Below are 54,711 nucleotides of genomic sequence, written 5' to 3' on the forward strand. Positions count from 1 at the left end.
GTCGAACCGGAGCCGAGAACGCATCCGTGTCGACATCGAACAGGTCCTCGTCGCTCATTGCTCACCGCGGAGAGTCGCGTCCTGGTCTGCGTCGACGTCCGCCGCAGGCTGAGCCTGGCGCGGAGGCATGACCGTCACGACAGGCGAGACGGGTGCGGCGTTCGCTGGTCCGCTGCTGGCGTCGTGGGCGGCGATGGAGGCGTTGATCGCGGCGACCTGCTCCTTGGGGCCGTTGTACCAGGGCACGGTGTCGACGAGGGCGGCGCGGGCGCCGGAGGAGAGCATGATCGCGCGTCCGCGGCCCATGCTGGTGAGGTCGGCGACTTCGAGGATTTTCTCTCGCCGTAGCGCCGAGGTGGTGGAGCGGACGCCCTTGTTGTAGCTGGCGGAGGTGGTCTCTTTGTCGTAGGTGCCGATCAGCTCGGAGAGGGTGCGCAGGAACTCGTCTTCTGCGACTCCGCCCGCGTACAGCTTCACGTTCGCCGCGGACCACAGCTTGAGCATGCCCTCCTTCCCGAACACGCCGACGCCCTGGGACCAGGACTGGAACACGGCCATGATCGGGATCCCGCGCGAGCCGTAGTGGGAGTACAGGTCGGGGAGGTCCTTCCACCGGCAGACGTTCGCGGCCTCATCGAGAACGGCAACGAGCGGCGTCGCGAGGCGCCCGCCCCGGGAACGTGCCGCGTGCTCCTCCGCGGCCTCGATCGTCGCGGCGGTCAGGGCGGTGACGAGGGGGCCGGCGGTGCCGGCGCCTTCCTTCGACAGCGAGTACAGCGTCTGGGTCGACGTGACGAACGTCTCGGGGACGAACTGGGGACGGGTGTCGTTCGGGCGGGCGTTCACCCAGTCGGCGGTCGCGGCGCTCTTCAAGCACACGGCCATGCCCTGCGCGGTCGAGTAGATCCCGTCGCGGGCCTTGTCGGCGGTGTTCATGATGCCGCGGACCGCTCGCGCGTTCGTCGGGTAGCCGTTGTCGTGCAGGAGCTCGACGGGTGTCTCGTCCTCGACGGAGGTCAGCCAGAGCAGCACGTCGCTGATCGGCCGGTTGCCGGCCGCGGCCGCGAGCAGCAGGTCGGACAGCAGCTCTTGGCCCTTGCCGTCGAAGTAGGCGTCGGTTTTCGCGTTCAGCGTCCGGGTGCCGGAGGCGAAGTGCGTCGCGAGCTTCGCGGCTTTGGTGTCGTCGGTGACGTAGGAGAGGGGGTTCCACCACCAGGTCGCGTCCTCGAACGCGACGCGCTGGGGGTCGAAGACCCACACGTGGCCCTTGGCGGCGCGGACGTCGCGGGTCGCGTCGAGCACGTCGCGCTTGTTCGACGTCGTGACCACGGCGCCGGGCGCGGCCATGATCGCGGGGATGACGAGGGAGGTCGACTTGCCCACGCGGGGGCCGGCGATCAGCAGCATCATGTCCTCGAACGAGGCGTAGAGCATCTGCTTTCCCAGGTGCAGCCGACCCACCGGGACGCCGGGATTCTCCGGCACGCCCAGGCGGGCGGATTTCTTGAGTGCCTGCTTGCGCATCATCGACGCGAGGTCGCGCGGCGTCGCCATGTAGCGGGCGGCGTGATCGACGCTCGAGCGGTTCTTCCGTCCGAGCGAGCGCATCCACACGAGCCAGAGGCCGACGAGGACGATGATGGCGACGGCGGCCGCGGCGGTCATCGTCGCGGACGTGGACCACACCACTTGGCCGCGGAACAGGCCCGAGATGATGTCGAACGGATCCGAGGGCAGGCCCTCGTTCACTCCGTCGAGCTGCGACCCGACCGCGACGGCCACCCAGACGATGCCGATCGCGGCGATCACGGTGAGGGCTGCGCCGAGCATCAGGGCGTCGTTGCCTGCCTTGCCGGGTTCGCGGCGGCGGTTGTTGGCGGTGGCGCTCATGCGGACTCCTCCGTGTAGATCGGGCCTGTCCACCGCGGCGTGCGGTCGTCGGCGGATGCTTGGTGCGAGGTCCCCCAGGAGAGGACCGCGCGGCCCCGCTCAGCGAACAAGCAGGGCAGGTCAGTCGTGTGGAACCGGTGATCGCCCGGGACTGCCCGTTGGCAGGCCCAGAGGTAGCCCTCGAACGCAAGCGTCGACGGGCATGTCATAGCCGGCTCACCAGCACGCTCGCGCAGCAGAGCGCTGGGGCAGCGACCACAGCGAGGCCGACCATCCCGGCCGCGTAGCGTCCGGTCGCCTCGCGCTCACGGCAGGATCTCGACGTTCACGGGATCGGTGGGCAGCGGCTCCGCCGCACGTCCGGCGCGGGAGGTCGCGTGCCAGAGCTTGTTGGTGTCGTTGACCTCCTTCTCCGCCGCGGTCAGCTCGACGCGCACCGGGATCCCGGGACGTCCGCCGACCTTGATCAGGAAGCGGCCGCGGCCGGGAGGCTCGGACTCGTGCCCGGACACGGGGTCCCAGGCGGGTGGGTCCTGCCAGGAGGTGAGCATCCCCTGTTCAGCGATCGACATCGGCACCGCCGAGGTCAGCAGCGGCATCTCCGCGCCGGGGAGGCCGCCGCAGATGACCATGCCGGAGCGCTCCACGAAGCCCTTTGCCTTCATCTGGTCCTCCTGGGAGGCGAGAGCGAGGAGGTCGGACATCGTGTGGCTGATCATCGCCAGGCCGACGCCGCGCGCGCGGTTCAGGCGGGTGAGGGCATCGACGCGATCGACCATGCCCTTGCCCGCGCGTAGCGCCCGCCACAGCTCGTCCAGGATCACGAAGTAGTGCCGCTGCGGTTCGAGCTCCGCGTCCGCGAGGGCGGCCGCGACGTTGACGGTCCCGAATCCGGCGGACCAGCAGGCGAGGAGGATCGCGGCCTGGAGGTCGCCTTCGGAGTCATCGATTGAGGACACGTCGTAGACGACGGGCCGGTCCCGGCGCATCGGCGTGGTGGTCTGCTTCGAGAACACCTCGCCCAGGCGTCCACCGGTGGTGAGGCCGATGAGGGAGGCTTCGAGGTTCTCGGTGACGTCCTTGTACTTTTCGATGTCGCCGCGGTCCAACGCGACCTGACGAATCTCGTCCGGCGCCTCCTGGATCACGCGCAGCAGGTCCGCGAGGACCGGCACTCCCTGGTGGTGCTCGTCCAGGTACTTCAGAGCCCGGTCGATGATCGTCTCTTCGCGGTCGGTCGGCGGCTGGGAGCGGAGGATCGTCAGGAGTGCGGCGACCATCGTGTGCCGGCGGCCGTGGGCGTCCGCGAGGACCTGGTGAGCCAGGCGCTGCACCTTCGCGGCGTGCTTGCGCAGCCGGCCGACCTCCGCGATCATCGCCGCGGTGTCGTCGGAGACGCCGAGCGCGTCGACCTGGTGCGCGAGCTCGTCGGCCCGCTCGAGTGAGCGGTCGGCCTCGTCACGGAGGCGCTGCGCCGCCTCCGACGCCTCGCCGGGATCGAGGATGTTCAGGTAGCCGCGGCCACGGCCGAGAGGGACCACCTGCCCGTCGAGGGCTTCGATCAGATCCACATAATCCGGCTTCAAGTCACCCAACACGAGCGGGATCGTGCCGTACCCGGCGAGGCCGGCGGCCATGCGGCGGGTCAGCGAGGACTTCCCCAGGCCAGGCTTCCCGAGCACGAACATCGACGGGTTGCTGATGAGGTTCGCGCGCTGGAACCAGCTGATCGGGTCGCAGCAGACGGAGGCGCCGGTGGAGAGGTTTTTCCCCAGCGGCACCCCGATCATTGGCGTACCCGTCCCGACCGAGAACGGGTACAGCCCGCACACCTGCACGGTCGTCCCGCGGAACTCATCGGCGGCCGTGACGTTGACGGCTTCGCCGCCGCCGCGGCCGAGCCACCCGCGGATTGTCGGCCGCAGAGGACGGCGCAACGCGGTCCCCTGGGCCGTCTTCTTCCCACCGTGCGGGATCTCGACCTTCTTCCCCTCCCGGCGCCTGGTGCGCGGGCGGGTGCGCTCACGAGCCAGCGTCGGCCGCTGCGCGACCGCCATCACCGGACCCTCGCTCTGCGCACCCACAGCTCGCCGCGAGGGCGCCGCAGTAGCGTCCGCGGCCTGCGAGGACGAGGAGACAGCACCGGAGGGAAGACCGTCGACGGGCAGGTCCTCACCCGTCGTCTCTCCGTGCGCGGCGGTGACTACACCGTCCGGTAGGACGTCCTCTCCGGGCTCGGGCTCGCTGCCATTGTTGGACTGAAAGAGGCGGGTGATGATGCTCACAGGGACTCCCTCACTTCGGTGGGCAGGCGGAGGTGGCGCGGGAGCACGAGCCCCAGCGGCAGGCCCGCGGCGAACATGGTGTCCTGCGACCCGAACGCCGGACGCACCCGCAGCCGCGCGGCAGCGGTCAGCGAGTCGATCGCCGCGCGGGCGTCGGCCTCGTGCACGGGATCGGTGGTGGTCGCGGTGACGATCAGCCCGAAGTTGAGCAGGCCGGCACCGGACGCCTCTTCCGCCGCGGTCGCCTGGGCGGAGCGGGTGGAAAGGGTCGAACGGGCGGTGGGCTTGGTGGACGCGGAGCTGTTGAACTGCGCCGCGTTCAGGTCCGCCTCCACGATGGCCGCGGCGCGGGCCGGGTCGATGGGGCGGTAGAGCAGGGTGACGCGCTTGCGGGCGACGTCGCGGTGCGGAGCCAGCAGCCGGGCGAGGATCCCGGACTGCACGACTCCGCGAGGTGGGGAGGTCATCGTCCACGACGTCGACACGGCGCCGTCGTGCCGGTACGAGTCCCACCGGGACTCCGCGGCCGCGGGGCCGACGTCGGTCCACGACAGCTCGGGCACGTCACCGGATGCGCGGGCCTCATCGATCAGGACGGCCGCGGCGGGGTCGTAGGCGACCCGGATCACCTCGCACAGCTCCTGAGCACCGAGCGGCCGCGCAGCGCCCGCACCGGTCGCGGCGAGGCCCGTCGTCAGCCCGGGGAGGCGGGCGGCGAGGTCGGCGGCGACCTCCTTCGCGTTACGGCGCTTCCCGCCGATGCGAGACAGGGACGAGAACGTGATCGCGACGTAGGCGCGGATCGTGGCCGACCCGACCGGGTAGCTGCTCACGACCTCCGAGAGCATCGCTCGAGCGAACTCCGGAGCGTCCGGGTCCATCGACCCCTCGACCTCCGACCGCAGGCGCGTACCGGTGTCGGGGGCCGTCTCGACGGTGACGGAGGCGGCCTCGATGCCGGGCTCGTCTCCGAGGTTGGAGAGCCAGATGCCGTACTCCGCGACCTGGTTGTTGACCTGCTCCTGATCCACCAGAGCGGCGCCGTCCGGCTCCGTGGCGATCACGACGGTGTAGTGCTTGGTCGAGGGGACGTGCACGAGAGCGAACCTGCGCCCGTGCGAGTCCTCGTGCTCGGAGAGCTGCGACGCCGCAGCCAGGCCGGGAAGCTGGAACGTGCCCCACTTCGCCCGACCCACGGGGCCGGAACGGTAGACGTTCGCTCCCTTGGCCTTCGTCCGCATCCAGTTCACGCGATTCACCGTCCTTCCGAGGGCGCTCTGCCCGTGCTTGTCCTTCACCGAAACCGTCAGCAAGATCCCGCCGAAGATCGCTGCGACGATCAGCGCGGCCCCAAGTCCCGAGAACATCGACGCGATGATCGAGGAGAGGATGCCGAGAAACAGCACCCCGGTGGCGAGCTGCCCGAGGCCGCCAAGTCCCGCAGTCTGCGGGCGGCGCCAATTGCCGTAGGTCCGCGGCGCCTCAGCGCTGCGGGTGGGAGTCGTGGTGGTCATCAGTTCCCGCTCCCGTTGCCGCCGGTGGCGTCCTCTGTCGCGGCCTGGACCGCTCCCGTTGCTTGCTTCGCTCCCTCAGCAGCCTTGCTCGCCGCCATGACGCCGATCCCGATAGGACCGCCAGCCGCTACCGCGGCAGCTCCGCCGCCTGCTGCAGCGCCACCTGCCGATGTCGCTGCGCCACCGGCCGATCCGCCGACTGCAGCTCCCCCGCCGGCGGCGGAACTCGCGCCGCCAGGAGCGGAAGCCGAAGCGGGCGATCCCGTGCTGCCCGCGGAGGCGTTGCTGCCGGTCGGCGCCGAACCGAATCCGCCGCTACCGCCTGGAGCTCCCCCACCTCCCCCGCTGTCGCTACCGGCGCGGGAGCGGATCGCACCGGTAGCGATGTCGCCAGCGCCGCTCACCGCGGCGGCGCTCAGGAGCAGACCTGCCCCTCCCCCGCTGCCGCCGACCGAGGAAACGGCGGGAACGAGGAAGCGCATCAGCGCGGGCAGAGCCACGAGCGCGATGAGCATGAGCGCGAGGCCGGTGACGATCTGGAAGAGCCCTGTCCCGTCCGACTTGAACAGGTCGGTACCGGTCATCCGGAACGCGATCGCGTAGACGATCGCTGCAGCGGGCTTGTAGAGAATGAACGCGAGGGTCCAGGCCATCGTCTTCTTGAACCACTGCTGCCCGAGCTCGGTGTTCGTCGCAGCCGCGGCGATCGGGAAGATCCCCGCGAGGACGACGAGCATCGCGCCGCGGAAGATCATCAGCGCGACCTGGATGTAGGTCATCAGGACCGCGAGGATCCCGAGGAGGAACAGGCCAATGAGGCCGATGCCCGAGGTGGCGGTCAGCGAGATCATCGCGAAGACGTTCGTGCCGAAGCAGTTGCTCTCGCCGTTGGTGACGTCACAGTCGGTGGAACGGTTGAGGATCCAGACGGAGAACTCATCACCCGCCTGAGTGGCAAGGCGGATCACGACGAGCCCGGCTCCGGCCACAGCGATCAGAGTCAGCACGGACCGGGCGAGGGTGCGCAACTCGGCCGCGCGCTGAGTCCAGATCATGCGGCCTGCGGCGACGAGGATCGAGAGGATCGCGAGACCGCCGGCGTACCACTCGAGCTGCCCCTGTACCCAGCCGACGACGCTCGAGGACTCGTTCAAATGCATTGCCAGCGGCAGGAATCCGGTCACGAGAGCGGAGGCGGAGGAGAGGATGATCACGGCCAGGAGGATGACGCCGATGCGTCCGAGGTGCGCTTCGCCGTCTCCGTAGCGGCGTCGAGCGGACATCATGACGCCGGCGACGATCAGAGACATGACAGCGAGACCGGCGGTGACCCACGTCACGTAGCCGAGGATTGTCTCGAACGCCTCCGGTACAGGCGGTGTTCCGCCGCCGTTAACGCCGCCTCCCCGGTCGACCACGGTCACCGGGGAGGGCACATTCACCCACAGGGTGCCGAGCGACACGATCGCTTTGCCGTAGCCCTCCAGGATGTTGTTCACGAACTGCTGCAGTGCGTCGTTGGTGGCGGCGGAGACTACGTCGCCAACACCTTCACCGATGGTGCAGAAGAGGTCGAGAGGTGGGCAGCCCGCATTGGGTGCTGTGGTCACTAGATGCCACTCCAAGGTATGTAGCCGCCGAGCGAGTCGAGCGGCGAGGCAGAGAATCGAGGCTGTCCGTTGTCAGCGACCTGCACCTTCCAGTCGCCCTCGCTCCACGAAAGAGCGATCGGGTAGCTGACGAGGGAGCCACCGCTGGTCGTCACGGTCCAGGCGAGGTCGATGACTGCTTCGTCGGCGGTGTAGGCGGTGATGTTGTAGCCGGCGAGCTGGAGTCGGGAGGAGGAGATCGGAGCATCTGGGTCGGTTTCCGCGATTGCGGCATCACGGCCAATACCAGGGGCGACCATCTCGCTGACGCGAGAGGCAGTCCGAGCGTCTGAAGACATGGCGACGAAGCTGATCGCGGAGAACAGCGCTCCTTCCGCGGTGTGGGCGAAGCAGGACCGGAAACCCTCATCCACTACGCCCGGTCCCGCGGTGTCGGAACTTGGCACTGCGACGGTTCCAGCGATACTCCACTCCGCCGTGGGCGGCGAGGTCAGCGAACTCGTGTCCTCGTATCCGGGCAGGTCGCAGACGCTTGCAGCGTCTGCCCCAATCTCGGTTGTGGCGGAAGGGTTAGGCGTCGCGGAGGCGGCGGGAGTGTTTTGCCCGTCGCCTCCGCGCAGCGACGTGACGGCGACCAGGATCCCGGCCAGTACGAGGATCCCGACGATGATCGCTCCGAAGATGAATCCTCGACTGGTGAACGGGTTGCGCTGCTCCGTGTCGCTCATGACGTCATGCCTTTCATTGGTGGTGCGGTCGATGTCCTTTAGACGCTAGGCACCCATCAGGAAGCTGACGAGGGTGAAGGATGCGGACACGATGATCACGCCGAGGAGGAGGCGGCCAAGCCAGCCGCCGATCTCTCCGCCTTCGCCGCGGCGGGCGGAGACGGTCATGGTGACGCCGAGGATGATCAGGCCGACGACGGCGACGCCGAGGCCAACCCACTTGGCCCAGCCCATGGTTGTGGTGAAGGCCTCGAACCCGGGGGGCATGCCTCCGGGGCCTGGGTCGGGGACGACGGCGCCGAGGCTGCCGGCGGCGGTGATCAGCTCGGTGGTGAGAGCGAGTGCGGACATGAAGTGCTCCGTTTCGTGTGGTGGTGGTGCGGGGTGTTCGGTGCCGCCGGGTGGGGCTCGAAGTAGACCGGTTATCCGGTGGTGAGGGGGCCGTCGGCGTAGGCGACGTCGAAGTGCAGGTGGTTCGGCGTATCCGTGAACTGGGTGATGTGCTTGTAGCTGGTCGAGCGGCACTGGATCTGCCCGGCGCGCGATCCCGCCGGCACCTGGGGGTCGAGGACGTCGAGGAGCTTGAGAGCGTTCGGATCGCACCCGGTCGTGGCGGTGTCGTCGAAGGAGAAGAAGTCGACCGCCTTCCCGCCACCGTTCATCCAGTGCGAGGAGCCGGTGCCGGCGCCGAGGAGCGAGCCTGTGCACTGGCGGTTGAGATCGGAGACGCCGACCTTCCCGAACGTGTTCAGAGCGATCGTGATTACCTGGAGGATCCGCACGTCGATGCCGCAGTTCTCCTTCGCGGTCCCCGCGGCCATCTCGCGGATCTGCTGGGCGTAGCGGTCTTCGAGTAGGCGCAGCCGACCCTCCTCCATTGCCGCAACGAGCCCAGCCGCGAGGGATTGCGCGTCACCGGAGACGGTGACGCATCCACCGAACGGCGCGGGAGTCGCGGGTGCGGTGCCGGTCGGCGTTGACGAGACGCCGACTGGGGCGGTGCTCGCCGAGGGTGCGGTCGTGCTGCTGCCGAGGCTGTTCAGGTAGGTCATGATCGCCACGGCGTCGGACCGGTACTTCGTGTAGTGGTTCGGATTGGCGTTGCGCTGCACCTTGTTGATCGCGATCGAAGGCTCCATCGATTGCCACGCCTCGACTGCCATGAGACGGTCGTAAAAGAAGCCGGCCGCGGTCGTGGGGTCCATGCGTTGCTCGACTGTGCCCCAGCTCGACTGCTGCTGGAACAGACCGATCGAGTCAGCGACCGACCCGTCCGGGTTGATCGCACCGTCCCCGTAAGAGATGTTCACGAGCGAGGACTCCCCAATCGCCGTCTGCACGCCGAGCGTCTGCCCGTCCGCGCCGAGCCCCTTCGCAGCGCCAGCGTTGACGATCAGCGCAGCGTTGACGAGCTGGTCGCGCCCGTAGCCGCCGACTCGAGCATCAGCCGGGATTGCACCCACGCTGATCGGTCCCCCGCCGGGCAGGCATGCGGCTGCAGCGGCACCGCCGAAGAACAGCACCCACAGCAGCATCGCGATCGCAACGACCGGCACCATGACCGCCGCCAGCACCCCCAGTCCCCCCTTCTGCACCGGGCTACTCCGATGTCCGAGGCGTGATCTGCTCGACACCCCACGGGGCGGTCTGCGCAGAGCGGTGGACGAAAACGGAGTACTCGCCCGCGTCGGTCGGAACGAGAACGCGCACCGTATACACGCCGTCCCCATCGCGCACGCGCGCACCATCGGCGACCGCCGTGCACGGCACGTTCGCCGGGTCGACCGTCTCGTAGGCCACAGCGGCATGCTGAGTCAGAAACGGGTAGAGCTCACCGATCCACCTCTCGTAATCGAGAACCGGGCGGCAGAACGCAGTCACCGCGTCGACAGCGATCGTGATCGTGTCGCTCTCGGCGGTCACCTCCGGCGTCGGCTCGACGTCGAGCGGGCCGGCGTCAGGTGCAGGGCTGCTCTCTGTCGGTGGGTTCACGTGAGGCGGAAGCTGCCCGCTCGCGAAGGTGGTAGCGCCGGACGGAGAGCTGGCAGGCGTCGAGGTCGCCGCCGAGTCGGGGCTGGTGCATCCAGCTGTGGCGAGAGCGAGTGCGACAGCCGGGACTGCCTTGCTCAGCATCCTCATGGTGTCCCCCCTCGGTTCGTCACGCCTGCCGACGGATCCGGTCGGCGCTTCGACAACTATAAGGGTGATACTTACTGCTGTTAGATTGAAGCGTACAGATTGGCGGGACCGAACTGCTCCGGCGGTGCTTGGCCGTGGCTCTGACGGGAGGAAACGGCTCATGCGCCACAATGGAGCCCGTGTCGACTTCGCTCCCTCCGCCGTCTCGGGAGGTGATGCACATGCGCGCGATGACCAGTGAGATCGGCAATCGCGTCCTGCATTTCCTGTCCCAGGAGTCCGCGCGCACGCATGGAGCGACGGTGGCCGAGATCCTCGAGGCAGTGCCGGAGGCTCGGAACAAGGTGACGCTGTTCGGCTATCTGAACCCGCTGGAAGAAGCGGGCGCGATCATCGGATGGCCGGCGCCCGGCGCGCGGCATCGCAAGACTGTGACGTATCGGGTGGACTGGGAAGCGATCGACCGCCTGCACGAGATCAGCCGGGCCTACCAGAAGGGCCAGACCGACCTCTCGCACCCGCCGGTCGCTATCTGAGACAGAACGCGTTCCCAGTCCCCGCCGGAATGGGTTCGAGAAGTGTGACGCAGCGGTGCGCAAGCGCTTCGTCCGCATCCGCGACCGCACGCAGCCCGGTCGCGAACTGCAGTTCGAAGCCATCGGCTGCAAGCCAGCCTTCAAGGGCGAACTGATCCCCGTCCGGCGTAGTCACCGCCACATCTTCGAATCGCTCCGCGGCGTGGAGCATGTTGCCGGCCGCGATCACATCCCGGCCGAACCAGTACGTCTCCAACACCACCGCCCGCAAGATCGCGTCGCAGACGGCCTCCTCGAGCTCGGACACCGGGTAGTGACGCACCAGGCCAGTGCGCACGTCCAAGTCCCCCTCCGCCGCGACGGGCTCGCGCTTGAGGACGCAGCACCGGCACGCGCACTCGACGGGGTGGCTGTTGCCGAGGTGGAAAAAGCGCACGGCAGAGGACCACCGTTCCGCGCAACGCGCCCCGCCGGTCCGGCTGGCGTCGACGGGTGAGCGCCCTCTCCGCGATGTGCCCGGAAGAACTGCCATAGCGTTAACAGTACGGCAGGACTAGCGCCGTCGTTACTGGTGCTGCGAAATCCATCGAGCGATCGTTGCGTCGAAGACTTCGGGGTCGACGTTGTACTCGGTGTTGTGAGCGGTCGCGGCCGTCTCGACTACTTCCACAGCGGGTGCGTTGAGCGTCGCGAACCGCTGAGAGACGTCCATCGGGAGGGTCGTGTCACCCGGCGAGTGGAACAAGAGGATCGGGCAGCCCAGAGCTGCGGCCCGAGGCTCGCGCACCCAGTCCAGGGCGTCGAAGTCGACCGGCTCGGGTAGGCCGACGAGACGGCTCGCGAGCTTGCTGCGCAGGCCGACGAGGCCGAGGATTGCGACCTGACGGGGCAGGCCGATTTCGACGGCTCCCTGCTCGATCGCCGTCTTCCAGTTCAGTGCCGGCCCAATGAGTACGAGGCCTGAGAGCAGGTCACGGCGGCTCGTGCGCTCCGCTGCGAGCAGTGCCACGCCGCCGCCGAGGGACCATCCGATGAGGACGATCTTGCGCGCGCCGTGGGCGGCCGCGTAGTCGATCGCCGCGGCCACGTCGGCCCACTCGCGCTGACCCAGCATTGAAGCGCTGCGAGGCACTGCCGGCCCGTCGCCGTCGCCGCGGAAGGAGACGACCAGGGAGGTGTATCCGAGGGCGGTCATCGCCGGCACGCTGCGCAGCGCGTGGATTCTCTTGGTGCGGATGCCGTGCACGTGGATCGCCCACGTGCCCTCCGGGTTCTCATCCGGGCCCATCTGCCACGCGGGGCAGTCGCCGAGAGGTCCGGGGATCAGGACCTCCACGTAGTCGGGGTCGACAGCTTCGGGTCCGGCGAAGACGTCGCCCTCGCAGATGACGGCCTTCTCGCCGGCGAAGCTCGCACCCCAGGTCGACTCAATGCGTCGGGTGATCGCTCCCGTCACCGAGTCGGTGTGGATCGGGCGACTGAGGGTCGCGTGACCGGTTCGGTCGGTGCGGAAGATGCCGAGGATGCCGGGAGCGATGGTCTTGCCGTCGACGGCCAGCGTCATCGTCTCCCCGTCCTGGTGCAGGATCGGGATCTGAGGCGGGTCGACCGGAAGCACGACTTGGCGGGCGGCGATTACCGAACCGATGACTCCTGCGACGGCGACGCCTCCGGCTGCTGCTGCTCCGACGATCAACTTGTTCATTCGTTCCATCCCATGCCTGCTGCTCGTAGTTCCCCGTCAATCAGTCGCTCGGCGCGACGGACGACTCCGTTCTCGCTGGTGTTCAATTTCATTGCGCCGACCATGACCGCATCAGTGACCCGCACTTGCAGCGTCATCAGCCGGACGAGCTTCTTCTCGCTATCCGTTCCCTCTCGAACGAAGGACATCGGAGGAGCGGAGATCTCCCGCGTCGTCAGCATCGCGACGAGGTTGCGGGAGCAGAGGTCCACCGCGATGTCCCGCACGGTTCGCCGCAGTGGGAAGCTGCAAAGGCCGGCGATGAGGAGCAGGATTCCGCCGAAGAACCCAGGAGTGAAGACGAGGTAGAGGACGTCCGTCACCGCGGACGAGTCGGGTACGTAGCGCGCGACGAGCATGCCGGCAAGCTCGCTGGCTGCAGCAATGATGATGAGCGCGGCGCCGACGGTGAAGGGCCAGTAGGCGCGCCGCGGGTATGTCGACACCGCCACGATCAGCCGCACGAAGAGGGCGACGAGCCCGAGCAGGTAGATGCCGCCACAGAGGATCATCGGAAGCTGCCCGACTTCCTCGTGCGAGAACTTGGGCGAGGTCGGCCCCCGGTCGATCGCTGCGAACGCGATCCCGTAGGCGAGGACCCAGGCGACGAGGAGTACGACGGAGCGCCAGCGGACATGGCCGACATCGGTGATCGCTTCCACCAGCAGCCACATCGCGGTACCCGCGGCAATGACCATCACGCAGTAATACCCGTTTGTTCCTCCCAGTAATCGATCGACGTCCTCGAGCGGGAAAGCAGGGAAAGCGCCGAGCGCGAGTAGACCGACCGAGCCGAAGCCGGCAGCCGCCCACGGTCGTGTGGGCGGACGGCGGCGGGCGAGGATCGCAACGAACCAGCCCAGGAAGTAGGCGGTGACGGCGAGGAAGGTCGCGGTGAAGAAGAAGCGTTCGATCGGGCTCACTTAGCCGAACCTCCGCTCTCCTGACCGGTAGCGCGGGTGCATCACCAGCGACACCATCAAGCGGGCGAACTCCTCCGCCTCTCCCTCGATGATGCGCCGCGTCGGCGCGACGTCTTCCCCGTCGAACACGAACTGCTTCGCGTGACGCACCGTGCTGTCGCCACTCGTGACACCCATGGCTGCGAAGTCGAACGTGTCGGGCAGTTGCACCTCGCTGGGCGGGTGACCGAGCAAGATGTGCGCGAGCTCGTGGAACACATTGAAGGTGCGGTAATACGCCTTCTTGTCGCTGCGAATGAGGATCTTGTACTTACTGGGAAGCAGCAGGTCATCGGAGACGGTCAGCGTCAGCGCGAGGTAGTTCTCCCAGGACGCGTCCCCGCCCTGGTACACCTCGATCTCGGCGCCGAGGACTTCCTCGGCGCGACGGATGACCGCTTCCTCGGTTGACAGCTCGCCTGCGTCATCCCCGGTGAAGATCTCAGCGAAGGCACGCTCAGCGGTACGGCGGATCTCGTTAGTCACGAGCCATGGGTCTTGCACAATTCTCCTCCCAGATCGCAGTAGCTACTCGCGTAGCGCTCGAATCGACGCGGCGATACCGCGAATGGCGGCCGGCGACAGGCTCCCTCCGAGCGAGCGTGCGGCCAACGTCTCGACTCCTTTGGACGCGAGCGCTCGGCGCAGTTCGAGATCGGCCTCGATCATGGCGGTGTCCTCAGACGTGGTCAGCTCGGTCAAAAACGCTTCCGGGACTTCGAAGTGCGACGCCAGGCGGGCGAGCTCGCTGCGCGTCACGCCGAATCGCGAATTCGCGCCCAACATCTCGGAGACTCGCGCAGCAGGGATTCCCGCGACGTCATCCTTTGAACTCGTGCCAGCCGGCAGGAGAACGCTCAAGCGTCTCGCGAACTCGGCACCGTTGGTGAGCACGACCACCTCGTCGACGTCCTCGGCTGGCGAGCCGAACTCGTCGGCGATCGTGAAGATGTCCGCGACCTTGACGCCGAGCACTCGGGCGATGCGCTCGAGGTCGTTGGTGTCGAACATCGCGTCACCGCGCATCCGCGCGTAGAAGTAGGTCAGCGTCATCTCAGTCCGGGCGGCGAAGTCCACATTGGACAGACCTGCCTTGCCCATCAGGGCCTTGATCGCCGCGTGGACGCGCATTGAGTACTCGGACGCGCCGTTGCCAGTTCTCGCTGCCATGTCGTCCACGGTAGTCCTGTGTCGGTAGCGACTGTTAGTTTCAACACTTCCCACGGGTACCGGCCGGAACGTGGCATCGGGAGCAGGCGGAGGAGGACGCGTGAACGACTCGCTAGCTGCTGTCGTGAACCTCGTTCGACAACGCGGCGGTTCCGCGCAGCTCGTCGTTCTTCGCGACGGCGAAGTGCTACTCGACCACTCCCAGGGGCACGGGCCGGACCATCTCTTCTGGTCGTGGTCGGTCAGCAAGCCGTATCTGAGCATCCTCGTGCACCAGCTCGCCGCCGACGGGATCCTCGACATCGACGCGGCGGTGTCCTACTACTGGCCCGAATTCGCTCGACACGGGAAGGGCGCGATCACCCTCCGGCAGGTGCTCCACCACAGAGCCGGCTTCTCGACGTCGCGAGGCCTCCTCGGCGACGCGCTCGCCATGACGAACTGGCGGCGCTCGATCCGCAACATCGAGAACGCCCGACTCAAGACGGCCCCGGGCGCCGTGCCCGCTTACCAGGTCTTCACCTACGGCCACATCTTGGGCGAGGTGATCCAGCGCGTCACGGGGGAACCGCTCAAGCGCGTGATGACCGAGACGCTGCTCGAGCCGCTCGGCGCCACGAACACGATGCTCGGCGTCGGCGAGAGCGACCTCTCCCGCTGCGTTCCTATCCGCAGCACTGTTCCGCTGGCAACGGCAGCATTGAACAGCCGGGCCGTCCGTACGGCCGTGATTCCCAGCGCGGGTATGTCCACGACCGCGAGAGATGCTGCGCGCTTCTACGAGATGCTGCTCAACGGCGGCCGAAACCGCACCGGGACACAGGTCATCTCACCGGAGATCCTGTCTCAGGCCACCGCTGCCAGTTCGACCGTCGCTGACGTCGACGGCTTCGCCCGCACCCCGATCCTCTGGGCGCACGGCTTCCAGCTCGGCGGCCGCACGCCCAGCCCCTTCCCGCCCCTCGGATCAGTCGTTAGTCCGCGAGCCTTTGGCCACAACGGGTCAAACGTCTGCGTCGCATGGGCCGACCCCGACCGCCGACTCGTCGTCGCCTACCTCACCAACTTGGTCGCCTCGAACGGCGCGCGTCACATGGCAGCCGTCTCCAACGCGGTTGCAGCAAGAGTTCGAGCCGGCCAACCAAGCTATTAACGAACCGCAGGTAGTATCGACTACGTTAGTCCGGCGGGAAAAGTGGAGCATGAGGAGGGCGTGGTCGAGATGACACCTAACGAACCCTCGCGGCCCGACCTCCTGGAGACGAACCACGAGGACAGCGGTAAACAGGTGATCAGAGGGATCTCGGCACTGCTCCAGGGTCCAGTCGGTGAACGCAACAGTGCGCTGGAGCTGGTATCCGGCGTTCGAGGAGTGAGACATCGGCTGCCGGATGATGCCAGAACGCGCGTTGCCCCATCGCTCGAACCCCGACCGGAGGCCGCGCACCCCTTGCTCGCCATAATCCCGGGATTGATCGACGATCGACACGGCGTGGCGCGCACAATCCCGGGATTAACTGACCACGCTGGCCGCATGGCACCGATCAAGCAGAAGCGACGCGCGCGCAACGGCGCCGTCACCGTGCCCGTCGAGGTTCAGATGCCACCCGTCCTCAAGGACGACGTCGACGGCGCTGCGAAGGCCTCGGGCGTATCTCGCTCGCTGTACTTCGAGCTTTTGCTGCAGCAGCTCCGCGACTCCACTGGGCACCTGCCCGTCTTGGCGCCCACGTTCGACATTGACCAGGAGGCGCATATTTCCGCCGCTTAGAAAGCGGCCCGCCGCGTGACGCGGCGGGCCGATCTAAGTTACGTGGTTCGAACCCTCACAGTTTGCCGACCTAGAGGTTCGATCCATCCAAAGTCACCAGCCCTCACGGGAGGCTTCTCCATGTCCAGCATCATACCTACGCCCCCAGGCCGAGCAACGCCGGCCTTCGTTTGTCGGCGTGTCGCGGCACTGTCATCCGACTCTGCTCGGGCGCCCTTCCAACCGCCTGCTGCCGCCGTAGCTTCGGCCTGGCGGTTCACAGACACGCCGGTACACGTCCCGGCAATGCATGCATTCGCTCGGAAGACTGCTCCCATGAGCGCAATCAAGGGTCGTGCAAAGCGAGCAGACAATGCTCCCACCGTGCTGCTTCAGGCGCGCGTCACTCCAGACGTACGCGAAGAAGTCAAGGCGGCCGCCGAGGCAAGTGGAGTCTCAGTGGCGTACTACCTCGACACTTTCCTGCGTGAGCTCGTTCAGATGAACGGTGCGCTCCCCCGCGTCGCAGCACCGCGACCCCAAGCAGAGGAGCTGCCGATCCCCGCCGCTTAAACGAAGGAGGCCCGCCGAAGCGGGCCTCACCAAGTTTCGTAGCTCGTACCCCGACACCGACCAAAGCAACGGGTCCGAGCTAATCAAAGTCACCACCCTCACGGGAGGCTTCTCTATGCCCGAAAGATTACACGACGGGCTGAGAGATTCAACGATGAATCTTTCAGCGAGCCGTCGCGGCTCGTCGACGACCACCGTTGACGCCTGGTCGCTGTCACGTCAGCTGAGCCCGCGCGACACCGTCCGGGTCATGCGCCGCGACGCCTACGGGCGCCTGAACGAGAACGCGTATCCGTCGGCGTACCTCGTCTCTGCCGTCGGTCCGAGCACCCCCTGGGCGATCTACCTCGCCGACGACGCTGGCATCTTCCGACTGCTCTGCTTCGACTTCGACGGCAAGGACTCGCACGGCGTCGACCCCGACCTCATGGAGCAGGCCGTCGACGACTGCGACGCGCTTTCCGCAGTGCTGCACGCCCACAACGTCCCGCACATCGTCTGCCAGTCCTCCGGAACGGGAGGACGCCACATCTGGGTCGGCCTTCAAAGCGGCGCATCCGCTGAACTCATCGCCCGACTGGCCGTTGCTGCTCGAGCGAACTACCGAACACTGGACCACGGCATGCTGCGCAACCCACGCACCGGCGCTGCACGGCCACCCCTCTCCCCCCATCGCGACGGCAGCGCATCGACGCTGCTGCGCGGACGCGCCGAGGATCTGCTGGAAGCCGTCGTGTCTTCGGCCTCGCTCGTTGAGGTGACGGAAGCTCTGGAAGCAATGAGCTCCCCTGTCCGCTCACTCGCGCTTGCTTCCACTGCAGCGGACGCGAAGCAGCGCCCCCAGCGCGGTCTCAGCGCTGCGGGCGCCGCGCGCATGGCGGCTGTCGGCGGTGGAGCAAATCCGTCATGGACGGCCTTCATGTGCCTGCTCTCCGCCGCACACGCTGGCTGGACACTGCCCGAAGTCGAGCATGCAGCTCGCACGGCGCCCGGCATGGAGCACTACCGGACCAAGAACACTGGCCGTGGCGGGCGCCGACCCCGCTCCCGTGAAGAAGCGGCAGAGCGGCTCGAGCGACAGTGGGAGAAGGCGCAGCAGTTTGCGGCTCTGCACGCCGTGCTGCCCTCCCCGCGTGAGCCTCGCGATCTGACGGAGCTCGAGGGCATCGTCGCGGCCGTCAGCGACCTTCTCGAACGATTCCGCGTGCATCCGGGCCGGTGGGGTCGCACCGAGCGCGCCGCGTCCGAGCGGACGATCCTCACCGCCCTGGCCTACCTCACCCTCCACACCGGCAAGCGCACCGTCGCCGCCTCCGTCCGAGATCTCGCACTGCTCTCCGGCCTCGGCCGCACCACAGCCGCCAGCGCCCTCCGGACGCTCCGCGAGGACGGCTACGTCCAGCTCGTCGCACGTGCCGAAGGAAGCAACGCGAGCGAATGGCGCTTGACCGGCACCTTTTCCACAAGCCCGAGCACAATCCGGACACAACCAGTTAATAACCCCCGCCCCCCCGGCCAGGTCTTCTCCGAGCGCGCGGTCTTCCTTGACCTGCTTGAGAAGGAACTCACCGATGCACGCCACGATCTCTTCACCCGCTCAGGTCTTGGACACCTCGCCGGGAAGGTCTACGCGCTGCTGAGACGCGAAGCATCCGTCACCGTCGACAGCACCGCCCGCATGCTCGGGGTGACCGCCCGCACCGCCGCCACAAGCCTTTCTCGCCTGCGCAGCCACCGACTCATCGTTAAGCACATCGACGGGTGGAGACGATCCCTTCGCGACTTGCGCACCACCGCAGCCCGAGCCCTCGGCATCGACGGCCTGCTCGAGGACCGCGCCTACCGCTACGGCATCGAACGCGAAGTCTGGGCCTGGTGGCAAGCCGAACTCGCCCACCGCTCCTCCGCACCAAGGGAACGCCCTCGACGCCCACACGTCACCAGCCGCCCCCTCTTCGAGGACTCCTCCGCTGGGGAACGTGTGTGGCCGCTCTACCCCCGCGACGCCGCCGGCCGCGGCGATCACCGAGAAGCCCTTCACTGGGGACGCACCGGCATGCTCGCCCCCGGCTCCCTCTGGTGGTCCTCCGTCGCCGCCTAACCGCGGAATCGACGGAGCTCGATCGGCATCGACGCGCCCGACCACTCCCCCGCCGTCCCGCAGAACCACCGAGCACGGGGGCATTGTCGGACCCTCCGACCTACACTCGACCGATATCGAACACATGTTCGAATGGTGCGGAGGTGTTTCGATGAGCGTGACGATCGTGGAGCGGATATCGATCCCCTCACTGGACACCGTGACGCTTGCATTCCTCGTCGCCGGCGAAGCAGTCGCGGCCGGGTTCCCCTCCCCGCGCAGGACTACTTCGACGGCTCCCTCGACCTCAACGACCACCTGATCCGCGACAAGACCTCCACATTCATCGTCCGCGTTTCCGGCGAGAGCATGATCGGCGCCGGAATCAGCGACGGCGACGAACTCGTCGTCGACCGCTCCCTCACCCCCAAGCACGGCAACGTCGTCGTCGCGATCCTCGACGGCGAACTGACCGTCAAACGCCTCGAGCTCTCCCCCAGCGGCGTGACCTTGCGCGCCGAGAACCCCGAATACCCGCCGATCCACGTCCCGGAGCTCAGCAACCTTCAGGTGTGGGGCGTCGTCACCGTCTGCCTGCACCACCTGCATCGTGCGCTCTGAGCGGCGCATCGGCTTGGTCGACGTGAACTCGTTCTACGTCTCCTGCGAGCGACTCTTCGACCCCAAGCTACAGCGCCGGCCCGTCGTCGTCCTCTCCAACAACGACGGCTGCGTGGTCGCCCGCTCCGACGAGGCCAAACAACTCGGCATCGAGAACGGCACCCCCTGGTTCAAGATCGAACCCCTCATCCGCTCCGGACGCCTCCCCGAAGTCATCGCCCGCTCCAGCAACTACGAGCTCTACGGCGAGCTCTCCGCCCGCGTCATGGAACTCCTCGGCCGCTACTCCGCCTGGCAGGAGGTGTACTCCATCGACGAATCCTTCCTCGGCGTGGACGGCAACGTTGCCGAGCGAGCCAAGATCGGCCGCGCCATGCGCGCTGCCGTCGCTCGAAATGTTGGCCTGCCCGTCTGCGTGGGCTTCGGACCCAGCAAGACCCTCGCGAAGTTCGTCAACAAGGGCGGCGCGAAGAAGCACCCGCGCCTCGGCGGGGTCTGCGACACCGACTGGTACACCCCCGAGCAGCTCGACGCGCTCATGGCCTCCCAGCACGTCACCGAGTTGTGGGGCGTCGCCGGCCGCACCGGGAAGCGCCTCGCGGAACTAAACATCAACACGATCCGCGACCTCCGCGACGCGGACCCCGCGCTCATCCGGAAGAAGTTCTCCGTCGTCCTGCAGCGCTCCGTCTACGAGCTGCGCGGCATCGACTGCATCCCCCTAGAAGCCGCCCGCACCGTACGCGACCAGCTGATCTTCTCCCGCTCCTTCGCCACCCCCGTGACGACGATCGCAGACATGGAGCAGGTGCTCTCCGTCTACGCCCAGCGCGCCGCGCACCGCCTCCGTGCGCAGGAGTCGGTCACGAAGACGATGAGCGTGTTCGCGTCGACGTCGCCGTTCGCGGACACGCCCTACGAGTCCGCAGGCGGCCTCGCCGGCTTCCCTGTCCCTACCGACGACCCGGTAACGATCGTCAAGGCCGCGATCGGCACGCTGCGGCCGCGGTTGCGCGAGAGAGCGCGGTACGTCCGGGCCGGCGTCATCCTCACCAACCTCTCCCCCAAGAACTCCCACGCCTTCCTCGACGTCTTCGATGCCGCCTTCGACACCAAGGGCCTCGGCGCCACCATCGACGCCGTGACCAAGCGCCACGGCCGCTCCGCCGTCGGCCTCGGACTCGCCGGGATCCGCAAGGGACCCGTCTGGACGATGAAGCGCGGCGCACTCTCCCCACGCTCCACAACCCACTGGGGCGAACTGGCGACGGCATTCGCGCACTGACCGCAGCTGCAGGCATGCGGAGACGTCAACCAGATTGCGGTATGAGTTCCGAACTCTCGAAGGTCCAGAACTACGGAGTCTGTAGGTTTGTAGCTCGTCGGGACCACGAAATCTGTATGTACCAGAGCCACGAACTTCGTAGGTCACGTCCCAAGACGGGAGCGCAATGCGACAAGAAGGACCGACGAGGGCACATATACAGAGTTACAGACTTCGGAGTTCTGTAGATCGTATACGTAGACGACGGGCCGAAGCTGCTGGCGATGGCAGCGGAGGACTCCGGCGCACCACCTGGCCCTGGTGGAACGAGCCGAACTCGAGCGCTAGAAGAGATCTGCTCCGTAAGCATCCGTCGATACGCCAGCCCCGCTCGGAGGACGACCAGGTGCGGCTTGGATCGTCGAGGGCAACGGCCAACCACACTCTGGAAGGCTCAGAACTACGGAGTCTGTAAGTTTGTAGCTTGTCGGACCACGATGTCTGTAAGTACCAGAGTTACGAACTACGTGGGTCACGTCGCGAGACGGGGGCGCAGCGCAACAAAGAAGACCGACGAGGGCACATATACAGAGTTACAGACTTCGGAGTTCTGTAGATCGTATACGTAGACGACGGGCCGAAGCTGCTGGCGATGGCAGCGGAGGACTCCGGCGCACCACCTGGCCCTGGTGGAACGAGCCGAACTCGAGCGCTAGAAGAGATCTGCTCCGTAAGCATCCGTCGATACGCCAGCCCCGCTCGGAGGACGAACAGGAGCGGCTTGGGTCGTCGAGGGCAACGGCCAACCACACTTCGTAAGTGACAGACTTCCGATGTTTGTGAGCTTCAACCGAACTTTGGTAGTCTGTAACTACGGAAGTGATAGGAGCATCTATGCGCATCGTGTCCCTGGCAAATCAGAAGGGCGGGGTCGGAAAGACGACGAGTTTGATGAACCTTGCGGCTGTCGCCGCTAAGAATGCGCGAGTCCTCGTGGTCGACGTCGACCCCCAACAGTCGACGACCATGTGGGCGGCTCGGGCGGGGAGCGGCTGCCCTTCGACTTCGCGGAGAACACCGACCCCAACACGCTCGTACGGCTGCGGGAGCTGCCGTATGACGTGGTGTTCGTGGATACGCCAGGGAACCTGACTGATACGGCAATCCTCGGAGCCGTTCTCGACGTCTCCGACTTCGCGATCGTGCCGATGGTTCCAGAAGCGCTTGCTGTCGATCCGACGCGCAACACGATCAGCAAGCTCATCGAGCCGCGAGACATTCCTTATCGAGTCTTGCTCGGCAAGGTGGACATGCGTGTACCGAACCTCCTCGAAGACTGGGTCAATCTCGTGGACGTAAGCCTCAAGCTCCCTCGCTTCAAGCAGCACATACGACAGTACAAATCGATCAGCGATTCACCGCTCACCGGAGACGTTGTGACGCAGTACCCAGACACCAGACAAACCGCCAACGCGATTTACGACTACAACGCGGTCGCCCTGGAGCTCACCTCCATCTGGGCGCACTCGACCCCGAGGAGCTCCTAATGGCCCGTCAGGACCTCAGCGCAATGCTGTCCACGCCAGCTCAGGCGAATTCGTCTCCTACCCTGCCCGTGGCAGCACCAGAGGCGGTGGAACCCGCCCCAGCGTCCAAGACAAGTCGGACGGGGGACGCCGCTCCGGCAGCTCGGCGGGATCCAGTGGAGGAAGCTGGCTACCGATCCTTCGCCAGGAAGGAGGCGAGAGTTCGAGACGATCAGTACACCGCACTGACTGCGCACGCGCGTCGACTCACGCGAACCAGGCCTGCCGGGACCGAGCGAATAACGGAGAACACTCTCATCCGAGTAGCGATCGATCTTCTTCTCGAGAAAAGCGATCAGATCGCGGGCGGGTCGGAGGCGGAAATTCGGAAGTCTGTTGGTCTGTAAGTAACAGACTCAGCGGGGAAGTCGTCCATGGCAGCCACCCTTGAGCAGGTCCTCCGCTTGGGCATCTCTACTGACCAGGATGGCCCTTCGATAGAATGATCTATAGGAGGTGGTTGCCATGTCGATCGCACAGACGCCCGATGGGGATACCGTTCGCCGGCTGCGCAGCCGTCAGGTCGTGACGAGAGTGTCGTACCTCCGGGAGCTGCGCCGCGCCGCGCAGGACACGACACAGACGCAGCTCGCGCGCCTGATCGGTATCTCCCAGCCCTCCGTCAACAGCGCCTTGAAGTCCGCGGCCGCCGTGCCGGACGTGCGCCCCGGGTTCTCCGGCGCCACCACGTACGAGATCGCCCAGCGCTACGACGCGGGCGAGCTGACGCGCGAGCAGACCATCGATGAGCTCGGCCGCTGGTCTTACCGGCCCGGCTCGCCCAGCGACGGCTTCGACTGGACGACCGCGGACGCGGGGAGTTCGAGGACGTCGGGCGCGCGTTCAGTGAGCACCTGATCGACGCGGAGATGTACGACGAGATCCTCACCCGCTACAGCGAGCAAGGTCGGTGACGGGCGAGGACTCGTCAGCGATCGCCGCGCACCGCGAGACGGTGCGTGAGTGGGCTCGGGCCGGCGGCCCGCTGAGCCCTGCCAGCGAGCGGGCGACGGTCAACAACCGAGACTGGTTCGTCCGCGACCCTGACGGCGTGGACCGCCCGCGCGCCGCGCGCCGGCAGCTGCACGACCGCCTGGTCGCCTCCTACCGCGATGAGTTCCCTGACGTCCGTGCAGAGCGGAAGGCGATCATCCTCGCTGGCCCGCCGGGGGCCGGGAAGTCGACCGTCCTCGCGGATGTGCTCGGCGCCGACCGCGGCGCGTGGATCACCGTCGACGCGGACGAGTTCAAGCGGGCCCTGCTCACCGAGGCGATCAAGGACGGCAGCTACGCCCGCGCGATCATGCCGCCCGAGGTCCGCGCCGCCGAGGCTGCGGGGGAGCGGTTCTTCCCGCTCGAGCTGGCCTCCCTCGTGCACGAGGAGTCCTCCCAGCTCGCGATCCGCGTCCGCAACGAAGCGGTGCGGGACGGGCTGAACGTCGTGATCGACACCGTGCTCTCCTCGCCCGAGAAGGCCGTCGAGCTGGGGCAGCGACTCGGGTCCGTCGGCTACAGCGTCGAGGTCATCGACGTGGAGGTCCCGTTCGAGCTGTCGGAGTCGCGGATTGCCGGCCGTTGGCAGCAGTCCTACGAACGCGCCCTCGACGGGGCCGACGAGCTCGGCGGCCGATGGGTGCCCAGCGAGTACGCCCGCGGCGTCTACGCCGGCCCTGACGGCCGATCCCTCCCCGAGGTCGCCGCCGAGCGGCTGGCCGAAACCGGACCGACCGTCATGCGCTACCGCCGCTACAGCACTCCCGCCGAAGGACAACCGCGCACGCTCGACGTCGACAAATCGCGCACCGCGTTCGGAGAACCCCTGATCGACACGACCCTCGCGCAAGCACGAGCGACCGTCACCCGCAGCTTCCCCACGTCGCCGGCGCAGGCGCCGGACCGCGGCGACCGAAGCCGCTAGACCCACTGCCGGCGGCGCCCGTCAGCAGATCGCCCTCTTCCTCTACCCGTTCCGGGGGCCGCTAGACGCGGCACCGGCGATGCCGGGGGAGGGAGGCCGCTGCGCGGCCCATTCCCCTGCGTTTTCTTCACCTCTCCGCGGTTTCAACCTATTTCGCTCCACCGGCTGCGTGCCACCGATCCCGAACGCGGTCGCTGCGCTCCCTCACATCGCTCGTGATCGGCGTCACTCCGCCGCCTCCACTCAAACGGTTTTCCCCGCCGGAGAGGCAAAGAAAAACGATCAGCCAGAGGGAGACACACCATGAGTGAGCAGCGCGGCACCCGTACCGAAGTCATCACGAGCGAGTACCACGGACCCGGAGCGGACGGGATCAGCCGGACCGCCCGTCAGGTGGTCATCGTCGGCGCCGGTGGCCGTGACCCGGTGACCGAGCAGACCCCGGCCGTGCACCTGGTCACCCGCGAGGGCCGCGCGGGGCTTCCCGGGGTGACGTTGCAGCACTTCGAGCCCGTCGAGGCCCTGCCCGCGGATCGCGTCGGCTACATGGCCTCCGGCGCCTACGTCGTCGTGCCGGTCGACGTCGCGCGAGCGCTCGACCTGTACCCGGCCGCCTACGCGCTGCACGACCGCAGCGAGACGCCCGCCGACTACCGCGACAACGACTGACTCCCCCCGAACCGAGAAGGAGAACCGACATGCTCACCATCACCCACACCCCCGAAGCCGGAACCCTCATCGAGGGCACCAGCCGCGGCGACGGCACCGCCGAGATCCTCAAGGCGACCGGCTGGCGCTGGGGCCGCTCCATCGGCGCCTGGTACGTCCCGCAGTCCCGCGACCGCCTCCCGAAGTGGTGGACCATCAACCGCGCCGCGACCGCCCTGCGCGACGCCGGACACGAGGTCACCATCGAGGCCGAAGAGACATTCCGCCCGACCGCGGAGGCGGAGGCGGCGACCCTCGAGCGCCAGGCGGCCCGCGTCGACGCGCTCGACGCGAAGGCCGACCGGCGGGCCGCGGACGCCGACACCGCCGACGCGGCCGCGCGCCGCGCATTCGACCGACTCCCCGAGGGTGGCGAGCCGATCAAGATCGGCCACCACTCCGAGACGCGGCACCGCAACGCGATCGAGAAGGCCCACAACGCGATGGGCCGCAGCGTCGAGGCCGACCGCGAGGCCACCCGCGCCCGCGCCCGCGCCGACGTCGCCGCCCACACCACCGAACACCGCTACGCCCCCGGAATGGTCGCCCGCCGCATCGACCGCCTCGACACCGAGATTCGCGGTTACACGCGGAAGATCGAGGGCAGCTCCCACAACTTCGGCGGTGGCTACATCGAGACGACCGCCCCCGCGACCGGCGCCTACCGGGAGCGACTGCTCACCCAGCGCGCGCAGCTCGAAGACCAGCGCGACTACTGGTCGGACGTCCGCGAGGCGCAGGCCGCTGCGGGACAGGTCACGATCCACAGCCGCGAGACGATCGCCAAGGGCGACGCGATCAAGCACCGGTTCGGCTGGCACGTCGTGACCCGCGTGAACCCCAAGAGCGTGACCGTCGCCCTCGACTGGAACGACGGGACCCGCCCCTACAAAGTCGCCTACGCCGACGTCCAGGGGCACCGCACCGCTATCGAAGTCGACGCCGCCCGCCAGGCCGCAGCCGAGGAGGCAGCTCAGGAATCGGCCGCGGCGAGCTGAACGGGATTGGGCTACCTACCTACATAGGTAGGTAGCCCGTGAGGGGCGCCCCCTCACACTTCCCGGCGTCCCCGTTCCGGGGCGCGAGCTGCACTCGCGCAGCGGCGACGGAGCGCCACCCAGAGGCCCGCCCGGCTGCGCCGGCCGCCCTAGTTCGCCCGGTGGGCTCACGCTTTTTGCCGTGAAGCCTTCGGCGGCTCCCTCCGCTTCGCTGCGGTCGTAGCTACCTACGGGCTCCGTTCAAGTGGCTGCGCCACCGGCTCCTCCGAGACTTTCGGCACGCGGTCGCTGCGCTCCCTTATTTCGCGCCGAAACTCTCTCCACCCGCCGCCCTCCGGGTTGCACTGCGCCCTCCGGTTGCTAAGGCGGAGAACCGCCTTCCTTACCGTTATTTCCGTGGATTCGGGGCAGTTGTAGGCTCCGGAACGCGCCAGGGGTCTCGGGTATGGCTGACCGCCTTCAGCCGCCTGATGGCACGCCGTGATTAGCCGCCCGGGACCACGCAACGGCAGGACCGCTCATTGAGAAACGCGACCAGATCGCCCCGTAAGGACATGCCGGCAAGGTCGTTCACGGCGCACCGCACCCCTCGACGGAAGGACCCTGCGTGCCCCAACTCTGGGCCGGTATCGATGCCGGCAAGACCGAACACCACTGCGTCGTCATCGATGGCAACGGAACAAAGCTGCTCTCGCAACGGTTCAAGAACCGCGAAGCGTCGATCCTGACCCTGATGGGCGACGTCGCGTCCCTGCCGGGCGGTACCGATGTCGCCTGGGCGACGGACCTCAACCATGGCGGGACGGGGCTGCTGCAAACGCTCCTCAGCTCGCACGCGCAGCCGCTGTTCTACATCTCGGGCCGCGTCGTGCACCACGCCTCGGGTGCCTACCGTGGCGAGGCGAAGACGGACGCGAAGGACGCGGTGATCATCGCCGACCAGGCCAGGACCCGGCGAGACGTGACGCTGATGCGTCAGGCCGATGAGGTCACGACGGAGTTGCGCCTGCTCTCGGCGCGTCGGGAGGATCTGGTGCACGACCGTACCCGCGCAGTGAACCGGCTGCGCGCCATCCTGGCCCACTACTTCCCGTCACTCGAGGGAGCGTTCAACTACGCGACGACCAGGGGACCTCTGGTGCTGCTCACCCGATACGCGACACCCTCCGCCATCAGGCGGATGGGCGAGAGCCGGCTGGCGTCATGGTTGAAGGGGCAGGGCTGCTGGAAGTCCGCGGCCGTGGCGAAGACGGCGGTCGACGCTGCTCACGAGCAGGCGTCGGTCGTCGTGGGGGAGGGGGCAGCGGCTCGGCTGGTGAGCCGCTCCGCGCGTGATCTGCTCCGCATCCGCGACGAGGTCGCGGAGCTCGATGCGGAGATCGAAGCCGTTCTGCAGGACAGCAGGTCCGCGGATCTGCTGGTGTCGATTCCGGGCTTCGGGCGCAGGCTCGCCGCGGATTTCCTCGCCGCGACCGGCACTGACCTCGCCGCGTTCGAGACGCCCGACCGGCTCGCCAGCTCGCGGGCCTCGCTCCGGTACCGCGTGATTCCGAGAAGATCTCCGGCAACCACCACCGGCCACGGCGCTACGACCGGCGGCTGTTGAACGCCTGCTTTCAAGCGGCGTTCATCGCCTCGAGGAACTGCCCGGTCTCGCGCTCGTTCTACGAACGGAAACGACGAGAGGGCAAGTCGCACAAGCAGGCGCTGATCGCCCTCGCCCGGCGCCGCATCAACGTCATCTGGGCGATCTTCCGCGACCAGACCAGCTACATCCCCTCACCAGCAGGCCCTGCCGATTCCGCGTCGCTGACGCTACGGGCTGGATCCGGCGGATGAGGCGCGTCGCTAGCGGGCGCGGAAGATGCACTCGGTGGAACAGCGCTCGTCCCGGTCAGGGCACGCGGCGAGATCGTGGTCCGCGCGATTCAGGCGACGGCGCAGCTCGTCGAGCCTCGCCCGCTTCTCGTCCAGTTGCCGCACCCGCTCCGCGAGCAGCGGGCGCAGGCCGTCGCGGACGTCCGTACAGGAGGTGGTTTCGAGGGCACGTAGGTGCCGGCCGATGTCCTCGAGCGGGAGGCCGAGTTCCTTGCTGGACTCGATGAGGTCCAGGCGTGCGAGCACGTCCGCGTCGTAGTCGCGGTACCCGTTGCTGCTGCGGCCGGGGGTGATGAGTCCGATGGACTCGTAGTACCGCAGCGCCGTCGCGGAGACGCCGCTGCGCTTGCTGACGTCCGAGATCCGCACACCCAGACCCTACGGCTCCCGGCCCCGCTTGACCTTCGCGCGGCTCGAACGTTTACCGTTGCACCCCGTGCCCCTCCTTCTTCCCGGTCTGCTGTCGTGAGCGCGCTCGTCGCCTGGCTCGAGCACCGCCAGATCGCCCTCTACCTCGCCGCGATCGCTGCCGGCGCCGCGCTCGGGCTGCTGCTGCCCGCCGCGCACCGTCTGGAGGTCGCGATCGAGCCGGTGCTCGCGCTGCTGCTGTTCGCCACGTTCCTCGGCGTCCCGTTCGCCGCGATCGGCCGGTCACTGCGCGACGGCCGATTCCTCGCCGCGGTCGGGGTCGTGAACTTCGTCGTCGTGCCCGTCGTCGCCTACGGCCTGTCCCGGTTCGTAGCGGACACTCCTTCGCTGCTGTTCGGGGTGCTGTTGGTGCTGCTGACGCCGTGCATCGACTACGTGATCGTCTTCGCCGGCCTCGCCGGAGGCGCGTCCGATCGGCTGCTCGCCGCGGCGCCGCTGCTGATGCTCGCGCAGATCCTGCTCCTGCCGCTGTACCTGCTGCTCTTCCTCGGGCCGGAGGGCGTCGCCGTTGTCGAGGTAGGCCCGTTCGCGCGCGCGTTCCTGCTGCTGATCGTCGTGCCGCTCACCGCGGCCGCTCTCGTGCAGGCCCTCGGCCGCCGGCACCGGGCGGGCCGGGTCATCGAGTTGACGATGCTCGGCCTCATGGTGCCGCTGATGATGGGGACCCTGTTCGTCGTCGTCGCCTCCCAGGCCGGCGCCGTCGGCGCGGCCTCGGGACAGCTGCTCGTCCTCGTCCCGATCTACGCGGGGTTCCTCGTCGTCATGATCGCCGCCGGTCTGGGTGTCGCCCGCCTCTTCCGTCTCGAGTACTCCGCGGCGCGTGCGCTCGTGTTCAGCGGAGCGACCCGCAACTCCCTCGTCGTCCTGCCGCTCGCGCTCGCGCTGCCCGCGTCGCTCGCGCTCGCACCGGTCGTCGTCGTCACCCAGACCCTCGTGGAGCTCGTCGGCATGGTCGTCCTCGTCCGCCTCGTCCCGCGTCTCGCACCGGCACGGACTGGCGCGCCTTCCTCGACCCGCTGAGCGGGAGAGCTTCGGACTGATGGCGCACTGGTCTTCGCTCGGCAGTGACGTCATCGTCGTCTCGCGCTGCTCACTTCCCGGATGCGGGAGCTGTCGAGCCGTCCTCGGACGTAGACCAGACGGCGTGAGCTCCGGTGTCGCCGATCTGGATGACGTTCGCAGTCGCTCCCACTGCGACGACGATCGCGAGAGCGGCGAGGATCAGCGAGGGGACTGACCGAGCGCTCCGTCCGCTCGTGGCGGCGGAGTTCTTCCCGCGGGCGCGGAACCAGAGCCAGTGCGCGACGCAGAGGACGAACAGTCCGGCGGCCCAGGGCAGCAGGTGATCGCCGAGCTCGGCGTGGCGTTCGAGTGCTGCGGAGGGGTCGACCTGCCGTTCGAGCGCTTCGCCGGCCTGGGTGGCGAGCGGGACTCCGAGAAGGGCGACGAGGGCGGTGATCGGAGTGATCACGCCCAGGCGTCGGCGGGCGGCCGGCCAGACGCTGCCGAGGATGAGCATCAGGGCGGCGAGGGGAAGTAGGACGACGACGAAGTGGACGAGGAGGGGGTGGAGGGGGAGGCCGTTGATCTGCCAGTCGGTCATTGCGCGTCTCGCTTTCGGAAGAAGGGTCGCGCTGTGGTGCTGCAGGTGGTCATGGGTCAGCGTCCGGTGAGGGTGGTCAGCAGGTCTTGGATGCTCGTCTTCTCGGCGGCCGGGTCGGGGCTGCCGGAGCGGACGGAGGAGAGGACGGGGTCGATCTGCTGGTCGACGTAGGTCCAGGTCTGGCAGTTCGCGGCGCTGAGTGCGGGCTCCGCGTCGTCCCAGGCGGTCTCGAGGTCGGCGGCGCGAGCTTTCGCGCCGGACTGGTCGCCGCTGGTGACGAGGGCGAGGGTGTCGGCGGAGATCGTCTGGAAGTTCTGCACGTCGGCGGCCGGGAAGTCCGCCTGCACCGACGCCTCTGCGTCGGCTGCGGACGGTGTTCCCGACGTGTCGCAGGCCGGGGCCGCGCCTTCCGGTGCCGGAGTGGTGTGCGGCTGGCTGTTCGTGAAGGCGAGCAGTCCGACGACGGCGACGGCGAGGATCGCCAGCGCCACGAGCGAGCGGCGCTCTCGCGCGATGGGTGGGTTGTGGTGCTCCGGCGCGCCCTTGTCGACGTCGGCCTTGCTGAGGGAGAGGTACACGACGGTGGCGAGGATCGCGAGAAGGAAGACGATGCTGGTGACGAAGGTGCCGAGGCCGAGGCCCTGCTCGTCGGGGGAGAGGCCGAGCCAGTCGCCGATGTTGGCGCCGAGGGGGCGAGTCAGGATGTAGGCGATCCAGAACGCGAGGACGGGGTTCGCTCCGTAGCGCCAGAGTCCGGTGACGATCGCGATCAGGGCGAGGGGCAGGAGGATCGAGACGCCGGGACCCCAGCCGGTGAGCTCGAGGGTCCAGTCGCCGAGCGCGGTGCCGAGCGCGAAGGTGACGAGGACGGTGAGCCAGTAGAACGCCTCGCGCGGGGTGGTGTCGATGCTGTGGATGGAGAGGGTGCGCTCCTTCGAGAACCAGACGCCGAACACGATCGCGAGCAGGACCGAGAAGACGAGGGAGCTGGCCCAGAGGGGCACGCCGAGCTGGTCGGTGAGGATGTCGGTGAGCAGGGTGCCGGTGACGCTCATGACGACTACGGTCAGCCAGTACGCGGCGGGCACGTAGCGACGCAGCCGCATCTGGATCGCGAGGACGCCTGCGGTGACGATGATGAAGATCACGGCGGTCGCGATGAGGCCGACGCCGAGGACCATGTTGATCCAGTCGGCGAAGCTCTCCCCGACGGTGGTGCAGAGGATCTTGATGATCCAGAACCAGATGGTGACCTCGGGGACCTTGCTGAGCAGCCGGTGCACCGGGAAGCGGGTCGTCGTCGTTGAAGTGTCCATGCCCGCAGAGTCCCAGCCGGGACGGGGGCGGCGGCTCGGGATGCGCCCTGCTGTGTTGTGTTTGCTCACAACGACCCGGAGCTCCCCGACCGCGATCAGGTCGGCACCGAGCGGAGCAGCTGAGGCTCTGTGGTTTCACAACGGATGCGGGGAAATCCTCCGCCGCCACAGGCCGGGCGTTCGTAGCGTGGAGTCCTTCGACGCGCTCCGCGTCGAGAGACGAGGACGACACTGATGCCGAACCGGGAACCCGCGACAGACGGTGCGATCGCGTATCGGGCGGCGCGGCGCTGGCCGCTGATCTCGGCGGGCCTCGCGGTGCTGCTCACGGGACTCCTGGCCGCGCTGGTCTTCTATCGGGAGCACGACAAGCCGTTCGGGTTCGACACCGCGTGGATGAACGAGGTCGTCGAGCACCGGTCGACGTTCTGGCTGGTGCCGTCGCTGGTGATGAACAGCCTCGGCGGCGGGATCGTCGGCACGATCGTGGTCCCGCTCGTCGTGTTCGCTGCGCTGCTGATCTGGCGGGGTCGGTGGGCGGCGACGTACTTCGCGATCGCCGCGCCGCTGAGCGGGCTGCTGGTGCAGGTGCTCAAGAACGCGGTCGGGCGTCCGCGGCCGCTGGAGATCCTCGTGAACGCCGACTTCGGCTCGTTCCCCTCCGGCCACAGCGCGAACGCCGCGACGACCGCGGTGGTCCTCGCGATCGTGTTCCCGCTGTGGTGGGTCCGCATCGCCGGCGCCGTGTACACGGTGGCGATGATGCTCAGCCGCACCTATCTCGGTGCGCACTGGATCTCCGACACCGTCGGCGGGCTGCTCCTGGGCGCGGGAGTGGCGCTGATCGTCTGGGCGCCGCTCGCGGTCCAGCTGCACATCGAGCGCGTGTCGTCACCGCCGCCCCCTCTGGCGCCGGAGCGCCCGACGGCGGGCCCTCGGCTGACGAACCGTCAGGGCTGAGGCTTCACCACCTCGCCGCGGAGGATCGTCAGGAGGACGACGGCCACGATCGACCCGGAGGCGATCAGGCCCGCGAGCACGACGATCTGGAAGATCCCCGCCGCGACGGGCGAGAGTCCGCCGAAGACGGCGCCGATGAACGCACCGGGCAGGACGACGAGACCGGTGGTCCTCGTCTGGTCGGTCAGCGGGACGAGCCCGGTCCAGGCCGCTTCCCGCGCCAGGCCGATCGTGGCCTGCCGCGGCCGGGCGCCGAGAGCCAGCCAGCCCTCGACCTGGTCCCAGCGGTCGGCGAGCGTCGCGGCCAGCGCTCGGCCGGTGACGGTGGCGACGGTCATCGCGCCGCCGAGGAGGATCCCGCCGACCGCGAGGACGTAGCGGCCAGTGAACGGGACGGCCCCGAGACCGAAGACGATCCCGGCGCTGAGCGCGACGCCGGCCGCCATCGCCGCGGTGACGGCGAGGACCGTGCGCCGGGAGCGTCCGAGGCGGCCGGCCGCGGTGAGCACCGCGGCACCGAACATGACGACCAGGAAGAGCAGGACCCAGCGGATGTCCGCGACGACTCCCGAGAGGATCACCGCGAGCACCCCGAGCTGAACAGCCCCACGGAGGATCGCCAGCGCCGGCCGCGCGAACGAGACGACCCCGAACGCGCGGAGTACGGCCACGGAGACTGCCGCGCAGATCGCGACCGCCGCGACCACGACCGCCGGAGTCAGCTGGTCGATGGGCGTTCCTGAATGACCCAGGTGTTGCCGTCGGGGTCGGTGAAGAAGACGAACGAGTTCCACTCCCCGCCGCGGCCCTCGAGCCGGACCCCGTCCTCGAGATACGACACCGGGCTGACGTCCACGCCGCGCTCGGCGAGTTCGGCACGGGCTGCGTCGATGTCGTCGACGACGAGCTGCAGCCCTTCCAGGCGGGTGGAGCCTGCCTTGAGCTGGATGCTGCTGTGCGAGCCGGGCGGGGTGAGCTGCACGATGCGCATCTCGTCGCTGATCCGCACGTCGAGGTCGAGGTGGAACCCGACCTGGTCGGCGTAGAACGCTTTCGCCCGGTCGACGTCCCCGACGCTGACGGGCACGACTTCGAGATTCCACTGCACAGGACAGCCTTTCGCAAGGGTGGCGGACGAGGTAGCGGGCGTCGCCGTCCAGTGTGTCCGGTAGGACCCCCGCCGGGCAATCGGGTCAGCTGGCCGCGATCGTCCCGGTTAGCAGCAGCCCGGACAGGACGAGGGCGAGGGCGACGCGGTACGCGACGAAGACGCCGAAGCCGTGGCCCGCGACGAAGCGCAGCAGCCACGCGATCGACGCGTACGCGACCACGAAGGAGACGACGGTGGCGACGAGCGTGGGGATCCAGCCGACGCTCGCGCTGACCTCGGACGCGGCGGTCGCCGCTTCGTAGGCTCCGGCGGCGGTGAGCGCGGGGATGGAGAGGTAAAACGCGAACTTCGTCGCGGTCACTCGATCGAGCCCGCGGAACAGGCCTCCACTGATGGTCGCTCCGGAGCGAGAGACGCCGGGGATCAGCGCGATGCACTGCACGAGGCCGATGATGACCGCGTCCTTCCGGGTGATCGCGCGGCGATCCTTGGCCTGGGCGCCGACGCGTTCGGCGACGAGCATCACGACGCTCCAGCCGAGCAACGCGGCGACGACCACCCACAAATTGCGCAGGCCGCCGCTGATGAGGTCCTTGCCGAGGAACCCGATGATCCCGATCGGGATCGATCCGAGGATCACGTACCAGGCGATCCGGTAGTTCGTCCGCTTGCGCTGCGAAGAGTGCCGCAGCCCGACGAACCACGCGACAGCGAGCTCGGCGATGTCCTTCCGGAAGTACAGGAGCACGGCGGCGATCGCGCCGATCTGGATGATCGCGGTGAACGCGGTCACCCCGACGTCGTCGACCTTCAGGCCCATCAGCTTCTCGGCGATGGTGAGGTGCCCGGTGCTGGAGACCGGGAGGAACTCGGTCAGCCCCTCGATGACGCCGAGGATGATCGCCTGGAAGATGTCCATCGAGTCCGTTCTGGTCGGGGAGGAGTCGCGAGGGTTCCCGCGAGCGCTTCCGAGAGTAGGGATCGCGACGGCCGTGCTCGGCCGGAAACCGGGCCGCTGTGTGCATCTTCAACGACCCCGGCGAACACCCCAGCATCCGGCACCGCAGGCTCCTCGAGCATGACGGGATGACGCACCTCGCCGCCCCGCGCCGAACACCGCCCCTTCGACCTCGCGGCAGTGTTCTCGCCGGCCGCTACGGCGCCTCCACGGTGCCCGAGGCGACGGCGCTGTTCTGGATCCTCAAGGTGCTGACCACCGGGATGGGCGAGACGGCGTCGGACTTCCTCGCGACCGCGTTCGACCCGGTGATCGTGGTCGGCCTGACCGGGCTCGCGTTTCTCGCGGCCCTCGCCCTGCAGTTCGCGGTCCGCCGGTACATCCCCTGGGTCTACTGGCTGGCCGTGCTGATGGTGAGCGTCTTCGGCACGATGGCCGCCGACGTGCTGCACGTGGTCGCCGACGTCCCCTACCTCGTCTCCACTCTCGGGTTCGCGGCGGCTCTCGCCGCGGTCTTCGCCGTGTGGTGGCGGGTGGAGCGGACGCTGTCGATCCACTCGATCACGACACCGCGCCGGGCCCTTTTCTACTGGCTCGCCGTCTCCGGGACGTTCGCACTCGGCACGGCCGCCGGTGACCTGACCGCGACGACCCTCGGGTTCGGCTACCTGCCCTCCGCCGTCCTGTTCGCGGCGATCATCGCGGTGCCGGCCCTCGCGCACCGGTTCACGGGGAGGAACGCGGTCCTCGCGTTCTGGTCCGCCTACGTCGTCACCCGGCCGCTCGGGGCGTCGGTCTGCGACTGGCTCGCGGATCCGGTGCGCCGCAGCGGGCTCGGGCTGGGTACGGGACCCGTCACTCTGACGGCCCTGGCGGTGTTCCTGCTGCTGGTCGCCGTGATCGCGGCCGGCCGTCGACCGCGCGCGGCCGTCCCGGCGCCGACCGTCTGACGTCCGCGGTCAGGCGGCGTCGCGGCGGGCACGGTTCCTCTGCCGCCAGTAGGTGAGGGCGATGCCGGCGAGGCTGAGAACGACGATGCCGACGAGGACGATGTCGATGTACTTCCCGACGAAGTCCGCGACGCCGGGGATCCGGGCGAGGAAGAAGCCGAGCAGGATGACGCCGGTGGACCAGACGGCCGCCCCGAGGGCGTTGAAGCCGACGAAGTGCGCGTAGTGCATCCTTCCGACGCCGGCGGCGACGGGGGCGAAGGTGCGCACGACCGGGACGAAGCGGGCGATGGTGACCGCCCATCCGCCGAAGCGGTCGAAGAACGACTGGGTGCGGGCGACGCTCGAGCGGCTGAACAGGCCGCTGTCCTTGCGCTCGAAGATCCGCGGGCCGGTCTCGCGGCCGATGACGAACCCCAGCTGATCGCCGAGGAAGGCGGACCCGGCGACCATCAGGATCACGACCGGCACCGGGAGGGAGACCACACCGGTCGCGACGAAGACACCGGTGAAGAAGAGGAGGGTGTCGCCGGGGAGGAAGAACCCGATCAGCAGGCCCGTCTCGACGAACGCGATCAGGCAGACCAGGGCGATCGCCCAGGGTCCGGCGCCGTCGAGGAGGGATTGGGGGTCGATCATCGGTTCTCCTTGCGAGAGGTCTGGTCGGGCGGCGTCACGGGGAGGCGGACCTCCACGCCGAGCCCGCTCGGTACGAGGTTGCGGATCGTGAACGTTCCGCCGGCGGCTCGGCTGAGCCCGGCGACGATCGCGAGGCCCAGGCCGGCACCGCCCTCGCGGGAGCGGGCGGCGTCCGGGCGGGTGAAGCGGTCGGTCGCGATGGCGAGGAACGCGTCGGGGACGCCTGGGCCGTCGTCGTCGACGGAGAGGACGATCTCGTCGGCGCGCTCGACGAGGGTCGCGGTGACGCTGCCGCCGTCCGGGGTGGCGGTGACGGCGTTGGCGAGCAGGTTGTCCAGGATCCGGCCGAAGTCGGTCGGGGAGACCGGGTAGCGGGCTGTGGCGATCGAGGCGGGGGCGACGAAGTCGATCGCGAGATCCCGGTCGCGAGCGAGCATCCGGGCGCGGTCGACGCTGTAGGCGACCTCCTCGCGCAGGGCCGCCGAGGAGGCGTCGCCGGTGACGGTGCCGGCGTCGATCCTCGACAGGATCAGCAGCCCGTCGGTCAAGGACTGGAGGCGGTCGATCGAGCGGCGGGCGTCGACGACGTCGGCGTAGAGCGCCGCTGGATCGTCGCGGACCCGCTCGGCGAGCTCGAGGCGGGTGCGGAGGGCGGCGAGCGGGGTGCGCAGCTCGTGACTCGCGTCGGCGACGAGCCGTCGCTCCCGGTCCGCGGACTCCCGCAGATCCTCGATCAGCGCGTTCAGGGTCGCGGCGAGGTCGGAGAGCTCGTCGCGGGCCGGTCCGACGGGGAGCAGCTCGGTGGAGCGGCCGTGGCGTAGCCGGTCGGCGATGGCGCGCATGCGGCCGACGGGGCGCAGGGCGAGGCCGACCAGGAGCCAGGAGGTGGCGGCGAACGCGACGAAGAGGATCGCGAGGGCGATCAGCAGGGTGGTGCTGACGCCGCCGACGACGGCCTCGGCGGTGTCGCGGCTCTCCTCGATCAGCGCCTGCGATGCACCCGAGCGGACCAGCTCGATGGTGGAGGCATCGAGGATGTGATCGAGCTGCTCACGCACGACGATCGCGACGATCCCGAAGAACAGCATCGCGACCAGCAGGCTCGACACCGTGATCCGCACCCGGATCGACAGGGACCGCCAGCTCACGGCTTCACCCCGAGCCGGTAGCCCGCACCCCGACGGGTGAGGATCTGGACCGACGCGCCGCCCGCGGCCAGCTTGCGGCGGAGGTAGCTGACGTACTGCTCCGCGATGTTGTGGTCCACGAAGTCCGCCGACCCCCACACCTCGAGCAGGATCTCCTCCCGCGGCACGAAGTCCCCGGCACGCGCCGCGAGCGCGCGGAGGACTCCGAACTCCTTTGGACTCAGCGGCAGGACGGCGCCGTCGATCGTCGCGGAGTGGGCGTACGGGTCTATGCGCAGGTTCCCGATCATGACCGGCGCGCGATTCGTGAGGTGCTCTCTGCGGATCATGGCTCGTAGGCGAGCGGAGAGCTCCTCGAAGTGGAACGGCTTGGCGAGGTAGTCGTCGGCGCCTGCGTCGAGGCCGAACACGCGGTCCTGCAGGGCGTCTCGGGCGGTGAGCATGATCACCGGGAGAGTGGCACCGGCCGCGCGCAGGTGCCGGCAGATTTCGAAGCCGCTCATTCCGGGGAGCATCACGTCGAGAACCGCGGCGGCGTAGTCCGCGTCGCGCGCCGCGTTCAGCGCGTCGACCCCGTTCGAGAACAGGGCGACGTCGTAGCCGTCGCCGGTGAGACCCCGCTTGATGAGCTCGCCCATCTCGACGTCGTCTTCGACGACCATCACCGCGTCACGCATCCCGGCCTCCTACGGTCATGCTCGCACCGGTGGCGCGGCGGAACCGGCCTGCTCCGCGGAGATATGCGGCTTCTCAGCGGTTCGCGCTGCATACAGAGACAGCGCACGTGCACCCCGATCGAGCAGCACGTCCCTGGTGCGCAGACGATCTCGGATGCGGGCACTGACATGGACGCCGACCTCCGGTCGACGCGGTGCTGTGCGCTGCGCGCATTTTGCCTGGAAGCCTTCGGCAGCATACGGGCCTCCGGCGTCCGCGCAAGCCGCTGCGCGGCCGGCTCCTCCGAGGTTCTCGACACGCGGTCGCTGCGCTCCCTCACATCGCGCCGACAACCTCTCCTCCTCCGCCCTCCGGGTTGCGCTCCCACCTCCGACCCTGCTCGGCACTACGTGCCTTCCAGGCAAAAAACGCTGGGAGAGAAGGAAGAACGACCGAGCCAGACCACCCCCGCTGGCTTGACAAACCTGATTGAGAATCACGGCAAAAAACGATGAGGAAGAGGAAGAACATGCAGCAGATCACCACCGTCAGCACCTTCGTCCCGGCCGCGAACGAAGACGGGATGCAAAGCCAGTTGCGCCGGATCGCGGAGCGCGACGTCGACCTCTCGGGCATGGCACGCAACGGGTGGGCGCTCGCTCACACCGCCACGATTCCCGGCCCCGAGGGCGTCATGTTCGTGGACACCCTTACCCGCTCCGAGCAGCACTGACCCGCCCACCACCACCGAGAAGGAACCCACGATGACCGACACGATCAGCACCGCACCCACGCCCCAGGAGCCGACCCTCCTCGACGCGATGGCAGAGTTCGCATCCGTGTTCAGCGGAGACACCGCCGTCGACGTGGCCCCGCGCCTCAACTGCGCGGAGGTCGACGCGCTGGCCGGACTCCTGCGAGCATTCGGACGAGACGAGGCCGCGGACCTGTGGATCGCGGAGCACGCGACCGATGACGACGAGGGCGACGCCCACACCCCGGAAGGAATCCAGCGATGAACGAGCCGGACAACACCGAAGCCGTCACGACGTACCTCGCTGCCGATGCTGGCTACAGCGAAGCGGTCGCCACGTTCCTCGCCGCCGCTGACGCTTACGCCGCAGCTCTCGCAAGCGTGGACGTTGCGAGGGCGATCGCGCCGACCCTCTCCTGCGCGAAGGTGACCGTAATCGCTCAGATGCTCGAGAAGGCCGGTCATAATGCGGCCGTCGACTGGTGGCTCTTGATTCACTCCACGCAGGGTGACCTCGACGAGGTGGACGCCCACGCGGACTACTGGACGAAGGAGGGCCCGTGGCTCTGACCGTCTACTCGAAGCCGTCGTGCGTGCAGTGCACCATGACCTACCGGGTGCTCGAGAAGAAGGGCATCGAGTACACGACCGTCGACATCACGACGAACCCCGCCGCGCTCGCGTACATCACCGAGGAGCTGGGCTACTCCGCCGCCCCGGTGGTCGTCGCGAGCGACGAGGACCACTGGTCGGGCTTCCGCCCCGACCTCATCGAGAAGCACGCAGCGTGACCGGCCCGGACGTCACCGGCGACGACTACCGGGCCGGGTACCTCGCCGGGCGCGCAGACCGTCAAGGCGAGGTCGACTGGTTGGAGAACGAGGCCGATCGGTACTACCGCCTCGCCTACGGCGACGAGCGGCGTCTCCCGAGCGTCGCCGTCACGCGCGCCGAGCTCGAACAGCGCAGGGCGCTGTCCGAGCCGCCCGTCGAGGTCACCCGACGCGACGCTCTCGCGTCCTGGGGCATCGAGACGCCCCCCACCGACACCCCCGCGGCCGACGCCGCGAACGAGATCCCGCCGACGTCGACGGGACGACCCACGAACCGCACGAGCAGGAGACGACAGATGAGCACCAGGACGATCACCGGGAACCTCGCCACCGACCCCGAGGCCGTGCAGGCGGGCCGCGTGCAGATCGTGAAGCTGCGCGTGATCGAGAACACCGGCGAGTTCCGCGGAGGGGAGTGGACCGCGCACGAGGCCCCGACGACGCACTTCGTGGAAGCGAAGTTCGAGCTGGGCGAGCACGTGCTCGCCTCCCTCCACAAGGGCGACGGCGTGATTGTCGTAGGTTACGAGCACACTGTCGCCTGGGGTGAGGGAGAGAACCGCCGCACCGGCCGAGTGATCGAGGCCGACGCGATCGGCCCCAACCTCACCCGCGCGACCGCCGTCGTCACGACGGCCGCGCAGCGCACCCCGCGCCGCAGCGCCGCTCCCGCGGCCGAGTAGATCGAGAGAAGCGATGGTGTACGACTCCCTCCTCCCCAACGTCCTCGTTGTGATGGCCCCTGCCCTCTTCATCACCGGCGCCGTGCTGCTGGCGCGCATCCCGAACCGGCACCTGCCGATCCAGAACCGGAAGTCCGCGCGCGACTTCGTGCGCGTCTATGTCACCTTCGAGGTCGGCCTCGGCTTCCTGATCGCCTCCATGTGGGTCGACGGCACCAACTGGCTTCCCGGCCGCATCTTCGCGACCGTCGCCTACGTCGCACTGCTGGTGGTCCAGGTGCCGGTGCAGCGCAGGATCCTCCGCGTCGCGACCGAGCGCGAGAGCGCCGCGCGCACCGCAGCGGAGTAGTCCCTACTCCGATCCGCCGTCGACCCGGAGCACGTACAAAATGACGTGATCCTCCGGGATCGCCGCGCGCACTTCCGCGATCGCCGCGGAGCTCGTCGCCGCGCTGCTGCGCACCACCGTCGATGCCGATTCCGCGCGCGTCCGGTGTGCCAGCTCCCACATGCTCCCCTCGTCGCACCCGACGCCGACACCGGCCGCTCGAGCGGGGGCCGGCGCCGCCGGCCCGTGAGGGGCGACCCCCTCACACTCCCCGGCATCCCGTTCCGGGGGCGCGAGCTCCCGCACGCGCAGCGGCGACGGAGCACCGCGAATCGGAGGCCGCGATGCGGCCCATTCTCCGCGTTTTCTTCACCTCTCCGCGGTTTCAACCTATTTCGCTCCATCGGCTCCGTGCCACCGCTATCGGACGCGCCCTGCGGGCTTATTTCGCCCGATAGCGGCGTCACTGCGCCGCCTCCACTCAAACGGTTTTCCCCGCCGGAGAGGCAAAGAAAAACGATCAGCCAGAGGGAGCACCCACACCATGCAGACCAGCACCGTTCCGCAGACCACGGCGAAGACCTACCTCACCCTCGCGAACACTCGCGCGGTCAGCGTCCGCGTCGAGGGCACCGACCCGAAGACCACGCCGTCCGTGCTCGTCACCCGCCGCCCCTCGGGGACGTGGGAGGCGTGGCACTCCGACGAGCTGCACGGCTTCACCAGCGGCTCGTTCCGCGTGTGCGTCATGTACGCCCGCCGCGCCGCGATCCGCCGTCACGCCTAGACCGTCACCCGCTGAGAGGAACAGACCATGATCCGCACCGACACCGGCCGCGCCACCTCGGCCCAGCTCGACCTCATCCTCACTACGCGCCGCGACGAGTCCGACGAGGACGCCGCCGCCACGGACGCCGAGATCCTCGCGCACGTCCGCAACACCCTCACCCTGCCCGGGCAGGGCACCCCGGGCGGGTTCCCCGTCATAGATGACGGCACCGACTACGCGGCCGCGCTGATCGCGTTCCTCAGCCCCGCCGCGAACGCGGACGCGATGCTTGCCACGATCGAGAGCCTGCACCAGCAGGTATGGGCCGCGGCCCCGGTCCTCACGGTCGAGACCGTGACCGATGACGGCGAGACCTACCAGGCACTCCGTTGCCCCGTCTGCGCCCGGCTCGTCAGCGACGGGGGAGAGCTTCGCGCCGTGGATGTCTCGACCCGTTGGAGCAGTGCGGAGCCGGACGTCGAGAACCGCCGGATGGACGTGACCGCGGGGGATCACGACTACAGCAGCACGCTCTACTACGTCCACTGGACCGGCGAGGCGCACGCCGTCGTCCCGCCCGAGGGCTGGTCGGAGAGCTGGCTCTGACCCAGCGGGGCGGGACCGGCCTTCGGGCCGGCCGCGAGGGGCGACCCCCTCGCACTCCCCGGTGTTCCCCTCCGGGGGCGCGAGCTTCCGCTCGCGCAGCGGCGACGGAGCGCCGCAGCGGGGAGCCGCTGCGCGGCGCGATTCCAGGTTTTCTTCACCTCTCCGCGGTTTCAACCTATCTCGCTCCGCCGGCTGCGTGCCGTCTCTCTCGGACGCGGTCGCACGCTCCCTTATTTCGCCCGAGAGAGCCGTCACTCCGCCGGCTCCACTCAATTGGTTTCATCCCGCCGGAGAGGCAAAGAAAAACGATCAGGAAGACGACAAAAGCCCCGTAGTTGGACTAGAACCACGGGACTCGTCACCTTCATGGTCGCACACCGATTGAGGAGAAACCATCGTGACTATCACCACCGGAACCGGGACCATGCAGCACGTCGCACCCGCGGACCTCATTATTGAGGCGAACGTGCGCACCAGCGCCCCGGTCACACCCGAGTTCATCGCGAACATCCGTGAGAACGGCGTCATCACCCCTGTTCTCGCCCGCCGGGACGAGCACGGGAACGTCATCGTCCGCGCCGGACAGCGCCGCACCCTCGCCGCCCGTGAGGCCGGAGTCGCCAGCATCCCCGTGTACGTCGTGGAGGGCGACGAGACGACCGCCGACCGGATCGTGCAGCAGATCATCGAGAACGACCAGCGCGCCGAACTCTCGACCGCGGACCGCACCGCCGCGTGGGCGCAACTCTCCTTCGAGGGCGTGTCCGCCGCGTCGATCGCCAAGCGCACGGGTACCAAGACCGCGACCGTGAAGAAGGGCCTGGCCGTCGCGGAGTCCGCGACGGTCACGTCCGTTCTCCATGAGCACGAGCTGACTCTGGATCAGGCCGCGGTGCTGTTGGAGTTCGAGGAGGACGAGCAGACCCGCGGACAGCTGATCAAGGTCGCGACCACCGATCCCGCCCAGTTCGTCCACACCGCGCAGCGCGCCCGCGACGAGCGAGCCCGCGCACAGGTCAAGGCCGCCGCGGAGGCCGAGCTGACCGCCCGCGGGTTCGCGATCCTCGACAGCGAGGTCTACTACGGCGACACCAGCCACACCAGCATCCGCGACCTCCGCAAGGAGGACGGCTCCCGCGTGGACGCCGCCGACATCGAGAACGTCGAGGGACGCGCCGCCTACGTCCGGGTCGTGTTCACCGGCAAGAGCGCCGATGTCAGCTACTACCTCTCCGACCCCGCGCCGCGGGCTTCCGCAAGGAGGGCGGAAACACCGCCGGACCGATGACCGACGAGCAGAAGGCCGAGCGTCGCATCCTCATCTCCTGCAACAAGGCGTGGAACGCGGCCGAGACGGTGCGCCGCGAGTGGATCGCCTCGTTCCTCTCCCGCAAGAACCTCCCGAAGGACGCGGACCGGGTGATCGCCCTGGGCCTCACCGTGCACCGCTTCTCGGTGTCCTCCGGAATGAGCAACGGCAACACGCTCGCGCACACCCTCCTCGGGATCACGCAGCCCTCCGGCTTCCACGCCGACGCTCTCGGCGCACTGGTCGAGGCGAACCCCGCGAAGGCCCGCCTCGTCGCGCTGGCCGTCGTTCTCGGAGGCGAGGAGGCGAACACGAGCAAGGAGTCGTGGCGCCGCGGCGACGAGCGCGCCGCCGCTCACTTCCGCCAGCTCGCGGCCTGGGGCTACACGCTCTCCCCGGTCGAGCAGGTCGTCACCGGCGACACCACCGCAGCCGACGCCGCGGGCCTCAGCTAGCCCGCTCCGCGGGACCGGCAACCGCCGGTCCCCGCCCTCCCGCCTCGACTTTGCAGAAAGGCCCACCATGACCACCACCACGACTCCCACCGTCGACGTCGACGTGTGGGGACACACCCCGGCGCTGCGCGACGCGCAAGCCGCCGTCGACGCCGCCACCGCCTCCGGCGACCAGGCCGCAACCGCCGCCGCCGCGCGAGCGCTCATCGTCGCCGCGGCCGCGCACGGCTGGCCCACCGCGACCGCTCTCGTCTTCAAGTACGAGACGACCGGCCCCATCGCCCGAGTCTGGGGACTCTGGCGAGTCCTCGACGCAGACCGGACCGTGCTCCGAGCGTGGGACGACGACCCCGACCCGATGACCGACGAATCCGAGGAGGAGTTGGTCGCCCTCGACCTCATCAGCAACCGCCGCGCGACCCAGGACTACACCGACTTCGGAACCCCCATCGGCTCCACCGTGCTCATGCTCCACACGCTCGCCCTCTGAAAGCGTGTGCGGGTCGACCCGGAACGGGCCGGCCCGCACGAGGGGGAGAGCCCCCTCGACCCCCCCGGTCACGCGCGTGAAACGGCCACCCGCGCTCGAGCGGTGATCAGCGGCGAGGACGTCGCTTGTACGTCTTCCCCGCTCGAATGTTCCGGTTCTCGATCACACCCACGACCGCGAGACCGACCGCCACGGCCAGGATCAGTGCCCAGCCGAGGACGTTGAACCACTCGCCGGTGAACGCCGCGTATGTCTGCTCGCCGGCGATCGCGAAGAACATCACCGACGCCCCGAACCACACCATGCCGTTCGCGATCAGAGCGGTTCGCGCCAGAGGAGTGCGGGGAGCGGTCATACCGTCAGCGTCCCACGACGAGCCGAGGGCTGTCTTCCCTCCCTCTAAACTCCGGGCATGGTCTCGCCACTCGTCCGCAAGATCGTCAACAAGCACGAGCGCGACATCCGCCTCATGCAACGCACCCTCTTCACCGACGCCGGCGAGCGGATCACCTCACGGCCCGGGCTCACCGACGCCCAGCTGCACGAGCTCGCACACGCGCGCGCACGACAACTCCCACGCCTAAGGGGACGATCCCTGACCAACCGGCGCGCCGAGGTCTCCGTCCTCTTGGACCGCGGACCCGCCGCGGAACTCGAACCGGACTCCGGCGCCGACCCGACACTCTCCCTGGTCAGCGTGTCCGTGAAGGGCCTCAACCTCCTCGTCGGCAACTCGGAGATCCTCGAACCCGACGAGTACACCGCTTGGGCGCAAGCCGTCGTAGGGGAGCAATGGGCGACCCGCCTCTACGCAGCTGGCGCCCTGTCGGGCAGCAACGACAAGCGGCTCTCCACCTTCTACTTCTACGTCTTCACCGACCACGACGGACGAGCCGTTGACAAACCGACCGACTGGTCGCTGCAGCTCACGCTTGTATAGGACGCGCATGCGGAACTAGCTCAATCGAGCTTGAACTTCATTGGCATCGAGCAACGCTCGACCCCACCGAGCATTAGGCGAGAAACCCCAGTTTTCGTAAAAGGTAAGTGTAGTGAAAGAAACTAGCGCATATATCTCGAAAGCTCGTTCGTGTACGAAGTCAACGGGAAGCATTACTCCTGCTCTACCCGCTCGCTCATACATAAACGTGTGAATACCCAAAGCCTCGCCATGGGCAATTGCCGAGAGTTCCGAGTATCGAGCGCGCCCGAGGTTCTTGGCATAAACTTCCGCCATCGTCGCTGCCATCTCGGTGTACCCAGGGCGTTTTCGAACGGAGCCCCAAAGTTCAGTCAGGTCCATCTCGTACTCATTGAGGACTTCTTGCAATGGTCTGACGTTGCCGTCCAGGTCGGATAGTTTGCTATCCGGACTGCGCTTGAGTGAATCTCGCAGTTCCTGCGAATGGGCGGCAAGCCATCGTGACACTAAATCTCTTGCGTCGTCGGCGGAAATGATCCACCATGCGCGCGCATAAGATTCCAGCGAACCACGCACCAGAGTGGCAAGTGCAAAATTGCTTCGCCCTGACGCCAAAATGTCCGCGGCAGCTCGCGCGTGGTCAAGTCCAGCCAAGAGGCCATAGAACACTGATTCTTGAGCGCCATAGACAAATCGACGCGAGACCAAGGGCGCTTTTCGATGTGCTTCAGCGCGAGAATCGACTGCAGGACCCGCCACCCAGGCGGCAATCACTACCTCCTGCGCTGCCTCTATCAACTTCTGGAGGCTTATAGCAATTTCGGCGCGGCAAGCAGGGTCAATTGGCGTGCGCTTTGACTGTGCGTGCGGCATGCTTTGACCATAGACTCGCTAGAGCAGGAGTCCTTGAAATTTGGCCTACTTCACGTCGTCGCGGGCAAAAGACCCGCCGTCGATTGTGAAATTGTCTAAAGTCCAGGTGCGGAGACGATCGACCCACTCTGCCGCCTCCTCGTGGTTGAGAGCCGGAGCTCTGGGGAGGAGTCGTCGCACGTCGAGGAAAAGTGGAATCGCCATGCCCACAATCTCCGCCGTGCGCACATCGTCGTCTGCAATTATTCTGGCTATCCAGCCTTCCTCCACGGTCCGGTTCATTGCTGCAAATAATGCTCCGGGAGAGCTGTGTGCCTCCTCAGACCAACGGCTAAACAGTAGGCGGTACTGTGAGGCGCGGATTTCCTGTCCGGAGGCGTTGGCCATTTCTTTCGCATTCGTCCGATTCCAGTGCCCTACCCACTGCACGCTTCCGTCTTCGCGCGTTTTTGCCTTAAAGACTTCGAAGAGCTCCGATTCAAGTATTGCGTCTAGCTTCATTACCTCGTCCGCGTCGACCGTTCGCCCGGTTTCCTTGTTGTATGCGAGTTCCTCGCGGCGGCCGCGAGCGAATTGGAGCGCGCCGAACCTACGGTACTTTTCGATGGCCTTGCTTCGATCGGCCTGACGATTAATTTCTTCGATATTGAGCAGCAGCTCGAACAGTTGCCGATTAGGTGCCGCGGCCATCTCCCAGTGGCCGTTCTCCGTAAGAATACTAATGGCTTTGAGGATGTTAGCTCCTCGGTTCATCATCACAAAATCAAATAGTTCTTCGCCCGGAGAAATTGGGCCGAACATTCCGACGTCGCGATCGGCTGCTTGAATCACTTCTTCAAGCAACGTGAAAAGAGGCTTCATTCGGCTTAGCGGGCCAGCGACGGGGACATGTCCGGGAGGAACCGCTGGTCCTGGTCGCCGCGAGCCCTTTTTCCTCTTTCGAGTCATTTGCGTGGTTGTTCCATCGGATCAGAACTCTTTGGTTAGTTCATCTTCTTCGACGACGGGGATGTAACGCCGTTCGATTTTGCTGCGAACATCGACGTGCTGTGACACGGAGGTTGCGGCGAGGACCTGCTGGATCATTTTGAGCATGAACTGTTCCGGTTGGACATCCTCCGGGACGCGGTCGAGCTCCACCCTGACTGTGGGATCGTCAGGAGTCCAGTTGACGAGGGCGAGACCGGTAGCGGTGTAGCCGTTGGCGCCGCCGAGGTCGCGGAGCTTGCGCATCATGTCGACGGTCTTCTCAAATGCGTCGGGCTCTTCGGTGAGGATGCTCGCCCGCTGGACGAAAAAGAACCCGACGGCCGCTAGGGGGTAGCGGCTGCGGAGGTTGCCGGCGTCTCCATACGCTTCCTCGAACCGGTTGCTGAGGTTTTTCCCGAATGAGGAGAGCTGAGTCTTGGTGCTCAGGAGGAGTTCGGGGCCGCGGTCCCATCGGGCGATCGCGACGTCCACCTGCTTTTCGTAGGCCCGGCCGAGGATCTTCGCGTCGGTGGGCGCGACTGCCGGCATGGCTTGGAGTCGAAGTCGGAGGTCGTCCGCGATCGGCTTGGGGAGCTTGTCGAGCAGTACGGCCACGTCGCGGGGGAGGATCCGGGGGCGTGTGGCTCGGGGCCACACCTCGTCGGCGCCGAAGCCGGCGCGACGCAGTTCGTATGCGAGCCACGAGTCGACGGCGTTCGCGAGCGCTCCGCTGGTCCAGCTCATGCCCGCCGCGATCGGGATGCTGAGCAGGGCTTCGAACAGCGGGTAGTCCGGGCCGTAAGCGGGTGCCTCACCGCGCGCATGCAGCCAGGGGTCGGTGAGAGGGGCTGCGGCGAGGATGTCGTCGTAGGGGCTGAACGAGTCGGGCTTAGCCATCGGTGGGCTCCTGAGCACGGCCGCCGCTGCGACCGCGAACGGTCCGCCGGCTGGTGAGTGCAGCATGATCGGCCCGCAGCGCTGCCAGCTCGTTCATCGCAAGCGTGTCTCCGAAAAGGATCTGGTCGATGAGGGCGACGGCGCCAAGAAGGTCCCGGTTCCGGATCCGGCGCATCACCGGACCCTTCGCGGCGGTGAGAGCGTGACGGTGCTGCTCGAGGAGCGCGGGCGCGGGCATCAGCCATCGGTCTGCTTCGCGCGGTTCGATTTTCAGGATGCCGCCTCCGTAGGAGCGACCGACCAGCTCGGCGGACAGCAGTGTCATCGTGTTCAGGGACGCGACCGGAAGGACGTCGCGCGCGAGATCCCGGTACGCCTCGGTGAGGTAGACGCCGTGCACGCTGTTGAGGTGGCGAGCTCCGGCGCTGTTCGTCGTCAGCCGGGCGGTGTCTGCGTTCATGTAGGTGAGGAGGAGGTCCGGTGCCTTGAGGACGGGGACCTTCCACCACGGCTTGCGGACCCGGCACTTGTACGCCTCGTCGACGCCGGTCGCGTGCCCGAAAGCGATGTACTGCAGCGTTGCGGGCGCCGGGGTGCTGCTGGGGTAGAGCAGCCAGGTCGGCTCGCCGGCCTTGCCTAGCGTGGACATTGCGCGGTCGGTCAGCGCGAGGCCGCGCAGGTGAGCGCTTCCTGGAGGGCTGATTCGCAGTAGGTCCCGGCGAGGGATGCCGAGCTCGCGCACGCGCTGAGGGGGGAGAGCGAAGAATCTGTTCCCACCTGTGACCGCGCCGAGGGTGGTGTCCCCATACTCGGAGAGAGGGACGAACAGGCCTGCTGCTGTGAGGTGCTCGACCACGCTGGCGGTCGAGGGGGAGAGGGCCATCGGAGTCCAGCGGGCGGTCGTGTCTAGTGGCGCCCAGGAGGTGCCGACGTCGAGGGTGCTCAGGGACTGCGCGTTGCGCGTCTGTCGAAGCATCGCGCGACCGGCAGGCTGCTGCTTCCAACCGTCGGCTTTGACGAGCACTGTGTCCGCTTCTGCGTCCGGGAAGACCTGCTCGTCGAAGACGACGAGTTCGACGCTCGCGAAGTTTTCCAGCAGGAAGCGCCGGATTGGCCCTGCGTAGTTGACGCTCAACAGCTCTGCGGGCAGGACCAGGCCCAGACGACCTCCGGGCTTGAGGAAGCCGGCCGAGTGGGCAACGAACGCCGCCCAGCTCGACGCGAGTCCCGTCAGCGCGACGCCCTGCTGGAGTGCGGCAAAGCGGGCGCGGTCGCGCTGCTCACCGGTCCACTCCTGGTAGCGGATGAACGGAGGGTTCCCGATGATCGCGTCGTAGCTCGCAGCCGCTTCCACGAGGAAGAAGTCGCTTACCCGGATCTGTGCGTGACCGCCGGCGGCGGCCACGATCGATCGCGCAGCGTGTGCGCTGGGCGCGTGGATCTCGACGCCATCGACTCGCGGCGTTCCGAGACCCAGCGCCTTCAAGCGGCTGACGGCGGCTTGGAGGAAGGCGGCCTCTCCAGTGCTCGGCTCCAGCACGCGATCACCCGCGCCGCGGATTGCCCACTCCGCGAGGTGCTGCGTGATCCCGTTCGGCGTGAAGAACGCACCTCGCGCCTTCCGAGCTGTCGCCGGATCGAAGTTGAGAGCAGCGAGAGGATCGGAAGGCACGAGAACACACTATGTGCCAGTCCACTGACACGCGGCAGTGACCGAACAACCCTTCGGTCGTCGGATCGTCGCCCTCTTGGCCCACGTGGCCGGCCCCTCGGTGAGTCAGTTCACGACCGACTTCCGTCTCATTCAAGGCGATCGACACTCAGAGGCGCAATCAGGCGACATGCTGGTCAGCTCGCGCGGCCAGCGGTGCTCACTGCAGTGGCAGATCCAGAAGGCGACCGTTCGATCCCGCGGCGGTGACCGTGACGACCCCACCGGCGGGAGGCTCGACGGTTGCGAGGCCGTCCGAGTCGACCGTCAGCACGTAGCCGGCGACGACTGCTCGTAGATGACGGCCCTCCCGCACGACAGTGGCATCGCCTTCGCGGACGATCGCGGTGTCGAGGTACTGAATGGGTCGGGCTTGACCGCGCACCCACGGTTTAGCGGGATTTGGTCTGCCGATCAGGACAGCGAACTCGACCGAGACGTTGCCGTCGAAGAAGACGCGACCCTCGTCGTCTCGTTCAAAGCCGGAGGTGTCGTAAGCCGAGACGACCTGCTCCTTGAAGACTCCGACAATCACGTCGCCGTAGCGTGCGGCAGCCTCATCGGTAACGCCGGCCCACCAGCCGAGTGTCGCGTCATCCATGTCGCGCTCGCCGGTCAGGACATCTCGGTATGACTTCCGCAAGTTGACAACGATCATGATGACTCCTTCTTCGAACTAAGTACCGTCGAAGAAGCACGGTAGTGATCGGCCACCATCTAGTCAACTACTTTCGCTGATTAGGTGCGAAGATGGGTACATGGACGACGTGAGCAAGGTGTTTGCACTCGGTCTTCGCGCACTGGAGATCGCGTCTCAGCGTGTGAAGGGGGCCTGCGAGGGTGACGACATGGATGCGGCCGCCATCGATGCACACTTCGGCCTGCACGCGGTCTACGACCTTCATGAGGCGTACTTCAAGCCGACTGGACTTCGGGCAATCAAGGCTCAGGACGAGATCTACGAGAACACGGGTGGTGAGGCGGTCGGGGCGCTCGTCTTTGCCCGTGGAGGGCGGACGCACCAACTGATCACCTTCGCGACCAGAGGTGGTTGGGGAGATCTTCCCTACGGGATGGGTCCTTATGGCGGAGGCTGGCTGTGGGGCGACTTTGCATCGACGGAGCGTGCATTCGTCCAGCGGTCCGCGTGGTACCGGTCGCGTGTTCGCCATCGCTACCTGTGGACGCCGCTCGATGAGGCGTGGGCTTGGTTCTGTCAGAACCCACCGGGTGGGACAGCGGAGGGGGCCGAGGGGTCGGAACAAAACTGACGAGCGCGTCGAGCGCGTCGAGCGCGGAGGGCCGGCGGGCGCGGAGGGCCGGCGGGCGCGGAGGGCCGGCGGGCGCTGCGCAGTGCAGCGCCCTTGCCGGCATCCTCATCAACCTCCGTTGAGGAGGTTGTTCCACCATTCCTTCGCGGTGCCACTTGTGGCGCCACTGGCCGCGCCGCGGAGCAGTTGGCCGAAGAGGTAGCCCCCAAGGGCCGACTTCTTCTGCGCGTCGCGGATCGGTTCGATGGTGTTCGCCGGAGTGTCCTGGTCTGACGGATTCCCGCCGGCGGGAGTGCTGTCCTTCCTCTTGTCGTCGTCCTCGTTCGGACTGGTGGTGGTGGTGTTCATTGGGTCCCCCTTGGGGGTGGGGTTGAGCTGGGGAGAGCTACGCGAGGTGCGTAGATCCCTTTCCGGCTCGGGCCCTGTCGCCGAGGGGACGCTCTTCCGGGAGGAAGACGTTCGCAACTTCGGGCACGCTTTCGCGGAACCCCTCGACAAAACTGTGCAGGGCGACGCGGATGATGTCCGATCGCGAGACGTCGCGGTATCCCGCGCCTCTCGCGAACGCTTCGATCCGGTCGATCTCCTTGCGGAGGTCGGTCTCAATGCGGAAGCGCATCGGCTCCTCCAGTGGACCTGCCGGGGCTTGCATGCCCAGATCGGTCCAGAACTGGCTGGTCGTCGTCATCGAGATTCACCTCCAATCTGAATTTCCATCACTTTTCTCCTTTTCTCACGGATCGGTCCTTCCGATCACTAACCGCATCTCGAACGGAGTTGCGGGCAGGGGCCCTCGCTTACCTGTCGGGCGGGCACCTGCACATGTAGTCAACCACCACCGCGGCCGTTGTATTCCAGAAATGGCAAAGTCTCCCGGCCACTCCTCAGGTGACCACCTCGCAGATAGCGAGCTTGCCGGCAGCAGTGCTCGTACGGGAGCTGTCTATCGCCGCCTACCAAGCTCGAAAAGTATTAGCTTTCTGAGACATGGCCTTCGCGGTTGTCTCAAGGTTGGCCTTGGGCAGAACGGCGGAGGTCTCACCGTCTCGATAACGTGTCTCGCCGTATTTCGTCTCAACAGGGTGGTTGGAGGGGCTTTCCGAGTCAAAATGTGATCGTGAGGCTTCTCGGATATACGCGTGTGAGTACGTCAAGTCAGGATGCGCAGTTGCAAGTCGATGCGCTCGTCGCCGCCGGCGTGCAAAAGCGTGATGTGTTCGCGGACGTCACGTCCGGCAGCAAGACCGCGATCGAGCGGCGCGGGATGAAGAAGCTCCTCGAGCACGCCGAAGACGGGGACACCGTCGTCGTCTGGCGAGTCGACCGGCTCGGCCGATCCCTCATCGATGTCCTCAACACGGTGAACCTGCTGCGCGAGCGTGGCGTGCAGGTCCGGTCGATCTCCGACGGCATCGACCCGTCCACGTCGACCGGTCGGCTGATGCTGAACATGCTCGCCACGCTTGCCGAGTACGAGCGGGAGCTCATCGTCGAACGCGTCAACGCTGGCATCGCCGCTGCACGTGCGAATGGAACGCGCTTCGGCCGACCCCTCTCAGATCCTGTAGTGGTCGCGGACAAGCTCGCGATCGCCGCGGATGCGCGAGCGCGCGGTCGCACTGCCGAGGAAGCTGCTCGCCTTGTCGGGTGGAGTCGCGCGTCGCTGTATCGCCACCAGGCGGACGCCGCTCGGCGCTCAGCTGCTGGAGAGTAGTCACCGCTTCAGCAGGGAACCGCCAACGACCTGGGCATCCGACACAGCTGCGCCGATCTCGATGCGCTGGCCGGACTTCTCCGAGCGGTTGGATGAGATGAGGACACGGTCGGCGCGAACTCCACCCGTGCCGCCGTGTTGTGGGGCGATCGTGCTGCGCGAGCTGCGCGAGCTGCGCCGCTCTCCTGCGCAGGTGTCGGAGTGGTGTTCTTGTGGAGACGGGACCGGTGTCACGCGGTGAGTGCGTGGTCCTCGGACTCGTGCCGGTACCCGGGCTCGGGGAGGAGAGCGAGGCCTCGTCCGCTATTCGCTTCTTCCATGAGCGCGCGCACCCACGCCGGGTTGACGGCGGGCGTTCGGCTGCCGCGGAAGGTGAATTGGACGGGGATGCTGGGGTGGAGCCAGAGTGTGCGTCGACCGGTGCCGTGCGCGCTTGAAGCGTCGATGCGGAAGGCGAATGCTTCGTCGCGGCGGAACTTGTTGATGATCACGATCTGCAGATGCGCGAGCGCGCGGTCCTCGATCTCGTGGGAGGTTGCTGGAGTGCCGTAGAGGAGAGCGCCCATTGCGCGTGCCGCCGTTCTGTGCAGGTGACGCGGCTCGAGCCGCGTCAGGGAAGACCCGGCGTAGGAGCCGGGCACGAGACATCCGCGCACAGCTGCGAAGCGATGATGCGCGGGCGCGGACGGAGCGTGAAGCCGTACGCGGGTCGCGATCGGTGGGAAGAGCCGATCACTGGGATAGGCGACCGACGGGGCGATCGGTCGCGGAACGAAGGATCGGGGTTCGAGCAGGCTGGGGCGCTGCCCGAGAGAGCCGCCGAACGACGTCGACGCCCGCACTCTCCGGACGCGTTAAAGATACCGGGTGCATCTTCACTGCTCAATCCCGGTAGACCCCTCCTGCCGGGTCTCTCGGGGTAGCGAGTCGGGCCGTGCCGCGCATGATCAGCGCCCCTCGAGTGAAGCAAGGACGAGGAGTGGTCGAGGCGTCATTGTGACATCGCCGACGGAAGCCACCCTCCGACGCGGGGCCGCTCTAGGCTGATTCTGCAGCGTAGACCGCTTGTCGCGCTCCGCTGCCGCGGACCCCGCCATTCGCCCCGGTTGGCCGAGGGACCGCCGGCCGCCTCCGGCGCGAGTGCACCACACAGCCCCGCCGGGGCCGGCTGCCGGCGGTGACCAGGCGTTACAGGTTCAGCGCTCCCCGCCTCAGGGACAGTTGTGCGCAGATCGAGGTGGAGGTTCGGCTATCCATTGGTCGCCGGGTGGTGTTCTGGGCGTGATCGGCCCATGGAGTGGGACGATCCTTCTCGTGACCTGTCACCCGGCCGGCGGGGGAGGGGTGCTGTCTCTCGGAGTGGGGACGGGGCGTCGTCTGGTAATGACGTCCTGCGCCAGTACGGCGACATCGACGCCCGTGGCGCGAGCCTCGTCGAGGAGGAGTGTCAGTGCGGTGTCGACGGGAGTCTTGAGGATGAAGCTGACGAACCCGGCCGCCTGGTGGACGACGTTGGACCGCGTGGTCACCTCAGTCAGTGACCCTGTCGTCGACGGGGCTTCGTTGTGCTCGTGGTCACGCCCACTCATAGCGCTCCTCAAAGGTGAAGGAAGTCGGGTCGTCCTCGATCACCGGACGCTCCACCGGGACCCCGGCGGCCGCGATTCGGCGGCGGACCTCGGTCACGGCGGCGGCGGACGCCACGGTCAGAGCACCCTCATCCTCGATGTGAGGCGTGTCTGCGGCCGTGATCGAGACGAGCTCAGTGCCTGAGTGCAGGAGTAGTCGCGCTTCCAGTAAGCGGCCGTCTTCGGTCAGGACGGGGATCGACACCGCCTCCGGCCGCTGCCCGGGATGAAGCGCGGTCACCAGATCGAACAGCGCGTGACTCACCGTGTCCGGGGTGAGAAGACATCGAGACGCGTATGTCAGCTGCTGCATGCTCTCCATACTGAACAACCCAGGACTCAACAGAGGAGGGGGTTGCCAAGAGAGGGCGCGAGCGCCCAGCGGGCAGTCGTCTCCTCAATGGCCGCATGTCCACGGGTTATGGACGGCGGGCGTCCCGTAAAGGGATGGGTCTTCGGGCGTCTTTCGGTCCGCGGCGGGGCTATGAGCTGGCCGCAGGAGCGCGGCCATCATCGCGCTAGTTGATGATCCCTGCTGCGACGAGCTCGGTGCGTAGTTCGTCCTTCCAGTTCAGCCCCGGGTAAGAGATGTAGCTCAGCCCGTTCAGGTCAGACGGGCGTTCCACCGATGCGTCGAGGACGACGACGTTCTCGCGGCCGAGCTTGCCGATGAAGTAGCCGAGCTCAAGCACAACGTTCTGTCGAGCGCGCTTTGACGGTTCGTCTCCCGCCTGACGCGCCGCGACGGTCTGGCCGACGTCATCCGGAGTGAGG

General features: G+C 67.6%; 64 protein-coding genes and 2 pseudogenes (2 of these 66 running past the window's edge). 30 read left to right on the top strand and 36 right to left on the bottom strand.

The genetic code is table 11. The features are described 5' to 3' along the window. From AC0CID_RS19740 to AC0CID_RS19780, 9 genes are all read right to left on the bottom strand, one after another. Positions 1-58 carry the 5' end (the start) of a DUF4913 domain-containing protein gene (locus AC0CID_RS19740; RefSeq protein ID WP_465228249.1) on the bottom strand. 404 nt of this gene lie to the left of the window's left edge, so only the first 58 of its 462 coding nucleotides appear in the window; the start codon lies at positions 56-58; its stop codon lies beyond the left edge, outside the window. Then, the gene (locus AC0CID_RS19745) at positions 55-1,890 is read right to left on the bottom strand and encodes a type IV secretory system conjugative DNA transfer family protein (protein ID WP_465228250.1); all 1,836 of its coding nucleotides are present in this window, start codon (positions 1,888-1,890) and stop codon (positions 55-57) included. The genes AC0CID_RS19740 and AC0CID_RS19745 overlap by 4 nt, the downstream gene beginning before the upstream one ends. A gap of 305 nt (positions 1,891-2,195) precedes the next feature. Further along, positions 2,196-3,947 (bottom strand): ATP/GTP-binding protein, encoded by a 1,752-nt coding sequence (locus tag AC0CID_RS19750; protein WP_465228315.1) that lies wholly within the window; start codon positions 3,945-3,947, stop codon positions 2,196-2,198. Between the two features lie 224 nt (positions 3,948-4,171). Then, complete coding sequence (locus AC0CID_RS19755) at positions 4,172-5,689, bottom strand: SCO6880 family protein (protein ID WP_465228251.1); 1,518 nt, start codon at positions 5,687-5,689, stop codon at positions 4,172-4,174. Further along, entirely contained in the window at positions 5,689-7,299 is a 1,611-nt protein-coding gene (locus tag AC0CID_RS19760; RefSeq protein WP_465228252.1) for a hypothetical protein, read from the bottom strand. The genes AC0CID_RS19755 and AC0CID_RS19760 overlap by 1 nt, the downstream gene beginning before the upstream one ends. Next, complete coding sequence (locus AC0CID_RS19765; protein ID WP_243592696.1) at positions 7,299-8,027, bottom strand: DUF8175 domain-containg protein; 729 nt, start codon at positions 8,025-8,027, stop codon at positions 7,299-7,301. The genes AC0CID_RS19760 and AC0CID_RS19765 overlap by 1 nt, the downstream gene beginning before the upstream one ends. A 45-nt stretch (positions 8,028-8,072) precedes the next feature. Beyond that, a complete protein-coding gene (locus AC0CID_RS19770) occupies positions 8,073-8,378 on the bottom strand; it encodes a hypothetical protein (RefSeq protein ID WP_243592695.1) in 306 nt (101 codons plus the stop codon). A gap of 71 nt (positions 8,379-8,449) precedes the next feature. Next, positions 8,450-9,622: a hypothetical protein gene (locus AC0CID_RS19775; protein WP_243592694.1), complete on the bottom strand. Its 1,173-nt coding sequence runs from the start codon at positions 9,620-9,622 to the stop codon at positions 8,450-8,452. Positions 9,623-9,626: 4 nt separating this feature from the next. Beyond that, positions 9,627-10,166, bottom strand: coding sequence for a hypothetical protein (locus AC0CID_RS19780; RefSeq protein ID WP_465228253.1), 540 nt, complete (start codon positions 10,164-10,166; stop codon positions 9,627-9,629). Between the two features lie 221 nt (positions 10,167-10,387). Between AC0CID_RS19780 and AC0CID_RS19785 the strand changes: the two genes are divergently transcribed. Then, entirely contained in the window at positions 10,388-10,702 is a 315-nt protein-coding gene (locus AC0CID_RS19785; protein ID WP_465228254.1) for a hypothetical protein, read from the top strand. Here AC0CID_RS19785 and AC0CID_RS19790 read toward each other — a convergent pair. From AC0CID_RS19790 to AC0CID_RS19810, 5 genes are all read right to left on the bottom strand, one after another. Further along, the gene (locus AC0CID_RS19790) at positions 10,695-11,045 is read right to left on the bottom strand and encodes a hypothetical protein (protein WP_243592691.1); all 351 of its coding nucleotides are present in this window, start codon (positions 11,043-11,045) and stop codon (positions 10,695-10,697) included. The genes AC0CID_RS19785 and AC0CID_RS19790 overlap by 8 nt on opposite strands. Positions 11,046-11,267: 222 nt before the next feature. After that, the gene (locus AC0CID_RS19795) at positions 11,268-12,407 is read right to left on the bottom strand and encodes an alpha/beta hydrolase family protein (RefSeq protein WP_243592690.1); all 1,140 of its coding nucleotides are present in this window, start codon (positions 12,405-12,407) and stop codon (positions 11,268-11,270) included. Next, positions 12,404-13,369: a hypothetical protein gene (locus AC0CID_RS19800; protein ID WP_465228255.1), complete on the bottom strand. Its 966-nt coding sequence runs from the start codon at positions 13,367-13,369 to the stop codon at positions 12,404-12,406. Before AC0CID_RS19800 ends, AC0CID_RS19795 begins: the two co-directional genes overlap by 4 nt. Next, on the bottom strand, positions 13,370-13,894 hold the full coding sequence (locus AC0CID_RS19805; RefSeq protein ID WP_465228256.1) for a hypothetical protein: 525 nt from the start codon (positions 13,892-13,894) through the stop codon (positions 13,370-13,372). Between the two features lie 42 nt (positions 13,895-13,936). Beyond that, positions 13,937-14,587, bottom strand: coding sequence for a helix-turn-helix domain-containing protein (locus AC0CID_RS19810; RefSeq protein WP_243592687.1), 651 nt, complete (start codon positions 14,585-14,587; stop codon positions 13,937-13,939). Positions 14,588-14,678: 91 nt separating this feature from the next. Here AC0CID_RS19810 and AC0CID_RS19815 point away from each other — a divergent pair, with 91 nt between their 5' ends. The 12 genes and pseudogenes from AC0CID_RS19815 (at position 14,679) to AC0CID_RS19870 (ending at position 27,915) form a co-directional block, all read left to right on the top strand. Beyond that, entirely contained in the window at positions 14,679-15,731 is a 1,053-nt protein-coding gene (locus AC0CID_RS19815) for a serine hydrolase domain-containing protein (protein WP_465228257.1), read from the top strand. A gap of 60 nt (positions 15,732-15,791) precedes the next feature. Then, positions 15,792-16,349, top strand: coding sequence for a hypothetical protein (locus tag AC0CID_RS19820; protein WP_465228258.1), 558 nt, complete (start codon positions 15,792-15,794; stop codon positions 16,347-16,349). A 315-nt stretch (positions 16,350-16,664) separates the two neighbouring features. Continuing rightward, positions 16,665-16,901, top strand: a complete 237-nt coding sequence (locus AC0CID_RS19825; RefSeq protein WP_243592685.1) for a hypothetical protein — start codon at positions 16,665-16,667, stop codon at positions 16,899-16,901. Between the two features lie 154 nt (positions 16,902-17,055). Next, positions 17,056-19,002 carry a helix-turn-helix domain-containing protein gene (locus tag AC0CID_RS19830; protein ID WP_465228259.1) on the top strand — a complete coding sequence of 649 codons (1,947 nt, stop codon included), beginning with the start codon at positions 17,056-17,058 and terminating at the stop codon, positions 19,000-19,002. A gap of 151 nt (positions 19,003-19,153) precedes the next feature. Further along, positions 19,154-19,602: pseudogene (locus AC0CID_RS19835) on the top strand (LexA family protein). Next, on the top strand, positions 19,592-20,887 hold the full coding sequence (locus AC0CID_RS19840; RefSeq protein WP_465228260.1) for a Y-family DNA polymerase: 1,296 nt from the start codon (positions 19,592-19,594) through the stop codon (positions 20,885-20,887). Before AC0CID_RS19835 ends, AC0CID_RS19840 begins: the two are co-directional and overlap by 11 nt. Before the next feature lie 1,007 nt (positions 20,888-21,894). Continuing rightward, positions 21,895-22,413 carry a P-loop NTPase family protein gene (locus AC0CID_RS19845; protein ID WP_465228318.1) on the top strand — a complete coding sequence of 173 codons (519 nt, stop codon included), beginning with the start codon at positions 21,895-21,897 and terminating at the stop codon, positions 22,411-22,413. Between the two features lie 504 nt (positions 22,414-22,917). Next, complete coding sequence (locus tag AC0CID_RS19850) at positions 22,918-23,310, top strand: helix-turn-helix domain-containing protein (protein WP_465228261.1); 393 nt, start codon at positions 22,918-22,920, stop codon at positions 23,308-23,310. Between the two features lie 193 nt (positions 23,311-23,503). Further along, on the top strand, positions 23,504-24,370 hold the full coding sequence (locus tag AC0CID_RS19855; protein WP_465228262.1) for a zeta toxin family protein: 867 nt from the start codon (positions 23,504-23,506) through the stop codon (positions 24,368-24,370). Positions 24,371-24,673: 303 nt separating this feature from the next. Next, the gene (locus AC0CID_RS19860) at positions 24,674-25,039 is read left to right on the top strand and encodes a hypothetical protein (protein WP_465228263.1); all 366 of its coding nucleotides are present in this window, start codon (positions 24,674-24,676) and stop codon (positions 25,037-25,039) included. Between the two features lie 29 nt (positions 25,040-25,068). Next, entirely contained in the window at positions 25,069-26,076 is a 1,008-nt protein-coding gene (locus AC0CID_RS19865) for a DUF3560 domain-containing protein (RefSeq protein ID WP_465228264.1), read from the top strand. Positions 26,077-26,683: 607 nt separating this feature from the next. Then, a pseudogene (locus AC0CID_RS19870) lies at positions 26,684-27,915 on the top strand (IS110 family RNA-guided transposase). A gap of 9 nt (positions 27,916-27,924) precedes the next feature. On the opposite strand, the gene AC0CID_RS19875 reads toward AC0CID_RS19870, so the two are convergent. Next, positions 27,925-28,323 carry a MerR family transcriptional regulator gene (locus AC0CID_RS19875; protein ID WP_465228265.1) on the bottom strand — a complete coding sequence of 133 codons (399 nt, stop codon included), beginning with the start codon at positions 28,321-28,323 and terminating at the stop codon, positions 27,925-27,927. 96 nt (positions 28,324-28,419) lie between these two features. On the opposite strand from AC0CID_RS19875, the gene AC0CID_RS19880 reads away from it, so the two are divergent. Beyond that, on the top strand, positions 28,420-29,403 hold the full coding sequence (locus AC0CID_RS19880) for a bile acid:sodium symporter (protein WP_465228266.1): 984 nt from the start codon (positions 28,420-28,422) through the stop codon (positions 29,401-29,403). Positions 29,404-29,473: 70 nt separating this feature from the next. On the opposite strand, the gene AC0CID_RS19885 is transcribed toward AC0CID_RS19880, so the two are convergent. Together AC0CID_RS19885 and AC0CID_RS19890 are read right to left on the bottom strand one after the other, a co-directional pair. After that, positions 29,474-29,986, bottom strand: coding sequence for a DUF2231 domain-containing protein (locus AC0CID_RS19885; protein WP_465228267.1), 513 nt, complete (start codon positions 29,984-29,986; stop codon positions 29,474-29,476). Positions 29,987-30,042: 56 nt separating this feature from the next. Next, a complete protein-coding gene (locus AC0CID_RS19890) occupies positions 30,043-31,302 on the bottom strand; it encodes a COG4705 family protein (protein WP_465228268.1) in 1,260 nt (419 codons plus the stop codon). A gap of 234 nt (positions 31,303-31,536) precedes the next feature. Between AC0CID_RS19890 and AC0CID_RS19895 the strand changes: the two genes are divergently transcribed. Next, positions 31,537-32,262, top strand: a complete 726-nt coding sequence (locus AC0CID_RS19895; protein ID WP_465228269.1) for a phosphatase PAP2 family protein — start codon at positions 31,537-31,539, stop codon at positions 32,260-32,262. Here the strand turns inward: AC0CID_RS19895 and AC0CID_RS19900 are convergent. The 3 genes from AC0CID_RS19900 to AC0CID_RS19910 all read right to left on the bottom strand — a co-directional run bounded on the left by AC0CID_RS19900 (position 32,253) and on the right by AC0CID_RS19910 (position 34,292). Further along, positions 32,253-32,969, bottom strand: a complete 717-nt coding sequence (locus AC0CID_RS19900) for an ABC transporter permease (protein WP_465228270.1) — start codon at positions 32,967-32,969, stop codon at positions 32,253-32,255. The two genes, AC0CID_RS19895 and AC0CID_RS19900, sit on opposite strands and share 10 nt — an antisense overlap. 11 nt (positions 32,970-32,980) lie before the next feature. Next, positions 32,981-33,349 (bottom strand): VOC family protein, encoded by a 369-nt coding sequence (locus tag AC0CID_RS19905; RefSeq protein WP_465228271.1) that lies wholly within the window; start codon positions 33,347-33,349, stop codon positions 32,981-32,983. Positions 33,350-33,455: 106 nt separating this feature from the next. After that, positions 33,456-34,292, bottom strand: coding sequence for an undecaprenyl-diphosphate phosphatase (locus tag AC0CID_RS19910; protein WP_465228272.1), 837 nt, complete (start codon positions 34,290-34,292; stop codon positions 33,456-33,458). 167 nt (positions 34,293-34,459) lie between these two features. Between AC0CID_RS19910 and AC0CID_RS19915 the strand changes: the two genes are divergently transcribed. Continuing rightward, complete coding sequence (locus tag AC0CID_RS19915; protein ID WP_465228273.1) at positions 34,460-35,281, top strand: COG4705 family protein; 822 nt, start codon at positions 34,460-34,462, stop codon at positions 35,279-35,281. Between the two features lie 9 nt (positions 35,282-35,290). Here AC0CID_RS19915 and AC0CID_RS19920 read toward each other — a convergent pair whose 3' ends face one another. The 3 genes from AC0CID_RS19920 to AC0CID_RS19930 are packed head-to-tail and all read right to left on the bottom strand — an operon-like array spanning position 35,291 to position 37,745. Next, positions 35,291-35,920, bottom strand: a complete 630-nt coding sequence (locus tag AC0CID_RS19920; protein ID WP_465228274.1) for a DedA family protein — start codon at positions 35,918-35,920, stop codon at positions 35,291-35,293. Next, positions 35,917-37,068: a sensor histidine kinase gene (locus AC0CID_RS19925; protein ID WP_465228275.1), complete on the bottom strand. Its 1,152-nt coding sequence runs from the start codon at positions 37,066-37,068 to the stop codon at positions 35,917-35,919. The genes AC0CID_RS19920 and AC0CID_RS19925 overlap by 4 nt, the downstream gene beginning before the upstream one ends. Continuing rightward, the gene (locus AC0CID_RS19930) at positions 37,065-37,745 is read right to left on the bottom strand and encodes a response regulator transcription factor (RefSeq protein WP_465228276.1); all 681 of its coding nucleotides are present in this window, start codon (positions 37,743-37,745) and stop codon (positions 37,065-37,067) included. Before AC0CID_RS19930 ends, AC0CID_RS19925 begins: the two co-directional genes overlap by 4 nt. A gap of 509 nt (positions 37,746-38,254) precedes the next feature. Between AC0CID_RS19930 and AC0CID_RS19935 the strand changes: the two genes are divergently transcribed. From AC0CID_RS19935 to AC0CID_RS19960, 6 genes are read left to right on the top strand one after another with little or no spacing between them, the layout of a single operon-like run. Continuing rightward, complete coding sequence (locus AC0CID_RS19935; protein ID WP_465228277.1) at positions 38,255-38,458, top strand: hypothetical protein; 204 nt, start codon at positions 38,255-38,257, stop codon at positions 38,456-38,458. Positions 38,459-38,489: 31 nt separating this feature from the next. Then, positions 38,490-38,744: a hypothetical protein gene (locus tag AC0CID_RS19940; RefSeq protein ID WP_465228278.1), complete on the top strand. Its 255-nt coding sequence runs from the start codon at positions 38,490-38,492 to the stop codon at positions 38,742-38,744. Next, complete coding sequence (locus tag AC0CID_RS19945) at positions 38,741-39,049, top strand: hypothetical protein (RefSeq protein WP_465228279.1); 309 nt, start codon at positions 38,741-38,743, stop codon at positions 39,047-39,049. Before AC0CID_RS19940 ends, AC0CID_RS19945 begins: the two co-directional genes overlap by 4 nt. Further along, positions 39,040-39,270, top strand: a complete 231-nt coding sequence (nrdH, locus tag AC0CID_RS19950) for a glutaredoxin-like protein NrdH (RefSeq protein WP_207406706.1) — start codon at positions 39,040-39,042, stop codon at positions 39,268-39,270. The genes AC0CID_RS19945 and nrdH overlap by 10 nt, the downstream gene beginning before the upstream one ends. Then, positions 39,267-39,995, top strand: coding sequence for a single-stranded DNA-binding protein (locus AC0CID_RS19955; RefSeq protein WP_465228280.1), 729 nt, complete (start codon positions 39,267-39,269; stop codon positions 39,993-39,995). The genes nrdH and AC0CID_RS19955 overlap by 4 nt, the downstream gene beginning before the upstream one ends. A gap of 13 nt (positions 39,996-40,008) precedes the next feature. After that, positions 40,009-40,344, top strand: a complete 336-nt coding sequence (locus tag AC0CID_RS19960) for a hypothetical protein (protein ID WP_465228281.1) — start codon at positions 40,009-40,011, stop codon at positions 40,342-40,344. 3 nt (positions 40,345-40,347) lie between these two features. Here AC0CID_RS19960 and AC0CID_RS19965 read toward each other — a convergent pair whose 3' ends face one another. After that, positions 40,348-40,506 carry a hypothetical protein gene (locus AC0CID_RS19965; RefSeq protein WP_465228282.1) on the bottom strand — a complete coding sequence of 53 codons (159 nt, stop codon included), beginning with the start codon at positions 40,504-40,506 and terminating at the stop codon, positions 40,348-40,350. A 361-nt stretch (positions 40,507-40,867) separates the two neighbouring features. Between AC0CID_RS19965 and AC0CID_RS19970 the strand changes: the two genes are divergently transcribed. The 5 genes from AC0CID_RS19970 to AC0CID_RS19990 all read left to right on the top strand — a co-directional run bounded on the left by AC0CID_RS19970 (position 40,868) and on the right by AC0CID_RS19990 (position 43,952). After that, positions 40,868-41,110: a hypothetical protein gene (locus AC0CID_RS19970; RefSeq protein WP_465228283.1), complete on the top strand. Its 243-nt coding sequence runs from the start codon at positions 40,868-40,870 to the stop codon at positions 41,108-41,110. 27 nt (positions 41,111-41,137) lie between these two features. Next, on the top strand, positions 41,138-41,698 hold the full coding sequence (locus AC0CID_RS19975; RefSeq protein WP_465228284.1) for a hypothetical protein: 561 nt from the start codon (positions 41,138-41,140) through the stop codon (positions 41,696-41,698). 397 nt (positions 41,699-42,095) lie between these two features. Beyond that, positions 42,096-42,986: a ParB/RepB/Spo0J family partition protein gene (locus AC0CID_RS19980; RefSeq protein WP_465228285.1), complete on the top strand. Its 891-nt coding sequence runs from the start codon at positions 42,096-42,098 to the stop codon at positions 42,984-42,986. Further along, positions 42,983-43,462, top strand: a complete 480-nt coding sequence (locus AC0CID_RS19985; protein ID WP_465228286.1) for a hypothetical protein — start codon at positions 42,983-42,985, stop codon at positions 43,460-43,462. Before AC0CID_RS19980 ends, AC0CID_RS19985 begins: the two co-directional genes overlap by 4 nt. Positions 43,463-43,529: 67 nt before the next feature. Beyond that, positions 43,530-43,952, top strand: coding sequence for a hypothetical protein (locus AC0CID_RS19990; RefSeq protein ID WP_465228287.1), 423 nt, complete (start codon positions 43,530-43,532; stop codon positions 43,950-43,952). A 106-nt stretch (positions 43,953-44,058) separates the two neighbouring features. Here AC0CID_RS19990 and AC0CID_RS19995 read toward each other — a convergent pair whose 3' ends face one another. Next, on the bottom strand, positions 44,059-44,307 hold the full coding sequence (locus AC0CID_RS19995; protein ID WP_465228288.1) for a hypothetical protein: 249 nt from the start codon (positions 44,305-44,307) through the stop codon (positions 44,059-44,061). Between the two features lie 57 nt (positions 44,308-44,364). On the opposite strand from AC0CID_RS19995, the gene AC0CID_RS20000 reads away from it, so the two are divergent. Next, entirely contained in the window at positions 44,365-44,892 is a 528-nt protein-coding gene (locus AC0CID_RS20000; protein ID WP_465228289.1) for a hypothetical protein, read from the top strand. Between the two features lie 15 nt (positions 44,893-44,907). On the opposite strand, the gene AC0CID_RS20005 is transcribed toward AC0CID_RS20000, so the two are convergent. The 5 genes from AC0CID_RS20005 to AC0CID_RS20025 all read right to left on the bottom strand — a co-directional run bounded on the left by AC0CID_RS20005 (position 44,908) and on the right by AC0CID_RS20025 (position 49,982). Then, entirely contained in the window at positions 44,908-45,747 is an 840-nt protein-coding gene (locus tag AC0CID_RS20005; protein ID WP_465228290.1) for a hypothetical protein, read from the bottom strand. A gap of 45 nt (positions 45,748-45,792) precedes the next feature. Further along, on the bottom strand, positions 45,793-46,608 hold the full coding sequence (locus tag AC0CID_RS20010; RefSeq protein ID WP_465228291.1) for a DUF5677 domain-containing protein: 816 nt from the start codon (positions 46,606-46,608) through the stop codon (positions 45,793-45,795). Between the two features lie 108 nt (positions 46,609-46,716). Further along, complete coding sequence (locus AC0CID_RS20015; protein ID WP_465228292.1) at positions 46,717-47,613, bottom strand: hypothetical protein; 897 nt, start codon at positions 47,611-47,613, stop codon at positions 46,717-46,719. Then, on the bottom strand, positions 47,606-49,285 hold the full coding sequence (locus AC0CID_RS20020) for an HsdM family class I SAM-dependent methyltransferase (RefSeq protein WP_465228293.1): 1,680 nt from the start codon (positions 49,283-49,285) through the stop codon (positions 47,606-47,608). The genes AC0CID_RS20015 and AC0CID_RS20020 overlap by 8 nt, the downstream gene beginning before the upstream one ends. 199 nt (positions 49,286-49,484) lie before the next feature. Then, a complete protein-coding gene (locus AC0CID_RS20025) occupies positions 49,485-49,982 on the bottom strand; it encodes a hypothetical protein (RefSeq protein ID WP_465228294.1) in 498 nt (165 codons plus the stop codon). A 100-nt stretch (positions 49,983-50,082) separates the two neighbouring features. On the opposite strand from AC0CID_RS20025, the gene AC0CID_RS20030 reads away from it, so the two are divergent. After that, on the top strand, positions 50,083-50,595 hold the full coding sequence (locus AC0CID_RS20030; RefSeq protein ID WP_465228295.1) for a hypothetical protein: 513 nt from the start codon (positions 50,083-50,085) through the stop codon (positions 50,593-50,595). Positions 50,596-50,703: 108 nt separating this feature from the next. Here AC0CID_RS20030 and AC0CID_RS20035 read toward each other — a convergent pair whose 3' ends face one another. Together AC0CID_RS20035 and AC0CID_RS20040 are read right to left on the bottom strand one after the other, a co-directional pair. Then, entirely contained in the window at positions 50,704-50,943 is a 240-nt protein-coding gene (locus tag AC0CID_RS20035) for a hypothetical protein (protein WP_465228296.1), read from the bottom strand. Between the two features lie 37 nt (positions 50,944-50,980). Then, positions 50,981-51,283 carry a hypothetical protein gene (locus AC0CID_RS20040; protein ID WP_465228297.1) on the bottom strand — a complete coding sequence of 101 codons (303 nt, stop codon included), beginning with the start codon at positions 51,281-51,283 and terminating at the stop codon, positions 50,981-50,983. A gap of 429 nt (positions 51,284-51,712) precedes the next feature. On the opposite strand from AC0CID_RS20040, the gene AC0CID_RS20045 reads away from it, so the two are divergent. Continuing rightward, the gene (locus AC0CID_RS20045) at positions 51,713-52,309 is read left to right on the top strand and encodes a recombinase family protein (protein ID WP_465228298.1); all 597 of its coding nucleotides are present in this window, start codon (positions 51,713-51,715) and stop codon (positions 52,307-52,309) included. A 230-nt stretch (positions 52,310-52,539) separates the two neighbouring features. On the opposite strand, the gene AC0CID_RS20050 is transcribed toward AC0CID_RS20045, so the two are convergent. The 4 genes from AC0CID_RS20050 to AC0CID_RS20065 all read right to left on the bottom strand — a co-directional run. After that, positions 52,540-52,875: a DUF7882 family protein gene (locus tag AC0CID_RS20050; protein WP_465228299.1), complete on the bottom strand. Its 336-nt coding sequence runs from the start codon at positions 52,873-52,875 to the stop codon at positions 52,540-52,542. A gap of 756 nt (positions 52,876-53,631) precedes the next feature. Next, on the bottom strand, positions 53,632-53,838 hold the full coding sequence (locus tag AC0CID_RS20055) for a hypothetical protein (RefSeq protein ID WP_465228300.1): 207 nt from the start codon (positions 53,836-53,838) through the stop codon (positions 53,632-53,634). Positions 53,839-53,884: 46 nt separating this feature from the next. Then, positions 53,885-54,250 (bottom strand): hypothetical protein, encoded by a 366-nt coding sequence (locus AC0CID_RS20060; RefSeq protein ID WP_465228301.1) that lies wholly within the window; start codon positions 54,248-54,250, stop codon positions 53,885-53,887. A gap of 205 nt (positions 54,251-54,455) precedes the next feature. After that, positions 54,456-54,711, bottom strand: partial view of a TIR domain-containing protein gene (locus tag AC0CID_RS20065; protein ID WP_465228302.1) — the 3' end only. 803 nt of this gene lie beyond the right edge of the window; the window shows 256 of its 1,059 coding nt (coding positions 804-1,059); its start codon lies off the right edge, out of view; its stop codon occupies positions 54,456-54,458.

It is taken from the genome of Rathayibacter sp. AC451 (assembly GCF_979253095.1).

Excerpts from the sequence above, each read along its gene's own strand:
- AC0CID_RS19780 (WP_465228253.1), bottom strand. The coding sequence starts at position 10,166 with ATGAGGATGCTGAGCAAGGCAGTCCCGGCTGTCGCACTCGCTCTCGCC.
- AC0CID_RS19960 (WP_465228281.1), top strand. The coding sequence starts at position 40,009 with ATGGTGTACGACTCCCTCCTCCCCAACGTCCTCGTTGTGATGGCCCCT.
- AC0CID_RS19910 (WP_465228272.1), bottom strand. The coding sequence starts at position 34,292 with ATGGACATCTTCCAGGCGATCATCCTCGGCGTCATCGAGGGGCTGACC.
- AC0CID_RS19970 (WP_465228283.1), top strand. The coding sequence starts at position 40,868 with ATGCAGACCAGCACCGTTCCGCAGACCACGGCGAAGACCTACCTCACC.
- AC0CID_RS19750 (WP_465228315.1), bottom strand. The coding sequence starts at position 3,947 with ATGGCGGTCGCGCAGCGGCCGACGCTGGCTCGTGAGCGCACCCGCCCG.
- AC0CID_RS19825 (WP_243592685.1), top strand. The coding sequence starts at position 16,665 with ATGAGCGCAATCAAGGGTCGTGCAAAGCGAGCAGACAATGCTCCCACC.
- AC0CID_RS19860 (WP_465228263.1), top strand. The coding sequence starts at position 24,674 with ATGAGTGAGCAGCGCGGCACCCGTACCGAAGTCATCACGAGCGAGTAC.
- AC0CID_RS19745 (WP_465228250.1), bottom strand. The coding sequence starts at position 1,890 with ATGAGCGCCACCGCCAACAACCGCCGCCGCGAACCCGGCAAGGCAGGC.
- AC0CID_RS19785 (WP_465228254.1), top strand. The coding sequence starts at position 10,388 with ATGCGCGCGATGACCAGTGAGATCGGCAATCGCGTCCTGCATTTCCTG.
- AC0CID_RS19755 (WP_465228251.1), bottom strand. The coding sequence starts at position 5,689 with ATGACCACCACGACTCCCACCCGCAGCGCTGAGGCGCCGCGGACCTAC.
- AC0CID_RS19895 (WP_465228269.1), top strand. The coding sequence starts at position 31,537 with ATGCCGAACCGGGAACCCGCGACAGACGGTGCGATCGCGTATCGGGCG.
- AC0CID_RS19865 (WP_465228264.1), top strand. The coding sequence starts at position 25,069 with ATGCTCACCATCACCCACACCCCCGAAGCCGGAACCCTCATCGAGGGC.
- AC0CID_RS19885 (WP_465228267.1), bottom strand. The coding sequence starts at position 29,986 with ATGACCGACTGGCAGATCAACGGCCTCCCCCTCCACCCCCTCCTCGTC.
- AC0CID_RS20010 (WP_465228291.1), bottom strand. The coding sequence starts at position 46,608 with ATGAAGCCTCTTTTCACGTTGCTTGAAGAAGTGATTCAAGCAGCCGAT.
- AC0CID_RS19935 (WP_465228277.1), top strand. The coding sequence starts at position 38,255 with ATGCAGCAGATCACCACCGTCAGCACCTTCGTCCCGGCCGCGAACGAA.
- AC0CID_RS19765 (WP_243592696.1), bottom strand. The coding sequence starts at position 8,027 with ATGAGCGACACGGAGCAGCGCAACCCGTTCACCAGTCGAGGATTCATC.
- AC0CID_RS19850 (WP_465228261.1), top strand. The coding sequence starts at position 22,918 with ATGTCGATCGCACAGACGCCCGATGGGGATACCGTTCGCCGGCTGCGC.
- AC0CID_RS20060 (WP_465228301.1), bottom strand. The coding sequence starts at position 54,250 with ATGCAGCAGCTGACATACGCGTCTCGATGTCTTCTCACCCCGGACACG.
- AC0CID_RS20035 (WP_465228296.1), bottom strand. The coding sequence starts at position 50,943 with ATGAACACCACCACCACCAGTCCGAACGAGGACGACGACAAGAGGAAG.
- AC0CID_RS20050 (WP_465228299.1), bottom strand. The coding sequence starts at position 52,875 with ATGGGCGCTCTCCTCTACGGCACTCCAGCAACCTCCCACGAGATCGAG.
- AC0CID_RS19990 (WP_465228287.1), top strand. The coding sequence starts at position 43,530 with ATGACCACCACCACGACTCCCACCGTCGACGTCGACGTGTGGGGACAC.
- AC0CID_RS20030 (WP_465228295.1), top strand. The coding sequence starts at position 50,083 with ATGGACGACGTGAGCAAGGTGTTTGCACTCGGTCTTCGCGCACTGGAG.
- AC0CID_RS20040 (WP_465228297.1), bottom strand. The coding sequence starts at position 51,283 with ATGACGACGACCAGCCAGTTCTGGACCGATCTGGGCATGCAAGCCCCG.
- AC0CID_RS20015 (WP_465228292.1), bottom strand. The coding sequence starts at position 47,613 with ATGGCTAAGCCCGACTCGTTCAGCCCCTACGACGACATCCTCGCCGCA.
- AC0CID_RS20000 (WP_465228289.1), top strand. The coding sequence starts at position 44,365 with ATGGTCTCGCCACTCGTCCGCAAGATCGTCAACAAGCACGAGCGCGAC.
- AC0CID_RS19920 (WP_465228274.1), bottom strand. The coding sequence starts at position 35,920 with ATGATCGACCCCCAATCCCTCCTCGACGGCGCCGGACCCTGGGCGATC.
- AC0CID_RS19985 (WP_465228286.1), top strand. The coding sequence starts at position 42,983 with ATGACCGACGAGCAGAAGGCCGAGCGTCGCATCCTCATCTCCTGCAAC.
- AC0CID_RS20025 (WP_465228294.1), bottom strand. The coding sequence starts at position 49,982 with ATGATCGTTGTCAACTTGCGGAAGTCATACCGAGATGTCCTGACCGGC.
- AC0CID_RS19945 (WP_465228279.1), top strand. The coding sequence starts at position 38,741 with ATGAACGAGCCGGACAACACCGAAGCCGTCACGACGTACCTCGCTGCC.
- AC0CID_RS19930 (WP_465228276.1), bottom strand. The coding sequence starts at position 37,745 with ATGCGTGACGCGGTGATGGTCGTCGAAGACGACGTCGAGATGGGCGAG.
- AC0CID_RS19995 (WP_465228288.1), bottom strand. The coding sequence starts at position 44,307 with ATGACCGCTCCCCGCACTCCTCTGGCGCGAACCGCTCTGATCGCGAAC.
- AC0CID_RS19770 (WP_243592695.1), bottom strand. The coding sequence starts at position 8,378 with ATGTCCGCACTCGCTCTCACCACCGAGCTGATCACCGCCGCCGGCAGC.
- AC0CID_RS19795 (WP_243592690.1), bottom strand. The coding sequence starts at position 12,407 with ATGAACAAGTTGATCGTCGGAGCAGCAGCAGCCGGAGGCGTCGCCGTC.
- AC0CID_RS20005 (WP_465228290.1), bottom strand. The coding sequence starts at position 45,747 with ATGCCGCACGCACAGTCAAAGCGCACGCCAATTGACCCTGCTTGCCGC.
- AC0CID_RS19915 (WP_465228273.1), top strand. The coding sequence starts at position 34,460 with ATGACGCACCTCGCCGCCCCGCGCCGAACACCGCCCCTTCGACCTCGC.
- AC0CID_RS19940 (WP_465228278.1), top strand. The coding sequence starts at position 38,490 with ATGACCGACACGATCAGCACCGCACCCACGCCCCAGGAGCCGACCCTC.
- AC0CID_RS19830 (WP_465228259.1), top strand. The coding sequence starts at position 17,056 with ATGAATCTTTCAGCGAGCCGTCGCGGCTCGTCGACGACCACCGTTGAC.
- AC0CID_RS19975 (WP_465228284.1), top strand. The coding sequence starts at position 41,138 with ATGATCCGCACCGACACCGGCCGCGCCACCTCGGCCCAGCTCGACCTC.
- AC0CID_RS19965 (WP_465228282.1), bottom strand. The coding sequence starts at position 40,506 with ATGTGGGAGCTGGCACACCGGACGCGCGCGGAATCGGCATCGACGGTG.
- AC0CID_RS19890 (WP_465228268.1), bottom strand. The coding sequence starts at position 31,302 with ATGGACACTTCAACGACGACGACCCGCTTCCCGGTGCACCGGCTGCTC.